The organism is Streptomyces sp. NPDC005374 (assembly GCF_042872225.1).
In the GTDB taxonomy this organism is placed as follows: Bacteria; Actinomycetota; Actinomycetes; order Streptomycetales; family Streptomycetaceae; genus Streptomyces.
In genome coordinates, this window is the sequence record NZ_JBIAKA010000001.1 from 1088096 (window position 1) to 1144461 (window position 56366).

Here is a 56366-nt window from a genome sequence, read left to right on the forward strand (position 1 = left end):
CGCCGGGATTGGCCGCCAGCAGGTCGTTGGTGCGGCTCACGACGTACGCCGGGTTGGGCCGGAGCGTCTCCAGAAGCTGCGTGACGGTCGGACGGACCCGCCGTGACGGCAGGGAACGGGGCTCGGACGCACGCCGCGCCGCTCGCGCCGCCAGCTCGTGCAGGAAGCCGCTCTCCTCCTGGTCGAGGCGGAGCGCGTCGGCCAGCGCCTCGACCACGGAAGGGCTCGGACGGGTCTCCTTGCCGCGTTCCAGCCGTACGTAGTAGTCGATGCTCACACCGGCCAGCGCCGCTACCTCCTCCCGGCGCAGACCCGGCGTACGGCGCGTGCCGGTTCCGGCGGGCAGCCCGACGTCTGCCGGGCGTACGTCGCCACGGCGAGCTCGCAGAAACTTCCCGAACTCGGTCATGCCGTCATTCTGCCAGCGTGTGATCAGGGGGCCGGCCCGGAGCCTGGCCCTGTTGCACCCCCCTGTGGCGTGCCCTGGAAGATCACGGTCTGCCGCACCCTCGCAGGCCTCACGAGTCTGGACGGATGACCACTCTTGAACCAGGCCGCACGACACAAGTCGCCCGGCCACGCACGGCCGCACCGAAGCTGATCCTGGCGACCACGTTCATGGGCATCTTCCTGCTCAACCTCAACACCATGGCGTTGAACGTGGCGCTGCCCGGGATCGGGCGGACCTTCGGTGGCAGCACGGCGGGACTGCAATGGATCGTGGACGCCTACACGCTGATGTTCGCCGCGCTCCTGCTTTCCGCGGGCACGCTCTCCGACCGCATCGGGGCGAGCCGTGCGTTCGGCGCCGGCGTCGCGGTCTTCACGGCCGCCTCGGCGGCCTGCGGACTGGCGCCCGGGCTGGGCGAGTTGATCGCCGCCCGCCTGATCCAGGGGAGCGCGGCGGCGATCATGCTGCCCTCCTCGCTGGCCCTCGTCCGGCAGGCCTTCCCGGACGCGGCCGAACGGGCACGGGCCATCGCGCTGTGGACCGCCGGCGGAGCCGTCGCGGTGGCCGCCGGCCCGGTGGCCGGCGGGGTGCTGTCCAGCACTCTGAGCTGGCGGGCGGTCTTCGTCGTCAACCTGCCCGTCGGCATCGCCGCCCTCGCGGTGTTGACCCGCGTGGAGCGCTCGCCGCGCCGTGCCACGCCGCTCGATCCGTACGGCCAGCTCACGGCGATCGTCGCGCTCGCGGCGCTCACCTTCGCGGTGATCGACGGAGGGGAGGACGGCTTCGGCGAGCCCGTGGTCCTGGGCTGCCTGGGGCTCGCCGCGGTGGCGACGGCCGCGTTCATCATGATCGAGGCGCGTACCGCCGCGCCGTTGGTCCCGCTCGACCTCTTCCGTTCGCGCACGGTGACGGTTTCGGTCGCGATCGGCTTCGTCGTCAATGCCGCGTTCTACGGGCTGGTGTTCGTGCTGAGTCTGTTCTTCCAGGACGTTCTGAACCTGTCCGCCATTGCCGCGGGGCTGATGTTCCTGCCGATGATGGCCGTGATCGCCGGAGCCAACCTGGCCTCCGCCAGGGCTGCGGCCCGCTTTGGACCGCGGATGCCAATCGCCGTGGGACAGGCGATCCTCGCGCTGGCGATGTTCGGCCTGCTCTGGATCGACGGGGGCACCAGCAGACCGGTGATCGCGGCGATGCTCATCCCGGTCGGCCTCGGCCTGGGTTTCCTCGTCCCTTCCCTGACCGCCATCCTGCTGAACGACATCGCCGCGGACCGGGCCGGAATGGCCGCCGGCATCCTGAACTCCTTCCGGCAGACGGGCGGCGCACTCGCCGTGGCCGTCTTCGGAGCCCTGGTCGCGGACCCGGGTGAGTTCACTGTGGGGCTCCGGGTCGCCTTGTGCGTCGCGACTGTGATGCTGCTGGCCACCACGGCCACGGCCCTCACGCTGCCGCGCGGCCGTGGCTGAGGGGACGGTGACGATGAGGGGGCCTCGACCTTCAGATCGGCTGGGCGAGCCGGTCGATGATCAGCAGCGGAGGGCCACAACGGCTCCTCGCCCAGCCGCCGGCGGGCCTGGGTGATCCCACCCGAGTCGGCAACCCATGCTCACCTCAGGGGCGCGTTCGCGTGGGGCCCTCGTCGTCCACTCGACGTCCTCTCGACGTCGGACGACGGCAGGCGCGACACCTGTCGTGGGCGCCTGCCGCGTTGTGGACCTTCAGTCCTTCGGTGCGACGCGGATACGGTTCCCGTCAGGGTCGGCCGCGACGAAGGTCAGCCCGAACCCCGCGTCATGAGGCTCTTGCAGGATCGTGACGCCCTTGGACTGCCACTGCTTGAAGATCGCGTCGATCTCGTCGGACCCGCTGTCGACGGCCAGGCACACCTCACTGGTACGCGGGACATCCGGTGACAGATTCTCGAAGTGGCCGGACCACACAGCGAGGTCAGCGCCTGGTCCGAGGCCGAAGGTGATGTATCCCGGAGTCTCGAACGAAGGGCTCAGGCCGAGGAGATCGCCGTAGAAACGAGCTGCGGCGGGCGCGTCGTTCACATAGACGATGGACACGACGGATGTGGTCATGGTTGTTCCTTCTCACAGGGGTGCAGGTACGCGTCCACCAGCCTGATCGGAATATGCGCCGTATCGTGTCGTAATTCCTGGAAAACTTGGGGTGTGACGCCGGACCGCTTCTTCGCCCTGATGCTGCTCCTCGAATCGAGGGATGCGGTGACCACACAGGAACTTGCCTCGGCGCTCGGGGTGTCCCTTCGCACCATCACCCGGGACCTGAACTGGCTCCGCGACGCCGGTCTGCCGGTGACCGCACACCGGGGCCGCCTCGGAGGCGTGAGCATGCTCCCCGGGTCCGGGCTCGACCTCACGCGACTCACGCCGGACGAGCGTGACCATCTCTCGCTCACCGGGCTGGACGAGAAGCAACGTGCCGAGCTCAACGCGTCGGTCGAAAGCCGGCGCGCGCTCTCCAAGATCGTCGCGGCACAGTCACGTCGAGGTCATGAGCTCCTGCCGCTCAGCGACGTAGTGCACGTGGACAGCCGCCCCTGGCTCCGGCCACTAGCTCCCGGCACGACTCCGGCTTCGCTGATCGGCCCAGTGCGGCGAGGCCGCCGGCTACGGATCGAGTACGACAGCCCACGCGAGCCATGCCCACGCGATCTGGTCGTGGATGCCTACGGGCTGCTCGCCAAGGCCGGCACCTGGTACCTCGTCGCCGACTGTGCCCAGGTGCCACGGATGTACCGACTCGAACGGATCACGACGTGGAGCGAGGTCGACCAGCCACGACGGATCCGCGAGAACCAGACCCTTGCCACCGTTGCCGCAGCGCTCGTTGACCAGTGGGAACACAACCATGCGATAGAGGTCAGCGCCACCATCGACCGGACCCAGATCGAACGAGCGCGACGGATCTTCGGCCAACGACTCGTCCGGGACGACCATGAGGCATCGGCCACCGGCCACAAGGTGACGATCCGCTTCCTGCACCTGGAGGACGTGCGAGCACTACTGCCGTTCGGGAGCGCCATCACTGTGCACGGCCCCACCGAAGCCAGGGCTCACCTCCGCACCCTCGCCACCGACCTTGCCCACCACTATGCGCCGTCACCAACGTCCTGACCCGCAACAGCCAGCTCGCCCATGCGCGTCAGGTCGACGGGAATGCACCCGACGAACGTCGCGGTCGATATCACCTCGAAAGGATCTTGGCCTTTTTCGAGATCTCAGCCGCAAGTGGAGTCCCCAAGATCGATGAGAATCTCGCTCCGACATCATCAAGAACATCACGGAGAAACCCACCCGCCGCTCGCTGAAATTCGGAAAGCGTGCAGATTCCCCGATAGGCGGCCATCGAGCAATAGATCAGCGTGTTGCTGATGTTGGCGCGATACATCACCTTCGGCCTCGGGCCAAGCGCGTTTCTGTCAACTACTGCCGTCATGCGCTCCATAGGCGGTGACCGTCATGTAGGCCGTTGCGTTCGCATAGTCGAGCGTCTCCGACGAGAGGCAGACCGTCTGCCCAGTCGCCTCGGAAATCACTCGCATGAATTCCGCAACGTCGGCAACATCCTTCTCTGTGCGAATACCTCGGGGATCGCCCTGAAAGTCAATGAGTGTCGACGAATAGAACTGAGTAGTCCACGACTGCCGGCCTACCTGGACCGACAGGAGGTAGTCGACGTTATCACCCTCATTGAACATTGCGGGGTTTATATCGACTGGCACATCGGAGTCGAAATGCTTCATCCTGAGGATGAAACCACCCGCAGCGAGCCCCTCAAGTACAGCAACCCACTGCCCATACGAAGCCGAGGTCACGAACACCTCGATCAGACTGTCTTCCTGCATCTCCAGGCGCTGCAAGAGGTTCAAAGACTCTGAACGTGTCACGGTGCGCCCCTTCGACCGTTCGCATGATCCAGGAATCCAATAAATGCATTGGTGTCGGCGTCCCACGCCGCACCCACGTCAGGGAGAAGGTAGCGACCACATTGCATCCCTCAGGGTTCGTGTATCTCTGCACGGCGGACTTAGGGTTCGTAAGCAAGTCGTCCACTAGATGACCCGAAATATCGACCCGCTCTTTTCCGGAGTTAAGCTTGATCAGACTTGTTCCCGGACGGTGCATGCGCTTCTGATAGGCACGAGAAGCTGCACTATCACCAGCTTTTCCATTGAGCGGATCAGTTGCACTCTCGCTTAGATCATCAACGCCACCGCAGTTGTGCACCAGAACTGGCGTGGCCCCCGCCAGCACATAGTACGTGTGCAGGCCAGGCTGCTCCTGCCTGCAAGTTTGCTGGTCAGCGGGCGATTTGACAGTCGCCGGATGTTTGTGCTCGTGCGCTGGAGTCTGTTGGTGTTGCCGTCAGTGGTCTATGTCGCCTGGGGAATTCCAGGAATTCCGAATGCGTGTCAAGCGGCTTTGCCGTGCGGGGTGAGGCTGATGGTCAGGTCGGCGCCGAGAGCCTGAGCCAGGCGGCGCAGGAGGGGAAGCGTGGGCACGGTCCCGCCGCCTTCGAAGCGGGAGATCTGCGGCTGCTTCATCCCGCACCGCTCGGCCAGCTCGGCCTGGGACAGCCCGAGCTCGATGCGCCGGTCGTGGACAAGCTGCCCGAGCTCACAGGCGAGCGCGGAAGGCGGGTCCTGCATGGTTCCTCCCCGCCTCAGGCCGCCGGGGCGACGATGGTGACGGTGGGCTCGTCCCCGCCGGCAAAGTGCACGTCCACCGTGAGGTCCAGTGCGCGGGCCAGACGCATGATGACCGCGATGGGCGGCAGCTCGGTGGCCGTCTCGATGCCTTCGATGTCATCGACGTCGACGTGCATGCGCTCGGCGAGGTCGGCCTCGCTCAGGCCCAGCTGCTTACGCCGGTCGTAGACGGCCTTGCCCAACGTCATGGCGAGGCCGGCCTCTTCGTAGACCCGGTCGTACTCGGGGTCGACGTCCAGGTGTTCGCCCAGCAGCTGGCGGTGGCGACGGGTCCTCCATTCGCTGTGGTTCATCGGTTCTCCTTGAGGTTGCGGCTGTAGAGGTCGTGCTCGGCGGCGGCTTCATGCTCTGCCTCGCACAATCGCTGTGCGGCGTGGGCGCGGTCCACTTCGGCCTGCTCGCGCATCTTGGTCTTGCGGAACACGGTGAGCAGCACGACACGTCGGCCGGGCGCCAGCCAGTAGGTGATCCGCTGATGGGCATCGCCCAGGCGGAAGCGCAGCTCGCGGAGCTTGCCGCCCAGGTGGCGGGAATGCGGTTCGTCGAGCGTGGTGGGCTGCTCGGCGAGCAGGTCGGCGACATGTTCGGCCTGCTTGTAGTGATGGGCAGGAATGTTCTCCAGCCACAGCCGCACCTCCGGCTCGATCTCGATCGAGTACCGCCCGCTGTCCATAGCACCGATGATATATGGCACGGGGTGCGTGAGCGCGACTTCGTAGTTCAGGTCGCGTGCCGTCGCCGCGATCGCAGCCACTCCAGCGTCGCACACCCCCGTACTCCCTCCTTCATCCTGACGCCACGGCGCCGCCCGCGAACCAGCGGCAACCTGCCGAGGCGGCGCAGGGTCAGCTTCTTTCAGCAGGTCGGGTCCGAGCGGGAGAGGCAGCGTACGGCCGGGCTGGTGCGTCACCCGGTCTGGCCACGCGGGGCCGGAGGCAGGGGCATTGCGCGATTGGGACCACTCGCGACGTCCGCACCTTCCTCGACGGACTCCGCACCACCTGCCAGTGCTGCGCCCAGAACCGGGACGCGACACGGCGGTCCTGCTCTGTGCCATCGGCCAGTGCTGCGACAAGCGGCTGTCCCCGCTGACCGTGACGTACGTCCACGCGGTCCTCAAGTCCGCCCTGGAACACGCCGTCCGCGAGGACGAACTGCCACGCAACGTCGCCCGCAACGTCAAGACCACCACACCGCGCCCCCGTCGCTTCCAGCCCCTCACCGCCGCCGAAGCCCGGCAGTTCCTTCAGTCGGCCGCTGATGATCGTCTGCACGCGCTGTACGAACTCGCCTTGCGCACCGGACTCCGCAAGGGCGAACTCCTCGGCCTCCACTGGAAAGACCTCGATCTCGATGGCGGCACCGCCACCATCCACCGCTCGCTCCAGCGCACCCGCAGTCAGGGCCTGACCGTCCTGAACACCAAGACGCTCGCCTCCGAGCGGCGCATCGCCCTCCCCACCGAGTGCATCAACTCCCTCAAGATCCACCGGGAACGGCAGCAGGAGGAGCGTCAGGCGGCCGGAACGGGTTGGACGGACAACGGGTTCGTCTTCACCACCCCGAAGGGCAGGCCGCTCGACCCCACCAACCTCAGCCGCCGCTTCCGCCGCCTCCTCCACAAGGCCGGGCTCCGGACGATCCGCTTCCACGACCTCCGGCACTCGACCGCCACCCTGCTCTTGGAACAGGGCGTGGGCGAATGCGTTCTCAGGCGGTGAGATCGAGCAGGGCGGTGGCGTGCTCAGGTCGTGACCGGTAGTAATCGGTTGCGGCGGCGATGTTGCTCCAGCCGGCCTGGCGCATGAGGCCGATGGCTAGGTTGCGCATCGTGGCCATGGCGCGCGGCGCGGTGCCGGTGCGCACGCGTGAGGAGTCCTCGCCGTAGGTCACGTCCCTTGTGTGATGCAGGGCCTCGACTGACCAATGGTTCTGGATCAGTTGGGCTAGCTGGGCCGGGTTGGCCTGGACCGGGGTCAGGCTGGTGACGGCGTAGAGGGTCTTCGTCTGGACCTTGCCAGTCCTGCGGTTGACCCGTCGGCGTTTGATCTCCATGGCCTGGACGGCATGCGGGAACCGGAGGCCGGGTTCGACGGTGCAGACTTTCAGGCGGCGCACCTCGCGGCGGCCGTGGCCGCTGGAGGTGGTGCGGTCCTGCAGCGGGATCTGTTGCCAGGGAAGCTTCTTGAGCTGCTTGCGGAGCTTCTTCTGGTTGCCCTTGACGACCAGGAGGTAGTGGCCGCCGGCGGCGATGACGTGTTCAGCGTGGGCGCGCTGTGTGTGGAGTGCGTCGGCGGTGACGACCGTGCCGTGCAGGTCGATGCGGTCCAGCAGCGGGGCGAAGGCCGGGATCTCGTTGCTCTTTGCGGGGATCTGGCGTTGGGCGATGACGGTCCCGATGGCGTGTAGGGCGGCGGCGAGCAGGTAGACGGCCCTGTTGTCGCTGGTGCGTGAGCCGCGCACGGCTTTGCCGTCGACGGCCAGGCCGACCAGGGTGTCCCCGGGTTCGTCGGCCGGGTCGCGGGCGTCGTGGGCAAGCCAGGTGCCGATGGCGTCGTCCAGGGCGTCGCCGTCCAGGCGGGCCAGCAGCCGTCCCAGGGTGGTGGTGTCCGGAGTGGCGCGGGTGAGGCCGAGGCGCGTGCGCAGTGCGATGTCGCTGTCGGCGGCGAAGCGGGCGATGGCGGTCACCGATTTGGCGCCGCTGAGGACAGCGAGCAGGCACAGGGCGAGCAGGGAGCCGATCCGGTAGCGGCGGCCCCGGATCCGCCGCGGGTCGGGCACCTGGTCCAGTACCCCGGCCAGGGTGCCCAGGCCGGGCAGTTCGACGGGCGGGCATGGGAAGTCGACGTCCTCGCGGTGGCGCGCGAGGACGTCGATCAGGGAGGATGGCACGCGAACGCGACCCCTGTTCATGATCTTTGGCTTCGAGAACCTTGATCATCGGGGGTTGCGTTCGTCATTTCCAGTCCTGCACAGCACTGCCGGGCGCGCGTTGCGGATCGAAAATGGGGAGCGGCAGTGTCGCTGTCGGCGTCATCGTGAAGCCATGAGTCGCTGGAAGCTGCACGACAACTGGCACGCCGATCTCCCCGGCCTCACCGCCGAACAACTACGCGAGCGTCGGGACTTCGCTTCCCAGCGTGCTGATCACGCCGCAGCGCGGGGCATGGGCCGCAACCCCAAGGCCGCCCGCGGCTGGCGGGAGATGCTGCGAGCCGTTGAGGATGAACTTCTCAAGCGGGGCGTCGGGGACGCGTAGCGCCGAGCATCCGCGGGCAGACATCGCGGCCTTCATACGGCGGCGATGCCGACCCCAATGACGGCACCTCATGAAGTGGCCAGGCGACCGCGGCTGTCCACAACATGAGAACGCATCAGCCCTGACGTGTCAGTACGTCCTCAGGCAAATAAAATCCCGTTAGGGATCAGTTTGCCCATCCCTGAATGTTCGACCTCGACTCGATCGAGAAATAGCTCTCGACGTTCATCCTGGAGGCGGTCTTCCTTTCGTATTGCTCCGACGCGAGGTAGAGCAACCCCTCAGCCTCCTGAGCAAACGGCGCAACGAATCGATCGAATCCCAGACCAGAACTCCGGACTTCGCCGTACGCTCGCTCTCCTGCCAAGATGCACGCGCATCGCGCGTAAAGGAAGTGGTCGCTCGTCTGCGGGAGTTCCAAACCGTTGGCAAGCGTCACTGGCACCTCCGCTAGATCCCTCCTGTCGATCTGATAAAGCGACTCCCGAAGTCGCTCAACAAATCGAGTCAAGGCATCGGGCGTCATCGCGCTGAGCTGCCCAGAGATCCGCTCCAGGGCAGAGTTGATCTCGCTCTCATCCTGGACGGAGCTTGAGCCGATGACCCTCCAGAAATCAGTCACTTCGAGCTGCTCCTACCAGAGTCCGAGTTGTTCGAATTTTTCGGCATCTTGCCTTTTCTCCAAGATTTTCTTGCCCGGCGACGCAATGTCATTCGACAGATCGACTCCCTGACCGCGCAGTTCTTCCATCCGAAGATGTTCGGCAACGAACAGGTGATCATCCGTGCCGCAAACGTGCGTGCAGGTCGCATCTCCACGACTCTTCAGGCGCCCACTGTCGATGTGATCCTGCAAGCGGTTATTGAAGTTCTTCGTCTTGCCGACATACGTCTTTCCGGGGTTCAGCTGATCCTCGAACTCGTAAATCCCTTGGTTCTTGTTGCAGTTATGCACAAGAACCGGAGTCGCCCCCGCGAGCACATAGTACGTGTGCAGGGTGCCGACAGTGAGGTCGTACGTGGTGCTGTACTGATGGAAGTTCCGCACCCCGCGAACGACGACCGTCGTACCGTCCGGCTGACGGAGCTTCGTGCCCGCAGTGAGGTAGCGGGCATCGATCCAGCGGTGGTGGCCGGCGTCCCAGAAAGGGTGGTGCCAAGTGGTGGTGAGGATCTGCTTGGCGGACGTGTGGGACTGCGCGTGCTGCGGCGGCCCCCGGACCGGTGCCGTGTCCAGGGTCAGAGTCGTGAAGTCCTTGTCCGTCTTCGTGACGATGACGTTCTGGACCTTCTCCGGGGCCGTGACGCCCGTCTGCGGGTCCGTCGCAAGGACGGTGTCGCCGGTCTTGACCTTGCTGATCGGTTTGGACGAACCGTCTGCGAGGCGGACTTCTGTGCTGGGTACGAAGCTGTGGGTTGCGCAACTGGCTGCTTCGGCCCCGGCTCCTTCCGCCTCCTCCGCCTCTATGAACATGTGCTCGGCCTTGACGGCGTCATCTGCGATCTTTGCCGCTTCCTCCGCGTCCTTGACCGCGGTGTACGCGCGGTCAAGGGCTCGCCAGACCTTGAACGCCTCGACGCCGACCTTGATGGCTTTGAAGACCTTGCCCCAGGGCACCGCTGTCAGGGCCGTATTGACGCAGCCCATGACGTCGCCCTTGGTGAAGCAGTTGTAGGCGTCGGTGAGACCGATGACGTCCGCGACCAGGCTGAGCAGACGGTGTTTGAAGCCGGATACCTGTCTCTTCGCTGCGGCGGCCGCGGCGTTCGCTGTTGCTTTCTGGCGCTCCAGGGCGCGTTCCTCATCATGGACACGTTGCGAGCTGTTGCTGAGGTCGGCCTTGTACTTCTTGGCGTACGCCTTGGTGTTCGTGGGTGTACTGCCCGAGCCCGGGGAGTCGTGCAACGCCGGCGAGTTGGGGTTCTTGTCGGTGGGTGTGCGGTTGAGGCAGGCGGGGCAGTTGCGGGTCGGGCAGTCGACGTCCGCGCAGTTGCCGCTGGGGTCCGACGTGCTGACCGGGGTGTCGTCCGCGTAGTCGTAGGCGTTCCAGGACTGCGGGGAGCCGGTGTCCATGACAGGGTCGGGGCTGAGGAAACGGCCGATGGACGGGTCGTATTCGCGGGCGCCGAGATTGGTCAGGCCTGTGTTGTCGTCCTGGGTGCCGCCGACATAGCCCTGTTGCCCGATCCAGGTCCCGGTCTGGTCGCGCGCTTCACCGAAGGGCTTGTACTGACGGCGGGTGACCTGCTGTGTCTGGGAGTCGATCTCCAGTGTGCCGGTGCCCTGGCGATCGGGGACCAGGTAGGTGAACTTGCCGTCCGAGGAGTGGGTCGCCACGGTCTCGCCGGCGATGGAGATGTAGCGCACGCCGTCGGCGCTGGTGGCCCCGGCCTTGAGGGTGATCTCCTCATCACCCGTGTAGAGGGTCGTTCCGGCGGGGCTGTGCCGGAGCAGCAGGCTGCCGTCAGCGCCGTAGAGGTACTTGGTGTCCCCGCTTGATCCCGTCGAGGAGAGTTCCGACAGGTTGTCCTCGTCGTCGTAGGTGAGGGTGTCGGTGCCCGCGCGGGTGGTGCGGGTCAGGACGTTGCCATCCTGGTCGTAGGTGTAGGCGTTGGTGGTGTTGGCCGTCGAGTCGCCGGGCACCACCGTGTTCACCTGGGACACCGCGTGGGCCGGGCCCTTGCCTGCCGCGAACGGGGTGTACGAGGCCGTCGCGTCGTGGGTGGTGTCACCCGTCGTGTCGTGGTCCACCTGTGAGGAGCGGGCTCCCGTGGCGTCGTAGGACCAGGACTGCCAGTACGGCGACGGGCCGCCCACCGTTGTCGAGGCACCGGACGCCGGGGTCGCCGCGCAGTCGTCGGTGGCCGTCCACGCGTCCTTCAGTCGCTGCGCCCAGTCGTAGTCGAAGCACTGGGTGTCGGTCGAGCCGGTCTCCAGCTTGTCGGTGATCTTCGTGACGTTGCCGGACGGCTGGTAGGAATAACTCGTCTTGTCGGCTATCGCGGCGCCCGACTTGGTGATCGTGGTCGAGTCGGTCAGCCGGTGGGTCTGGTCGTCGTAGTTCAGGGTCTGCTGGGCGAAGTTGCCCGAGGTGCCGTAGGTGAGCTGGTACGGCTCGTCGAACTCCGTGTAGCTGAGCTTGTCGACGTAGTCCCAGCTGTTCGTGGTACCACCGACAGAAGTGGGGCGGCCGTAGGCGTCGTAGTTGTAGGAGACGGTCTCCTGGGGCAGTTTGACGGCCGTCGGGTCCTGGTCGGTGTAGTTCTTCAGCGTGCCGGTGAGGTTGTACGTGTTCTGGTGGATGTAGTTGCCGGCCAGGGCGCCTTCGGCGGCGGGGACCACGAGTTCGCTGGCCTGTGCCCAGCCGTGGCTGTCGTAGCCCAGGATCTTGTCGGTATAGGCGGAACCGCCAGTGCCGCCCACAGAGCGGGTGGAGGCGGTGGGCTCGCCCTTCTTCAGCGTGTCGTACGTCCAGGCGGCCAGCTCGTTGCTGGTGGACTGCGCGACGCCCCCCGTGGTGTCGAACTCGGCCTTCTTGCGGCCCATTTCGTCGTACATATAACTGATGGCCTTGCCGCGGGTGTCGGTCGTGGTCAGCAGCTGGCCGGCGTTGTCGTACGTGGAGCTGGAGGAACCGGTGTCGGGGTCGGTCTGGGAGGTGCGGCGGCCCAGGAGGTCGTAGCTGCTGGACCAGGTGTGGCCCTGGCCGTCGTCCTCGCCGGTCTGGTGACCGGATGTGTCGTAGGAGTAGGTGACGGTGTCGGCGGAACCGGTGGCCGTGGCACCGTGGTAGCGCAGCAGCTTGACCAGTTGGCCGCGGGCGTCGGTGTACGTGGTGGTGGGTGTGGCGCCGACGGGCGTGGTCCCGGCGGACGGGGTGACGTCGACGCGGTCGGCGCCGGGGTAGGCGGTGGTGGTGCGCCAGGTCTCGGAAGCGAAATGGTAGGCGACCGAGGCTGTGACCCGGCCCGCGCCGTCGTAGAACGTGCCGGTCTGGGACGGGGTCTGGTTGTCCGGTGCGTCGACCGGCGTGCCGGAGGGGGCACCGCTGTTGTAGTACGCGTCGGAGGAGCTGACCGCCCAGCCGTGCGTGTCGTAGACGGTGTCGGTGATGGTACGGCCGCCGTCGACGGTCGCCGTCTGCGTCTCACGGGGACGCAGCATCGCGTCGTAGATCGAGATGGAGGTGCGGTAGGCGTTGTCGTCGGTGAGGGTCTGGGTGGTGACCGTGGACGGCACCGACGGCGAGAGGTTGTAGCTGTACTTGATGTTGGGGTTGTTGTCGGTGGGGAAGCCCGGGCTCCACACCGAGGTCAGGCGGCCCAGCGGGTCGTAGGCGCTGGTGGTGGAGTAGCCGGCCGCGTCCGTGGTCTTCAGGTCCAGGCCACGAGCCGGGTCGAGCGTGGTCGTGGTGGCGAAGCCCGCGGTCTGGCCGGTGACCTTCGGCCGGGTGACCGTGATGGCGGTCGGGGACGCGCCGGTGATCGGGGTGTAGGCGGTGGTCGTGACGCGGCCGTCGGCGTCGGTCTCGGTGAGTTCGCGGCCGTAGGAGTCGTAGGTGTTCTTCAGTGCCGTGATGTAGTGCGGGGTGCCGTCGTCTGCGACCGAGTCGGCCTTCTGGACCATCGTGACGTCGCCCTTGGTGGGCGTGGCGGTGTTGTCCGTGGAGCTGTCGAAGAAAGTGAGGTCGTCGCTGACCAGGTCGTGCGGGTACTTCGGGGTGGCAGTGCAGGAGACCGCGACTTCCTGGACACGGCGCGGGATCGGCAGCAGGTTGCCGGAGGCGTCCGTGGCGTACCAGGTGCGGGTGCACTTGTCGTCGCTGGATGTCGCGGTGTCGCCCTGGTCGTCCACGGTCCTGGGCAGACCGGTGCCGTCGTCGATCGAGTAGTCGACCTCGGTCGTGCGCTTGGTGCCGTCCGCCTTGGTGGTGACGGTGCGGGTACGCTGGATGTTGGTGCGGTGGGCGACCAGCGGGTCCAGGCCCGCCTTCGTACGGGACTGGGTGGCCGTCGCCGACGAGGTCCAGGGGTCGGTCACGCTGTCCGAGAGGAGCGCGCCGCCGTCGCCGTTGTAGGACAGCGCTTCATACGTCTGGCCGGCCAGCCAGTCGGAGTCCTTCTGTGGGTCGTCGTTCGCTGTGTCGTTGAGCGTGGCGCTGTGGGTACCACTTGAAGTCTTGTCGCCGTCCATGCCCCGGAAGAACGTCTCCCGGGACAGCGTGATCTGCGCGGGTGCCGTGCCCGTGCGGGTCTCGACCGTGCCGTAGCCGCGCCACTGGTTCCAGGTGCGGTACTTGGCCTGGGTCAGCGGGTCGTCGTTGTAGTGCCAGGCCGGGTCCCCGACGTACTTGTACGACGTCTGGACGGGGAGCCCGTCGGTGGTGGGGTCCTGTGTCGTCACCGAGTTGACGAGGAACTTGTTGAACCAGTCCAGCTGCGGTGAGGTCTGTCCCGGCGCAGTCCAGTACTGCGGATAGCAGCGGTAGGTGTTGCTGTCCTCGCTGGACGGCAACACCGGGGTGCCCGTGCGGTGGCACTGGGGCGCGGTGTAGTTGACGGTGGTCACTTCGCCGGATTCGGTGGTGACCGTGGTCATCCGGTACCGGGTGATGGGCTGGTAACCGTCCAGGCCGTCCACGCGGTTGGCCAGCGCCTGTCCGGCGAACTTCACCGGCGGCAGATCCAGGCTTCCGCCGTCCTTGCCGGTGTGCACGATCTGGCTCAGCCACAGCGACGGGGTGGTGGTGTCCCCCGTCGGCGGGAAGGTGTGGGTCAGCGTCCAGGCGTCCACGTTCTGGTAGCCGGTGCCGACCAGGGTCTGGGTGCGGATGCCCGTCAGGCGCCTGGTGGTGAAGAAGGCCGGGCCGTGGTTGTTGCAGGTGCCCGTCGAGGCACAGGTCTGGTCGACGGGGACGTCCGGCCAGTGCGAGGCGTTGGCGGTCGTCATCTTCGTCGTGGCGCAGTCGAAGCCGGCGTCGGCCAGGCAGCGCTCGGAGGTGTCGAAGAAGACCTGGGCGGCGGCCGGGGCAGTGGTGTCGTAGACCTTGCCGGCCAGTTGACCGTACTGGATCTCGGAGAGGTAGCCGTCCCGGGAGTACGTGGTCGGAGTGGTGGCGTTGTCCCGGCCGTAATAGCCGGTCTCGGGTGTGTACCAGTAGCTGATGGCGTTGCCGTGCGGGTCGACGGTGTAGTCGAGGTTCCAGCGGTAGCCCTGCTGGCACCAGGAGTCGGCGAAGGTGGCTGCGTGGCACGGCTCGTTGGCGTCGTTGCCGTAGACGGGCGCGGTGAACACCGAGTTGGTGGTCGCGTTGCCCGTGGCCCAGCCGGGCAGCCGGTTCCTGCCGAAGTAGTACTGCGTGCCGTCGGCCGTGGTCACGACGAAGTACTCGTTGTCGTTGTCGCCGTTGACCGTGTCGGTCTTGACCTCGATCTTCTCGCCGTTGTCGCCCTGCGGGTGCCAGGTGTTCGACTTGTCGTCGTGGACCAGCGTGTTGGACGAGCCGTTCAGCGACAGGGTGAGCGAGTCGACATCGTCGGACCAGCACTCGTCCGAGGTCTTGGGGGTGCCGTTCGCCGTGTCGTCGGAGCAGGAGGCGTAGCTGCGCTCGACGAAGCCGGGTGAGTAGTCCCAGCCGTCGCCGATCCAGGAGGACTGGGCGTTCGTCGAGGAGGTGCGCCCATCGACGCTCTGCGAGCTGTAGCCGAGGGACACGTTCGGGGCCAGGCCACCGGGCACGTCGGGTACCGAGATGGGGTACGAGTAGCTGAAGGCACCGGCCGAACCACCGGCCGACCATTGGCCGGACGGGGACAGGGAGGTGGCCGCGTAGCTGCCGCCACCGCCCGTGGCCGCGGCCTCGGCCGCGAGCACCATCGGCTGTGCCGTCGTGGTGGCGGGCAGCGCGACCTCGGCCGAGACCGTCTGCGTCTTGGCGTCGTTGGTCGAGTTCAGCGGGGTCTGCTTGCGGCAGGCGGCGGCTTGCGGGGTGGTCAAGGCGCAGGCCGGCAGTTGGACGAGACGCAGCCGGCCCGCCCAGTCGCCACCGTAGGCGTCCTTGAACGCCGAGTAGCTCAAGCCCACTTGAGCGGTGCCGCCCGAAGTGGTGCTGTCGGGTTGCGCGGTGAGGACGACGCCGTTCAGAGCGAGTTTCTGGGCGGCCGTCTGGCCCGGCAGAGACACGTGGACGCGGGTGCCCGCACCCACCCGGTGTGCGCTCTTCGCCGCGGAAATCGTCACCGGGATGCCGTCAGCCTGCTCGGCGGCGGCACCTCGTGCGGGAACCGCCACATCGGCCGCTCCCTTGGCGGGCCAGGTCTTGTGTGCCTGGGCCGCGCTCCAGCGCCCCATCTGTGGCACCTTCGCGGCCTTGCCCGTGACCGGCGAGACCGGAACCGACAGTTCCTTCTTCTCCTTCACGAGGTAATCCGCGTGTTGTCCGGCCGCGAGCGCGTCCGTCGGCGCTATGAACCCGACGAGCAGTCCTAGCACGCCGATTGCGACGATCCACAAAGCGGGCACCCTGCGTATCCGCATGGTCTTTCTGTAAAGCCGCCAACGTGAATTGCGACGCACTCCGGACCCCCCATTCCAGCACGGCTGTCGAGGGTCTATCGGATCAGACAAAAGAGGCACCTCACAAGGTCTCCACATATCCAAAAGACATAGAGATCGTCACGTATCGGCCTCCATTCGACCAAAATTCGACACCAAATGCATCAACTTCGCCATGAACATGATTGATTGACCAACAAGGGCCTCAACTGCACTACTGCACAGCAAAGTTGCACACTTCATCTACTCTTCCAGCGATTTCAGGACGCCACGGCTTTCTTCTCTGACTGTTGTCGCCCTGCCGTGATTGCGGGTAGCCTCCCTCGCGCCCGTAGGCGTATTTCCACTCGGACTCAAATTGGGGGGCAGATGTCCGACCGTTTCCGCCGTTATCGCTCCGGCGGTCCATTCAGAAAGAGCCCGCGAATACCGGGCAGATTCCTGGCCCTTGCCACCGTCAGCGCGCTCTGCCTGGCACCGCTCGCCGCTCAGCCTGCCGCCGCGGACTCCGGACCGGACTCCGTCGCAGATGTCAACACCGGCCGCCCGGACCTGACGCCCGCGCCGACGGGTGACACGAAGTCACCGGAGCCGACCGGGTCCCTGCGCCCGACCTATGACGACGGCGGGCTGACGACAGCCGAGGAGTCGGCGCTGTCCAGCGCGCAGAAGAAAGCTGCGGCGAGCGGCGAGCCGGTCCGGGTCGACGCCCTGACGACCGAGACGGCCACCACAACCGCGAACCCGTCAGGCACCATCACCTATGACTCCAGCGTGCAGCCCGTGCGGGTCCGTAAGGCTCACCGCTGGGTCCCGGTCGACGCCACCCTGACGCGCAACGCGGACGGCACCTGGAGCCCCACGGCCGCGGCCGAACCGCTCGCCTTCTCCGGCGGCGGCACCAGCCCACTCGCCATCATGACCGAGGGCAAGGCATCCCTCGCCCTGTCCTGGCCCGACACCCTGCCCACCCCGCACGCCTCCGGCGCCGGCCTGAGCTATCCGAACGTGCTGCCCGGCGTGGACCTCCGAGTCACCGCCGACACCCAGGGCGGCTGGTCGCAGGTCCTCGTCGTCAAGAACGCACAGGCCGCAGCCGACCCGGCCCTCGCCCAACTCGCCCTGACCACAAAGGCCAAGGGCGTCACCGTCGCCGATGACGGTCACGGCAACCTCGCAGCGACCACACCGGACGGCAAGGTGCTCTTCAGCGCCCCGCAGCCGGCCATGTGGGACTCCAGCGGCATCGGCTCGGCACACACCACCCCGGAATCAGGCCCCGCCCCCAAGGCCCGAGTGGCCCGCGTCCAGGACCGCCTGCACGGCCGGACCCTGTCCCTCGTGCCCGACGCCGAACTGCTCGCCGGCGCCCACACCAAGTTCCCGGTCTTCATCGACCCGACCTGGAACCCGCACTACGCCACCGGCGCCAAACAGCACTACGTCGAACTGCAACAGGGCTGCCCCACCGCCAAGAACTACGACTCCACCCAGTACGGCGACCCCGGCGTCGGCTACAACAGCTGGTCCGGCTGCATCGGCCTCGAACGCGCCTACTTCCAACTGGCCCTGCCCTCGAGCGTGGACAACGCGCACATCGTCTCGGCCACCGTGAACGTCAAGGAGAACTACTCCGCCAGCTGCAGCCTCTCCTCGGACGTCTACCTCTACTGGTCCGGCGCGATCAGCTCCGGCACCACCTGGAACACCAGACCAGCCCTGAGCGGCAAACTGGCCACCAAGAGCTTCGGCCCTGCCTGCACCAGCGAGCCCTCCGGCGGCTTCTCGGTCACCGACACGATCAAAAAGGGCGCCAAAGTGCCCTGGAAGAGCTGGACGTTCGCCCTCATCAACAGCCAGAGCGGCAGCGGCGACGGCAACTACTTCAAGCGGTTCGACAGCAACCCGTCCATGTCAATCACCTACAACCACGTGCCCAACAAACCCGGCGCGCTGGCCACCAAGGTCGGCTCCACCTCGCTCGGCTGCGGCACCGCCACCCCGTACCCGATCGTCGGCAAGACCCTGGCCACCACCCCGCCCACCCTCAACGCCACCATCAGTGACACCGACAAGGACGCCCTCGCGGCCACCTACTCGTACTGGGTCGGCAGCGGTACCGCCACGGCCACCACCAGCGCCACCGTCGCCAGCGGCGCCAACGCACCCAAGCAGCTGCCCTCGACTTTCATGAGCGGCCTCGCCGACGGCAGCGTGGTCAGCTGGAAGGCCACCTCGTCCGACGGCGAAGACACCTCCGCCACCTCGGCCACCTGCCACTTCACCGTCGACCTGCACAGTCCGGCCCAGCCCACCGTCAAAACCGCGGACAACCTCTACCAGGAGGACGCAGCGGGCACCACCGCCGCCGGCACCGCGGGCAAGTTCACCCTCTCTGTGGACCCCGGCACCAACGGCAACAACGCGGCCAAGTTCCTCTACGGCCTGGACGCCGCGCCGCCCACGTCCAACACCCCTGCCGCCCAGACAGCAACGGCCAGCAACAACACCGCCACGATCACAGAGACCCCCGTGGCACCAGGCACTCACACGCTCTACGTGAACGCCGTCGACTCGGCCGGCAACGTCTCCGCCCAGCAGCAGTACGAATTCACCGCCATCGGCCACGCCACCAAGACCTACTCCAGCCTGCAGGCCGCCTTCAACAACACCGCCACCACCGACGACAGCAACCGCACCACCGCCGACGCCGATGGAGTGGGGTCCAGCCTTTCCCTCCAGACACTCAAAGCAGCCGGCTGGCAACCCGGCGGCAAGATCACCGTCGACGGCGCCACCTTCACGCTGCCCAACTTCGGCTCCACAAGCGGCGACAACGTGCTCGCCGCCAACCAGACCATCCAGATGAACAACGTCGGCGGCCAGGCACTGGTCTTCCTCGGCTACTCCACCTACGGATCCGTCGGCTCCCAACACCAGGACGGCGACACCACCAGCCCCGTCGTCCCCGACAACACCAACACGTCCGCCACCAACTGCAGCCTCGGCAACGGCACCTACGAAGACTGCCTCACTCCTACGGGATCCATTGCCTACGGAGACGGCACCTCACAGCCCTACTTCCTGACCATGCCCGACTGGGTGGACGGCCCCGACACCCTGGCCGCCGTCACCCTTCCGTACCGCAACATCCCCGCCAATCCGGTGACCCACAGCACCAACATCTATGCCTTCGCCGTCCCGTTGAAGGCCGGCGTCACCGTCAGCTCGGTCAACCTGCCCGACGTTGCCGACGCCGCGCGTAGGTACGTGCCGGGAATGCACATCATCGGCATGTCCGTCCGCGACACCACCACTGCGGCGAACGGCGCTACCTGGACCGGAAGTTGGAGCGCGCCTACCGAGGAGCGGTTCCAGTTCTCGTCCATGGGCGCCTTCAGCAACCAGACCTTCCGCGAGGTCAGCCAGATAAGCGCCGGCGGCGACCACGTGCGGCTACGCCTCTCCAACGCCCTGGGTACCAACCCGTTGACCCTCGACCACGTCACCGTCGCCCCGTACAGCAGCGGCGCGGCAACCGCCTCCACACCGGTGGACGTGACCTTCGGCGGAGTCAAATCGGTGGTCATCCCGGAGGGCGGCGAACTCTACAGCGACCCGCTCCCCATGGCGGTCGCCCCAGGCGGAGTGATCACGACCAGCATCCACCTGGTGAACCAGGTGAGCTACCTCGTCATGCACCCCTGGGCAGCTACCGACTCAGTCGGCTACGTCAGCGCCGTCGGCAGCGGCGATCACACCACGGACACGGCCAACACGGCGTTCACCGGTACCGGCACGGTCGCGGGCCGCTCCACCGACATCCTCACCGGAGTAGACGTCACCACCACCGACCACCAGCCCACCGTCTCCGTGCTCGGCGACGGCCTCATCAACACCCGCACCACGGGCAACACGGCGGGCTACAGCACTCCCCGCTTCAACCAGTATCTGGCGAACCGCCTGATAACCAACACGGACGGTGTACCGGTCTACGGCGTCGAGAACGCCGGCATCGAGAACAACTACCTGGGAACCGACCAGGGTCCAGGCGCGGGCGGTCGCGCAGCGCTCACCCGCCTTGACCGGGACGTCCTGTCCGTGCCCGGCATCCGCACAGTCGTGGTCACACAAGGCTTGGAGGACATCGTCGCCGGCCACGACGACGTCGACATCGACAGCGCTCTCGGACTGTTGCGAGACCAGCTCAAGGGCTGGGGCATCAAGGTCATCTTCACCACTCTGACACCGTGCGACGGCAACAGCGCCTGCACAGCGGCAGTCGACCAGAACCGCATGGACACCAACACCTGGATCACCGACCAACTCGACTTCACCACCCCAACTGTGAGCTACGTGGACGCGGAAGCCATCGTGGCGGTCACGAACACAGCGAGTACAGCAGACCCGCAAGCACTGAAACTGGGCAACGACGCCGCCCCGGCTGACTTCGACTCCGGCGACCACGTCAACCTCACAGCGGACGGCTACATCGCCATCAGCAATGCCTACGACCTGACCTCACTCGGGCCGGACGCATAGCCTGGCGACAGCGGCCGGGTGTACCGCAGCAACCTTGTGGCGCACCCGGTCCGGGTGATTTTCCGGGGAGCCGCCGGACCACTACCGGCCGTCGAGGTAGGGCCCAGTCGGCATCCTGAGCCCGGGATCGCACAAGTAGAGGGCGGGGTCTTGGGACCCCGTCTTCGTCATGTGCCGGACGCGGGTCCGGCTGTCAGCAGCCGCCCGACGCGCCCCGCGTACCGCCGATGCCGATCCGGACGGTGGCCGGGGCGGCGCAGCAGCCGCCGTCCTCGCTGTCGTTCTGGGCGGTGTCGGGGGTGTCGAACAGGCCGGCGCCGCCGCAGACTCCGGTTTCCGGGAGGGTCAACTCCACGCGTTCCGCGGCCGCCTGGTCGCCGGCGAGGGCGGCGGCGATGGAGCGGACCTGCTCGTGACCGGTCATCGCGAGGAACGTGGGGGCGCGGCCGTAGGACTTCATGCCGACCAGGTAGACGTCCTTCTCCGGGTGGGAGAGCTCGTTCACGCCGTGCGGGTGGACCGTGCCGCAGGAGTGCGCGTTCGGGTCGATCAGCGGGGCGAGGGCGGTCGCGGCCCGGAGGCGTTCGTCCAGGCCGAGGCGGAGCTCGGCGAGGAAGGACAGGTCGGGGCGGAGGCCGGTCAGGACGATGACCTCGTCGACCGGGTCCAGGCGACGGCCGTCCTCCGCGACGAGCACGAGCCGGTCACCGTCGCGTTCCACAGCCTGTGTACGGAATCCGGTGACCGCGCTCGCCCGGCCCGCCTCGACGGCCGTCCTGGCGCGCAGGCCGAGGGCGCCCCGGGCGGGGAGCTGATCGGCGTCTCCGCCGCCGTACGTCGAACCGGTGATCCCGCGGCGCAGGATCCACTCCGCGTGGGTACCGTCGCCCTCCCCCTCGGCGAGGTCGGCGAGAGACGCGAGGGCGGTGAAGGCGGAGGCGCCGGACCCCACGACCGCGGTGCGCCTGCCCGCGTAACGGGCGCGGACGGACGGGTCCTTGAGATCCGGGACGCGGTAGGCGATGTGGTCTGCGGCGGCCCTCTCACCGAGGGCGGGCAGGCCGTTCGCGCCTGCCGGGCCGGGGGTGGACCAGGTGCCGGAGGCGTCGAGGACGGCGCGGGCGGTGATCCGTTCCTCGTGGCCGTCGGTGGTGTCGATGTGCACGGTGAAGGGCTGCTGGTCACGGCCGGCGCGTGCGACTCCGGTCACCGTGGCACCCTGCTGCCCGCCGCTCACCGAGCGCCCGTTCTCCGCGGAGGAGGCCGAGGCGGCCGCGCGGATGTTCAAGGCGCTGGGTGATCCGGTACGGCTGCGGCTGTTCTCGGCGATCGCCTCGCACGAGGGCGGCGAGGCGTGCGTGTGCGACATCTCCGACGTCGGTGTCTCCCAGCCGACCGTGTCGCACCACCTGAAGAAGCTGAAGGACGCCGGGCTGCTCACCTCGGAGCGGCGCGGACCTGGGTGTACTACCGGGTCGAGCCGTCCGTCCTCGCGGGCATGGGGCAGCTGCTGGCCAAGGCGTCCGCCACCGGGTGAGACGACAAGGCCGCGCAGGTGTCAGTCGCCGGGCTTCCGGACCGGTGGGAAGACGAGACCCACCAGCGCCAACCCGGCCACCGCGCCGACCAGTTGCATGCCCACGAACGCCGCGACCGAGCCGGGCGCGATGCCCGCGAAGGTGTCGGTGAAGGCGCGGCCGACCGTCACGGCCGGGTTGGCGAAGGACGTGGACGACGTGAACCAGTAGGCGGCGCCGATGTACGAGGCGACCGCGACGGGAGCGAAGCGCAGGCGGTCGGTGCGGGCCAGGCCGAAGATCAGCAGGATCAACCCGGCCGTGGCGACGGCCTCGCCGAGGAGCAGGTGCCCGGCGGAACGATCGTGGGTCGACCACTTCACCAGCGGCTCACCGAACATCGCGTCCGCCAGGATCGCGCCGGCGATGGCACCCACGGTCTGCGCGGGGACGTAGACCAGTACCTCGCGTGCGGTGACACCCGCTCCCGCGCGACGGGCGGTCCACCACTCGGCCAGGGTCACGGCCGGGTTGAAGTGCGCGCCGGAGACCGGGCCGAGCAGCAGGATGAGGACGCCGAGGCCGAAGACGGTCGCGGTGGAGTTGGCGAGCAGTTGCAGGCCGACGTCCTCGGTCAGCAGGGTGGCCTGGATGCCGGAGCCGACCACGACGGTCACCAGGCCGGCGGTGCCGATCAGTTCGGCCGCGGCCCTGGCGACCAGCGGGGGCGCCTGGGGCGGGGCGGCACCGGCAGGGGTGGGGTCGGTGGCTTCGTTCGCCTCGGTGGCGGTCAGGAGGACTCCTCGGTGCGGGTCGCCGTAGGGACGGCGATCAGGGGCAGGACCGCTTGACGTTGTTCTCGGCGGTGATGCGCGCGGTCTCCGCGAGGCCGGTGAACCGGCCGGCGAGCGAGGCGATGACGTCGGGCCTGAGCCGGTAGTAGGTGAACCGGCCGCACGGCTCCGTCTCCACGATCCCGGCCTCGCGCAGCACCTTCAGATGGTTGGAGAGATTGGTCTGCCTCGCCCCCGTCTCCTCGATCAGGTGGGTGGTGCAGAGCGTCTCCTCGGCGAGGAGGGTGACGATCCGCAGGCGGAGCGGGTCGGCCAGGACCCGCAACAGATCAGTGTCGACCGACGTCAGCATGGACTGATACTTTCACATCAGCGGCAACTGATACCAGCAGGTGCTGATACATCTGGGAGAGACCTCTGATGCCCGACAAGCCCTCCGTGCTGTTCGTCTGCGTCCACAACGCGGGCCGTTCCCAGATGGCCGCCGCGTGGCTGACCCACCTGGCCGGAGACCGTGTCGAGGTCCGCTCCGCCGGCTCCGCCCCGGGCGACCGGGTCAACCCTGCCGCCGTCCAGGCCATGCGCGAGGTCGGCATCGACATCTCCGCCGAGGTCCCGAAGACGCTCACCGTGGACGCGGTACGGGAGTCCGACGTCTGCGTCACCATGGGCTGCGGCGACACCTGCCCCGTCTTCCCCGGCAAGCGCTACCTGGACTGGCGGCTCGACGACCCGGCGGGCCAGGGAGTCGAGGCCGTCCGGCCGATCCGGGACGAGATCAGGACGCTCGTCGAGGGACTGATCGAAGAGCTCGCCCCGGAGAAGTAGCGGCCCGGTCCGAACGGGACGGTGGAGCGGGCTGCACCCCCGGTCGGGGAGCACACTCCCTCGTGGCGGCGGCTCCGTCCCGGGATCGTGGACCTCATCAGGTCACCATCGGTTTCCGCACCGCACAGGAGTGTCCCGCCATGCCGCACAGCACCGCCCCGGCGACCACCGCGACCCGCTCCGGCCGCCCGGCGTCCGGCACATCACGCCGGACTCCGGCCACGGCCGTCCCCGTCATGCCGCTCTGGCAGGGCCTGGCCCACCTCTTCGCCCCGACGGACGCCGCCGTACGGCCGTGAGCGGTGGGCCGGTACCGGCCACGAGGGAGTGGGCCGTGACCGGTGGGCCGCCGCTCAGCCCACCTGCCCCGGCACCTCCTTCATCTCGTCCACCACCGCCCGCCGCGTGATCGCGATGGTGAAGGTCACCGTGCCCTTCTTGTAGGTCTCGTTCGGTTCGACCTGGACGTTGCGCTCACCGAGGAACGCGTACGTCTTCTTGTCGAAGATCCACTCCGTGCGCTGTCCGTTCTGCTCGTCAAGGCGTGCGATGGCGACCCCGTGGCGTCCGACGGCGTCGACCGCGTCGTCCACCGCGACGACCCCCGGGATCTCGGCCGCGGCCTTGTAGAGCGCGGCGGTGAGGTCCGCGGGCGGGTAGCTCTCGATCAGGAGGTCGCCGATGGCGACGAAGGCGGCCTGGTCGCGGGGGACTTCGGGGTCGCGGACGGCGTCCGACTCCTTGTAGATCTGTCGCAGCAGGGCCTTGGGGTCGGTGGGCAGTCGGACCAGCCGGTCGTAGGCCGAGCTGACCGGGTTCGGTCCGGCCAGGGTCATGCCGCCGTCCTCCGTGTTGCCGGGCTCGATCAGCCAGCCGTCCTTGCCGTCGGGGGACTCCCAGACCTGGCGGGAGTGCAGTTTCTCGCTCACCATCGTGGTCTTGTCGTCGACGGTCCTGGGGTAGGTGCTGGCCACCTTCGAGGCGATGTAGAGGAACTGGTCGTCGCGCACGGTGGGTTCGGAGGTGTCCGCGGCGGCCAGGGAGATGTGGTCGAGCAGCGGGGCGGCGCCCTTCGCGTCGGCGGCACCGACCCGGGTGGTCAGCGCGGGGCCGGTGGCCAGGGACGGCTCGCTGTCGCCGCCGGTGAGCGCGAGGCCGCCCACCACCACGCCGGCCAGGGCGCAGGCCATCGCGGGCAGCAGGATCGCCCGGCGCAGGAACGGGTTGGGTCGACGTGCGGCCACCGGGGCCGGTGCCGGGCCGGAGGCGGTCGTACGCAGGTCTTCGCGGATCTGGACCATCATCTGCTCCTTGTGGAACTGGTGGCGGCCCGCCGGCAGATCCCGCTCCACGGAGGGCAGAAGACCCTGGGTCTCCGTCCACTCGGCCGGGTGCGGCTGGGAGGGGTTGGCGTTCATCGGTTTCCTTCCTGTGCGGACCGGATCACGAACTCGCGATCACCTGTTATCTGCCGGTTCGTGCGGGTGGGTTCCCCTTTTTTTCGGGCGAGTTCGACCTCGGCCAGCTTCCGCAGCCTCCCGCGGGCCCGGGACAGCCGGGAGCGGACGGTCCCGACGGGGATGCCGAGGGCGCGGGCGGCGTCGGCGTACTCCAGGCCCTCCCACAGGCACAGCACGAGCACCTCGCGTTCGGGGCGTCTCAGTGAGGCGAGCGCGGTCAGCGTGGCGGCGATCCGGCGCCGGTCGTCCACCCGCCCGGACACCTCCTCCGCATGGTCGGCGACCTCCACGACACCCGCCTCGGCCGCGGCGTTCGCCGCCGCCCGGTAACGCCGGTTGCCGCGGCCGTGGGAGCGGGAGACGTTGGTGGCGATGCCGAGCAGCCAGGGCCGCAGCGAGCCCCCGTCGGCCTCGATCGAGTCCCGGCGCCGCCAGGCCTCCATGAACGTCGCCGACATGACGTCCTCGGCCACGGACCAGTCGGCGGTCAGCCGGAAGGCGTGGTTGTACACCGAGCGGGCGCACGCGTCGTAGAGCTCCGCGAAGGCGTCCGGATCCCCGGCCCGTATCCGGGTTCGCATATCTGTGGTCACGTTCTCAACTGCCTGACCGGATCACCGAGTTCCAGTGACCCCCGTCACATCCCTGTCAATCCTGTCAATGTTGTGCACTTTCTTGACGGCAGTCACCAGAGAGCCTAATTTCACGGTGTCCTTCCCCCGCTCAAGGGAGAGCGCGATGCCCCCGTCCCCCACCGCATCAGAACGCACCCGGCAACTCCGCCGAGTCGCCCTCTCGGGCCTGCTCGGCACCGCAGTCGAGTTCTACGACTTCCTCGTCTACGGCACCGTCGCCGCGCTCGTCTTCGGCGAACTGTTCTTCCCCGGCGCCGACCCCGCCGTGGGCACGATCGCCGCCTTCGGCACCTTCGCCGCCGGATACGTGGCCCGCCCCATCGGCGGCATCGTGTTCGGGCACTTCGGTGACCGGCTCGGCCGCAAGAACATGCTGCTGCTCACCATGGGCCTGATGGGCGGCGCCAGCTTCCTCATCGGTCTGCTGCCCACGTACGACACCATCGGCGTCTGGGCGCCGGTCCTGCTGATCACCCTGCGCGTGCTGCAGGGCATCGCCATCGGCGGTGAGTGGGGCGGCGCCACGCTCATGGTCGTCGAGCACGCCGGCGAGAAGCGCCGCGGCCTGTGGTCCAGCTTCACGCAGATGGGAGCCCCGCTCGGCTCCCTGATCTCCGCCGCCGTGGTCGCGATGGTCTCCACCCTCCCCAAGGACCAGTTCGCGGCCTGGGGCTGGCGGGTGCCGTTCCTGGTGAGCGTGCTGCTGCTCGGCGTCGGCCTGTTCGTCCGCCTCCAGGTGGTCGAGAGCCCGCTGTTCGCCGAGGTGAAGAAGGACCGCGCCGAGTCGAGGCTCCCCGTCCTCGACGTCCTGCGCCGCCCGAAGCCGGTGGTGCTGGCCTGCTGCGTCGGTATCGGCGCCTTCACCGCGCAGTCCCTGCTGACCAGTTACCTGATCTCGTACGCCACCGGCATCGGCTATCCCCGCCCGCAGGTGCTCACCGCGCTCACCGTCTCCGCCGCGGTCGCCCTGGTCGTCCTGCCCTGCGCCTCCGCGCTCTCCGACCGGATCGGCCGCCGCCCGGTCGTCCTCACCGGAGCGCTCCTGTCCGCCGCCACCGCCTTCCCCGTCCTCGCGCTCATCGACTCCAAGTCGTCGGGGGCCCTGATCCTGGCCGTGGTCATCGGCCACGGCATCTCCCAGTCGCTGATGTACGGCCCGCTCGGCGCCCTGTTCAGCGAGATGTTCGGCACCAAGGTCCGCTACACCGGCGCCTCCCTCGGCTACCAGGGCGCGACCCTGGTCGGCGCCGGGTTCTCCCCGATGATCGCCGGCAGCCTCGTCGCGAGCAGCGGCAACGGCACCCCCGTCGCCCTCCTGCTGTGCGGCGGCTCGCTGATCACCGCGCTGACGGTGTGGTTCGTCCGCGAGACCAGCCGTACCTCGCTCGGCGAGGACACCACCGAACAACCCACCGCCCCCCACACGGAGGAGATCACCGCATGAGGCACAGCACCCGCATCGCCTGCACCGCGGCCTTCCTGCTCACCCTCACCGCCGCACCCGCCGCCACGGCGGCGACCACCGCTGACCCGACCCACGTGGACGGCCAACTCCCCTCCGGCGCCACGTACATGATGGACGTCCCCACCACCTGGAACGGCACCGTCCTCCTGTTCAGCCACGGCTACAACGGCGGCCCGGCGAACCCGGCCCAGGACGCCCCCGACGCCCCCACCAAGGCCCTTCTCCTCCAGCAGGGTTACGCCCTCATCGGCTCCTCGTACGCCAGCACCGGCTGGGCGGTGACGGACGCGGTCCCCGACCAGATGGCCACCCTGAAGACCTTCACCGACCGCTTCGGCCAGGCCTCCCGCACCATCGCCTGGGGACGGTCCTACGGCGGCCTGGTCACCACCGCGATCGCCGAGCGCCACCCCGACGAGATCGACGGCTCGCTCTCCATGTGCGGCCTGGTCCAGGGCGGTGTGGCCAACTGGAACAACACCCTCGACCCGGCGTTCGCCCTCAAGACACTCCTGGGCTCCGACGTCCCCCTGGTGAACCTCCCGACCCAGCAGGCCGCCACCGACGCCGCGAACTCCCTGACCGCCAAGGTCGACTCCGCGCAGACGACGGCCGAGGGCCGGGCCCGTATCGCCCTCGCCGCCGCCCTGCACAACATCCCGGTCTGGAACGCGCCCACCCAGACCCGCCCCGCCGCGACCGACTGGGACGCCCAGCAGGCCAACCAGTACGACGCCGTCAAGGGCCTGCTGAAGATCGCCGCCTTCAACCGGCGCCAGGAGGCCGAGGTCCGGGCGGGCGGCAACATGTCCTGGAACACCGGCGTCGACTACACGCGGCTGTTCGGGGAGTCCTCCGTCCGCAAGGAGGTCACCGCTCTGTACAAGAAGGCCGGCCTCTCCCTGAGCAAGGACCTGGCCACCCTCAACCGGACCCCGCGCATCAAGGCGGACCGGAAGGCCGTGGCGTGGATGAGCAGCACCAGCTCCTTCACCGGTGAGCTCGCCAAGCCCCAGCTCTCCATCCACACCATCGGCGACCCCTTGGTCCCCGTCCAGACGGAGAGCGCCCTGAAGCGGGCGGTCACCGCGGCCGGCTCCGCTCCCCTGCTCCGCCAGGCGTACGTCGACAACGCCGGCCACTGCACCTTCAGCACCGCCGAACAGCTGGGCGCCCTCCACACCCTGGAGGACCGCCTGACCACCGGCAGCTGGCAGGGCACCGACCCGGCGTCCCTCAACGCCCGCGCCACCGCCGCCGACCCCACCACCCCCACCCGCTATGTCTCGTACCGGCCCACCCCCTACCTGCGCCCGTTCGACCTTGCGCACCCCGCCGACCGCCGGTGACCTCGTACGACCGCCCGCCGCACGGCCGGCGGGCGGCCGTACCCTTGCCCCCGTGGACGACGACATCCTGGACACCGTGGACGGGCCGCAGCCGCGCCCGCAGTCGCTCATGCTCGCCTTCTTCGGCAACCACGTGCTGGAGGAGGGGGAGCTGGGCGTCTACTCGGGCAGCATCATCGACGTGTTGGGCCGTGTCGGTGTGGGCGAGCAGGCCGTGCGCTCCACCCTCACCCGGATGGTCAACCGCGGCATGCTGCAGCGTCAGCGCGAGGGCCGCAAGATGTTCTTCGGCCTGACCCCGCAGGCCACCCGCGTCCTGATCGACGGCCGCACCCGCATCTGGGAGCAGGGCGCGGTCAACGACGACTGGGACGGCTCCTGGACCCTGCTCGGCTTCTCCCTGCCCGACTCCTGGAAGCGCCAGCGCCACGACCTGCGTTCCCGGCTGGCCTGGTCGGGATTCGGCGCGCTGTACAGCGGGCTGTGGATCGCCCCGGGTCATGTCGACGTCTCCGCGGTCGTCGCCGAACTGGGCCTCACCGCCCACGTGAAGATCTTCCACGCGCAGGCCGCCGAGGTGACCGACATCGCGCAGATGATCCGCGACACCTGGGACCTGGAGTCCATCGCCGCCCGCTACGTCACCTTCGACAAGCGCTGGAGCGCCCACCTGGGCAACGGCCCCGACACCGACCCGATCGGCACCCGTCTGCGCCTGGTCAGCGAGTGGCTGTGGACCATCCGCACCGACCCGCGCCTCCCCGCCCGCCACCTCTCCCCGGCCTGGCCGGCCCGCACGGCGCAGGAGACCTTCCGCCGGGTCGCGGAACAGACCCACCCGGCCCTGACGGCGGCCCGCACGGCACTGGAGACGACCCCCCTGCACCGGCAGCCCGCCCCGGCCTCCACGTCCGGTTCGCTCCCGTAGGCGATGAACACCCCGGTGCCGCCCCGCCGTCGCCCCGCGTTCACCTCCCCCGCCAACGATGCGCACATGAGACGTCTCACCCCCGCCCTCGCCACCGCAGGGCTCGCCGCCCTCCTCGCGACCGCCGCGTTCCCCGCGCAGGCCGTGTCCGAGCACCGCGGCGACAGCGACAGCTACGGGACGAAGGCTCCCTACGAGCCCCAGCAGAACCCCCGCACCTACCAGAAGGCCCCCGCCGGTTTCGTCCCCGTCTTCACGGAGAACGTCTCCCGGCACGGCTCCCGCGCCGCGACCGACAGCGAGGACGGCGACCTGGTCCTCGCCCTGCTGGACAAGGCCCGGGCGGCGAACGGACTCACCGCGAAGGGCCGGGAGTTCGGCCCGAAGGTGCAGGCGCTCCAGGCCGCCATGAGCGGTGTCGGCTACGGCGACCTCAGCGGCCGTGGCAAGCAGGAGCTGAAGGACACGGCCACCCGCCTCGCGCAGCGACTGCCGGGCCTCTTCGCCACGATCGCGAAGAAGGGCGAGAGGATCGACGTCGTCAGCTCGGGCCAGGGCCGGGCCGTGGACAGCGCGAACATCTACGCCGGGACCCTCGCCGAGAAGGACCCGGAGCTCAAGCCGCTCATCGGCGCCACCCGCACGGACGTCGACCTGCTGTACTTCCACAAGGCCGCCGGCGGCAAGGCGTACCGCGACTACATCGCGAACGACCAGCGCCTCGCGGACACCCTGAAGAGCGTCACCGACCAGCCGAAAACCCACAGCGCGGCCCGCGGCGTACTGCGGAAGCTCCTCCGTACGTCCTTCGTCGACACGCTCTCCGCCGACGACCAGGTGACCGCGGCCCAGGCCGTCTACAACCTGTACGCGATCGCCCCCGCCATGCGCGAGGAGAGCCCCGGCGGCAGGGGCTGGGGCCTGGAGAAGTTCATCGCGAAGCGGGACGCCGACTGGTTCGGATACCTCAGCGACGCCGAGGACTTCTACGAGAAGGGCCCGGGCTTCGCGGACAGCGACATCACCTACAAGATGGCCGGCGTCCTGCTCGACGACCTCTTCAAGCAGGTCGAGGCCAAGCGGGCCGGCACCCGCGACCTGGGCGCCGAACTCCGCTTCACCCACGCCGAGGAGATCATCCCGCTGGCCGCGCTGATGGGTCTGCCGGGCAGCACCCAGGGCGTCACGGCCGCGAAGCCGTACACGTACGCCACCAACGCCTGGCGCGGTGCCGCGGTGGCCCCGCTCGGCGCGAACATCCAGTGGGACCTGTACCGCAAGGGCAACGCCTACCTGGTCCGCATGCTCTACAACGAGAAGGAGACCGCCTTCAAGCAGGCCTGCAGGCCGGTCTCGAAGGGCAGCAAGTTCTACGACCTGAACGAACTGGAGCGCTGCTTCGGCAGGACGGCGAACTGACCGGGCGAACACGGACGCGGGCGGTCACCGACGCGGGGGCTCGACCTCCGGGGCTCAGCCTCCGGGGGCGTCCCCGCCGACCGTGAACCCGATCACCGTGCCGCCCCCGTCCCGGGGGAACGCGAACGGCGCTCCCCCGTGCGACAACGCCACCTCCCGCACGATCGACAGCCCGAGCCCCGACCCCGGCAACGACCGGGCGTCCGCCGCCCGGAAGAAACGGTCGAAGACCCGCACCAGGTCGGCGTCGGTGATCCCCGGCCCCCGGTCCAGCACCTCCACCCGCACCGGCCCGGCCGCCGTGATCCCGGAGACCGAGATCTCGATCGCCGCGGTGCCCTCCCGGTCGAACTTCGCCGCGTTCTCCACGAGGTTCGAGACGGCCCGCTGGAGCATGCCCGGCCGCCCGTCGGTCGTCGTGGCACCGCTCGCGTGCACGAGGACCTCCCGGCCGGTCCGCCGCCGGGCCAGCCCCGCCACCTCCTCCGCGACATCGGCGAGATCCACCCGCTGGGGCGGCTCGTTGTCCGCCTGCCCCGCCGCGAGATCGACCAGCTCGTTGACCAGATCGGTCAACTCCCGGGCCTCCTGCGTCAGATCGGCGACCAGTTCGTCCCGGGTCTCGGGCGGCAGCTCGTCGATCCGGCGCAGCAGCGAGATGTTCGTACGCAACGACGTCAACGGCGTCCGCAGCTCGTGCCCCGCGTCCTGCACGAGCCGCCGCTGGTCCTCCTCGGACTGCGCGAGCCGCCCCAGCATCCGGTCGAACGCCCGACCGAGCCGCCCCACCTCGTCGTAGCCGGTGACCGGCACCTCGATACCGAGCCTCCGGGTGCGCGCGACATCCTCCGCGGCGGACGTGAGGATCACCAGGCGCCGGGTGATGCGCCGGGCCAGCCACCACCCGAACAGCCCGGCCCCCACCACCACCGCGGCCATGAGCAGAAACGTCCGCTGCTGCAGCGCCCTCAGCAGGTCCTCGGTGTCGCTGAACTCCTGGGCGACCTGCACGGCCCCGCGCCCCCCGCCGAGCGAGACGGTGGCGATCCGGTAGACGTCGCTCCCGACCGAGACCTCCTTGTGCAGCGCCATCCGCCCCGCGTTACCGGCGGCCGCGATCCGCCGGTCGGCGGAGACCACCGGCAGCGCGGGACGCCCCGGGTCGGCGACGGCCCCGGAGGCACCCAGCACCTGTACGTCCGTCCGGGCGGGCCGCACGAGGTCGTGCCCCGGAGCCGACGACGAGAAGTCCTCCGGCGTCATCCGGTGCTGGCTCACCTCGTCCCGCAGATCCTGGACGACCTGGTCGAACACGGACTCCTGGTCCACCCGCACCAGCCGGGCGGCGGCGTTGTAGGACAGCACACCCACCAGGACGGTCACCGCGGCCGTGACCACGGCGAAGGACACGGCGAACGTGGTCCGCAGGGACAGCAACCGGGGCCGGGGCCGGGCCCACAACCTGGCCAGCCGCCCCACTCAGTCCTCCCGGAGCACGTAACCCACGCCACGCACCGTGTGGATCAGCTGCGGGGCGCCGGGGTCGTCGAGCTTGCGGCGCAGGTAGCCGACGTACACGGCGAGGTTCTTGGAGCCGGGCCCGAAGTCGTAGCCCCAGATACGGTCGTAGATCGTCGAGTGGTCGAGCACGATCCCCGCGTTGCGCACGAGCAGCTCCAGCAGCTCGAACTCGGTGCGGGTCAGCTCCAGCTCGCGCGTCCCCCGCCAGGCCCGCCGCGCCTGGATGTCCATGCGCAGTCCGGCCGCCTCGATCCGCCCCTGGGGCAGCTCGGGAACGGCCGCCTTCGGCGCGACGCCGGCCGGAGCCATCCCGTCCGGGCTGGTGCGCCGCAGCAGGGCGCGCAGCCGGGCGAAGACCTCCTCGACGTCGAACGGCTTGACCACGTAGTCGTCGGCGCCCGCGTCCAGTCCGGCGATCCGGTCCTGGGTCTCCACGAGGGCCGTCAGCATGAGGATCGGCGTCCGGTCGCCCTCGGCGCGCAGCACCCGGCAGACCTGGAGTCCGTCGATCCCGGGCATCATCACGTCGAGGACGAGCACGTCCGGCGGCGTCCGGTGGGCCTGCGCCAGCGCCTCGACGCCGTCGGCGACCGCCGTGACCTGGTAGCCCTCCAGGGTCAGGGCGCGTTCCAGGGCATGGCGGATGGCACGGTCGTCTTCGGCGAGCAGCACGTTTGGGGGCACGTGCCCAGTCTGCCAAGGCCTTCGGCGGTTGGCCGAGGTGAGCAGTCCCGCAGTGGCCCTTCTTACTGGCCTCTCACCGTGACGGCCCAGCCTCCGGGCGACCCGGATCAGACCCGCAGCGCCGCCAGCCGCTCCTCGAACGGCACCACCGCGCCGAACCCGTCAGCCGCGCCCACCACGGGCCCACGCCCGGCCGGAAGCCCCGCCGACAGCCCGGACATCAACCCCGCCAGCTCCCCCGCGGCCCGCTCGATCCGCCCGTCCAGCCCCTCGGCGCCCCAGTCCTCCGACGCGGCGTACACCCCGGTCGGCACGACGACGGCCTTCAGGTAGGCGAACAGGGGTCGCAGCGCGTGATCCAGCACGAGGGAGTGCCGGGCCGTCCCGCCGGTCGCCGCGATCAGCACCGGCTTCCCGGCCAGCGTCTCCGGCTCCAGCACGTCGAAGAACGACTTGAAGAGCCCGCTGTACGACGCCGAGAACACCGGCGAGACGACGATCAGCCCGTCGGCCCGGGCCACCGCCTCCTGCGCGGCCGACAGCTGCCTGCCGGGGAACCCGTTGGTGAAGTTGTGCGCGATCTCCACGGCGAGCTCCCGCAGCTCGACCACCTGGACCTCGACCGGCGTCCGCCGACCGACCGCCGCGGCCAGCCGGTCCCCCAGCAGCCGCGTGGACGAGGGCACGCTCAGCCCCGCGGACACGACGACGAGCTTCATACGGCGGCCTCCTTGCGGGCGGTGGTGAGCAGCGACGCGTGCGTGGGGGCGTCCGGCACCCCGGCCGGGCGGCCCACCGCGAACTCCTTGCGCAGCACCGGCACGACCTCCTCGCCGAGCATGTCGAGCTGCTCCAGGACGGTCTTCAGGGGCAGCCCGGCGTGGTCCACGAGGAACAGCTGGCGCTGGTAGTCCCCGGCGTACTCGCGGAACTTCAGCGTCTTCTCGATGACCTGCTCCGGGGAGCCCACGGTCAGCGGGGTCTGGTCGGTGAAGTCCTCGAGGGACGGCCCGTGCCCGTACACCGGGGCGACGTCGAAGTAGGGCCGGAACTCCTTCACCGCGTCCTGCGAGTTGCGCCGCATGAACACCTGCCCACCCAGCCCCACGATGGCCTGCTCGGCCGTCCCGTGCCCGTAGTGGGCGTACCGGGACCTGTACAGCTCGACCATCTGCTTGGTGTGGTCGGCCGGCCAGAAGATGTTGTTGTGGAAGAACCCGTCGCCGTAGTAGGCGGCCTGCTCGGCGATCTCGGGCGAACGGATGGACCCGTGCCACACGAACGGCGCGACCCCGTCCAACGGCCGCGGAGTCGACGTGAACCCCTGCAGTGGCGTCCGGAACTTCCCCTCCCAGTCGACGACGTCTTCACGCCACAGCCTTCGCAGCAGCGCGTAGTTCTCGATCGCGAGGTTGATCCCCTGCCGGATGTCCTGCCCGAACCACGGATACACCGGCCCGGTGTTGCCGCGCCCCATCATCAGATCCACCCGCCCGTCGGCCAGGTGCTGGAGCATCGCGAAGTCCTCGGCGATCTTCACCGGGTCGTTCGTGGTGATCAGCGTGGTGGAGGTGGAGAGGATCAGCTTCTCGGTCTGCGCCGCGATGTACCCGAGCATGGTCGTCGGCGACGACGGCACGAACGGCGGGTTGTGGTGCTCACCGGTCGCGAAGACGTCGAGCCCGACCTCCTCGGCCTTCAGCGCGATGGCGACCATGGCCTTGATCCGCTCGCGCTCGGTCGGCGTACGGCCCGTCGTGGGGTCCGGCGTGACATCACCGACGCTGAAGATCCCGAACTGCATGGTCCCTCACCCTCCAGTTTGTTGACGGTTAAACTATAACCGCACGCCCGGAGAACGAAGCCCCGTCCGCCCCTATTCCCACCACCCCAGGGCCGCAGGACCACGCCAACGCGCGCCCCCACAACCCACCCAGAGCCGCGGGCCCGTTCAACCCACGCCCCCACCACCCACCCAGGGGCGCGGGGAACTGCGCGACCAGCCCCCACGCACCCGCAGCCGAACAACGACCGCACGCAGCCGCCACCCCACCCCGGTCCACCCCAGCGTGCACTTCCCGCGCCCCGCCTCAGAAGTAGTACTCATCCCCGCTGTCCAGCACCAGCACCCGCTGCCGGTCGTTCTCCCGGTTCCGATCCACCGTGCCGCCGTTCCACACCGTGTCGATCTCCAGCAGCACCTCCGACGGCGCCCCCAGCAACCGCACCCGCATCTCCACCCGCTCCCCCACCTCGTCCGCCGCCAGCGCCCCCACCCGGCACAGCACCACCCGTTCCTCCGCCCGCGCACACCCGCCCGGCAGCACCTGCCGGTCCACGAGCGGCTCGGACCACCGCAACCGCACCGTCGCGTCCGGTACGGAGGCGGGCCCGTGGTTGCGCGGCGTGAACCGTACGTCCACCCGCCCGCCGGACATGGACGCGGCCCCGTGATACGCCAGATCCGCCTCGGGCCCCCCGCCGGCGACCGCCGTACCCCCACCCCCCAGCACCGCGCCCGCCGCAACAGCCGCACCCCACACCGCAAGCACCCGCATGCCACCCACTCCTCGCTCCAGCCGCCCGAACCGCCGTGGTCGCATGGATGTATCCCACGTACGGCGCACGACAGGCGCCCTCCAACAGGTGACCCGGGCCCCGCCGACCCGGCATGGGAAGCTGACCGGCATGTTCGTAGCCCGCTCCGCCGCCCTCTTCGTCGTAGCCGCGTTCTTCGAGATCGGCGGCGCCTGGCTGGTCTGGCAGGGCGTACGGGAGCACCGCGGCTGGATGTGGACCGCGGGCGGCGTCCTCGCCCTCGGCGCCTACGGCTTCGTCGCCACCTTCCAGCCCGACGCCCACTTCGGCCGCATCCTCGCCGCGTACGGCGGGATCTTCGTGGCCGGCTCGATCCTGTGGGGTATGGCCGCGGACGGCTACCGCCCCGACCGCTGGGACATCGCGGGCGCGCTGATCTGCCTCGCGGGCATGGCCGTGATCATGTACGCCCCACGCGGCGACTGACGAGTCCGCCAGGACCGCCCTGCGGACCGCCTCGGAGCACGGCCACGAACCCGCCTATCCTGGCGGGGAGCCCGTCACCCGCACGTCCGAGGAGCAGCCCATGGCCCCCGCCGCACCGTCCGCCGCCTCCCGCATCGCCGTCGTCACCGGTGCGAGCAGCGGAATCGGCGCGGCGACCGCACGGCAGCTCGCCGCGGCCGGCTACCGCGTCGTCCTGACCGCCCGCCGCAAGGACCGCATCGAGGCACTCGCCGAGGAGATCAACACGGCGGGCCACCAGGCGACGGCCTACCCGCTGGACGTGACGGACCGGGCCGCGGTCGACGAGTTCGCCTCCGCCTTCAAGACGATCGGCGTCCTCGTCAACAACGCCGGCGGAGCCCTCGGCGCCGACCCGGTCGCGACCGGCGACCCGGCCGACTGGCGCACGATGTACGAGACGAACGTCATCGGCACCCTGAACCTCACCCAGGCCCTGCTCCCCAAGCTCGACGCGAGCGGCGACGGCACGATCGTCGTCGTCTCCTCCACGGCCGGCCACGGCACCTACGAGGGCGGCGGCGGCTATGTCGCCGCAAAGCACGGCACCCACGTCCTCGCCGAGACCCTCCGCCTGGAGATCGTCGGCCGACCGGTCCGCGTGATCGAGATCGCGCCCGGCATGGTCAAGACCGACGAGTTCGCCCTGACCCGCTTCGGCGGCGACCAGGAGAAGGCCGAGAAGGTCTACCAGGGTGTCGCCGAACCCCTCACGGCCGACGACGTGGCCGACACGATCACCTGGGCGGTCACCCGCCCCAGCCACGTCAACGTCGACCTCCTGGTCCTGCGCCCCCGCGCCCAGGCCAGCAACACGAAGGTCCACCGAGACCTGTGAGCGGCCCTGAAAGAGACCGGAAGGACCCGCACGACGAACGCCACATGTGGTGGTGGCTCGCCTACTTCCTCTTCGGCATCCACATCGTCGCCTTCGTCATGATCTACGCGGTCATGCACGCCCCCAAGTGAGCGGAAAACGGCGGGCGTTGCGACGTCCCCACTGCTACCTTGCGAGCGAGACCGTGACGTCACCGCGAGGAGGTGAGACCCATGAACGCTGTATCCATGTGGGTGCTCCCCCCTGCTTCACGGTCCGGCGACTGACGTAACGGTCACCGGGAGCGCCTCACCGAAGGCACTCCCGAAAGGCATCACGCCATGAAAGACATCCGCGAACGCGACTTCACCGTCGGCGAGGTCCCCGGCGTCCTCTGGTCCCCGGCCACCGCCGCCGAAGACGCCCCCCTGATCCTGATGGGCCACGGCGGCGGCACCCACAAGAAGGCCCCGGCGATGACGGGCCGCGCCGACCTCCTGGTGACCGCCGGCTTCCACGTCGCCGTCATCGACGCCCCGGGCCACGGCGACCGCCCCCGCAGCGCACACGACGAGGCAGAGATCGCCGAGCTCTACCGGGCCCGCGAGGCGGGCGAACCGGAGGGCCCGATCGTCGTCCGCTACAACGCCTACCTGGCAGAACTCGCCGTACCGGAATGGCAGTCGACCCTGGACGCCCTCCAAAAGTCCCCGGAGATCGGCCCGAACGCCCCGGTCGGCTACTACGGCATCAACATGGGCACGGCCATCGGAGTCCCCTTCGTGGCCGCCGAACCCCGCATCAAGGCAGCGGTCTTCGGCCAGCACTGGCCCGACGCCCTGACCGAACCGGCCCAACAGATCACCATCCCGATCGAGTTCGCCATGCAATGGCACGACGAACACATCCCCCGCGAATCCGCCCTGACCCTGTTCGACGCCTTCGCCTCAAAGGAGAAAACCCTCCACGCCAACGCAGGCACCCACAAGCAACTCCCCCGCTTCGAGGCCACCAGCGCGGTCCACTTCTTCATCCGCCACCTGAACCCGCATCACCCACAGGGATGAACCCCATCGATCACCCGAACGGCACCTGAACTGGCGACCTAGGCTCACGCCACAACATCAACACGACGGCCCTCGGCTGGGCGGCAACCCGGCCGAGGGCCTGACCGACAAGGAAGTAGAGCTTCCCTGTGGCTGAATGCGAGCCTAACCCCCACCAGTTCATGGACCTCACGGTCCCCGAGTACGCGTACATGTTCGGCTTCTTGCAGGCGGACGGGCACCTGCAGCAAGGAGTGGGCCAGAAAGGCAAGTTGACCGCCGAGATCAACGTCCGGGACATCGATCTCCTGCGCAAGTTCCAGAAATTGACGCCATACAACAGCAGCATCACCGAACGCACACGCTCAACCAACTTCGCCGAGACCCACACTTCGGCCACCTGGACGCTGTGCTCCCTCGAAGCCAGAACGCTAGTGAACGACCTCGGCCTGCCCTACGGCCGCAAGTCCAGGGCAATCGCCCCGCCGCGAACCCCGTTCTCAGCGTGCGACTACCTCCGAGGCCTGATCGACGCCGACGGCTCGGTGGGCTACACCGGGCAAGGGTTCCCGTTCATCTCCCTCACCACACAGAGCACGGCCATTGGCGCCTACTTGTGTTCCTACGCCGAGAGCGTCACGGGTGCCGAGCGCACCCTCAAACGGAATGTCCGAGACGGCATCTACAACATCCTCTACGTGAAGGAGAACGCCCAACGGTTGGCGGCGCACCTCTACTACCCGGGCTGCCTGTCACTGAGCAGGAAGCAGACCGCGGCCGATTCACTCGGACCATGGGTCCGCCCTGCGGGCATGGCACGCCGTCCTCCCCGCATCCAATGGACTGCTGAAATGGACCGGGTTCTGCTCGCAGCCCCAACCATCGCCCACGCCGCCGCGGAGCTCGGGTACTCCACGAGCCCTTGCCAACAACGCCGGTGGCAATTGCTGCATGGCGTCGTACCGCTGCCGGACTGAGCGCTCTGTGGGGCGTGGCACTCGATCGCCGCGCCCCACAGCACTTCTAGCCCTTCACGCAGATGAACTGCTTCAGCTTCGCCACGACCTCGACGAGATCGCGCTGCTGCTCCATCACCTGGTCGATGTTCTTGTAGGCACCCGGGATCTCGTCGAGGACTCCCGAGTCCTTACGGCATTCGACGCCCCGCGTCTGCTCCTCCAGATCCCGCACAGAGAAGCGCCTTTTGGCCGCGTTCCGGCTCATGCGCCGACCTGCCCCGTGGGAAGCCGAGTTGAATGCCTTCTCGTTTCCGAGCCCCTTCACGATGTACGAGCTGGTGCCCATGGAACCGGGAATGATCCCGTACTCGCCGGAGCCTGCACGGATCGCTCCCTTACGGGTGACCAGCAGATCCATTCCCTCGTAGCGCTCCTCCGCTACATAGTTATGGTGGCAGGAAGTCTCCGTCTCGAAGGTCGGCTTCGCCTTCTTAAACTCCCTGCGGATGACGTCCTTCAGAAGGCCCATCATGATCGCGCGGTTGTGCTTCGCATACTCCTGAGCCCAGTACAGATCGCTCCGGTACGCCCCCATCTGCGGAGTGTCCGAGACGAACACCGCCAGGTCACGGTCGACCAGCCCTTGGTTGTGCGGGAGGTTCTGGGCCACGCCGATGTGGAACTCGGCCAGTTCCTTGCCGATGTTCCGGGAACCGGAGTGCAGCATGAGCCAGACCGAATCTGACTGATCGAGACAAATTTCGATCATGTGGTTGCCCCCGCCCAGCGTCCCCATCTGCTTGGCCGCCCGCTCCCCACGGAACTTCACCGCTTCGGCCACCCCATCGAACCGCCCCCAGAAGTCGTCCCACCCCGCAGTGGCCAGCCCATGGAACCGCCCCGGCTCCACAGGACTGTCATGCATCCCCCGCCCCACCGGAATCGCCTGCTCGATCTTCGACCTGAGCCGGGACAGGTCCCCCGGCAGGTCGTTCGCCGTGAGGGACGTCTTCACCGCCGACATTCCGCACCCGATGTCCACGCCCACCGCGGCCGGGCACACCGCACCCTGCATCGCGATGACGGACCCGACGGTCGCGCCCTTGCCGTAGTGGACGTCCGGCATGACGGCGAGGCCCTTGATCCACGGCAGGGTCGCGACGTTGCGCAGCTGCTGCAGGGCACCGTCCTCGACGGTGGCCGGGTCGGCCCACATCCTGATCGGGACCTTGGCGCCCGGCATCTCCACGTACGACATTTCGTCCTCAATCCCCCGGAAACAAACAGAAGTCTCATTTCGCAAAACCGGCGCCAAGATCGACGTATGGGACGACGGACCGGCGTTCACAGCAGTGCGTGCGATACACATTGTCCTCAGGGGACGCCCCCGTGCGGCAAGTGATTAACCTGCGGGGACACTCTGATCCCCACGAGTCGGAGACATTCCGAGAGGAGCCCCACCGTGCAGCGGAAGGCCTACGTACCCGGCGTCGCCGCCCTCCTCGCGGCGCTGTTGGCCGGCTGCACCGGCAGCTCGGGCAACGACGGCACGACGGACGACGCGAACCCCGGCGACCAGGGCACCGCCTCCGTGGTCGCCCAGCCCGGCAAGTACCGCACGCTCCCCGAGGCCTGTGGCGTGGTGAGTCAGAGCACTCTCGACGCGCTGCTGCCCGGCATCGCGCAGATCACCGACGAGGACCAGCGCGCCAAGGCCTACGAGGGCGAGGCCACGCTGACCTACGACACGGACCGCAAGGTCGGCTGCCGTTGGAAGGTCGAGGCCACGGACGCCACCGAGTACCTGTCGATCGACTTCGAGCGGGTGGTGTCGTACGACAACGCGGTCAGCGACGACAGCCAGGCGCAGCAGCTCTTCGCGCAGGTCGAGGACAAGGCGGACCTGCCGGTGGCGGCGACGTCGAGTGCCGTGTCGGACGTGGAGGAGAGCGGCACGAGCGGTGCCACAGAGAGCCCGGCGGCGGGGTCCTCGACCGCCCCCAGCGGCACCGCGTCCGCCTCGGCCTCTCCGAGTGGCTCCGCCACTCCGTCCGATCTCGAGCCCCGTCTGCTGGACGATCTCGGTGACGAGGCGTTCCTGGACGACGCGTTGAGCGGTGCCGGTTCGACGGCGCAACAGCGCAAGGTGACTGTGGCGTTCCGCACGTCCAACGTGATCGTGACGATCGAGTACGAGGAGCAGCCGACGTCGGTCGGCGTCACTCCGGACAGCAAGGAAATGCAGGACAACGCCCGGAAACTGGCCTCGCAGCTGGCCGGGTCGCTGTCCGGCTGAGAGTTCTGCACACACCCCTCACCCATGCGCACCAAGCGTTCGAAGCTGGACCGCACAGGTTCCTCACCGCGTACGGTGACTCCTCGGACCCGATCCGACGGCAGGAACCACAAGCGTCATGAGTGAAGGAACCATGCAGCGACGAGCAGAGCGTGACCGAGGTGCCCGGCGAGCGAAGCGTCTTCACCGCGTCCTTGTTGGCGCGGCCGCAGTCCCCGTGATGCTGATCGCCGCGGGCTGCTCCTCCGACTCCGGCAGTAACAGCGGTAGCTCCGCCGCAGGCAAGGGCGCGGACGGCGGGGCCTCTGCGTCGGCCTCCGTGAGCGCGGCGCCCACGGTGCAGGCGGCGGCGTACAAGTCGCTTCCCGAGTCGTGCGGGGTGCTGTCGGCGAAGACTCTGAAGTCGCTGGTCCCGGAGGCCTCGAAGTCGGGCAAGAAGGGCACGTCGGAGGCGGGCACACGCGGGAGTTGCTCCTGGAGCAGCCTCGACAACAACGGTGTCAAGGGCTCGCAGTTCCGCTGGCTGAACGTCTCGTTGCTGCGCTTCGAGTCGGACACCTCGCGCGGTACGGGTGAGGCGCAGGCGCAGAAGTACTACCAGCAGCAGATCCAGGACGCCCAGTCGGTGGCCGGTGCGAAGGGCACCAAGTCGCAGGCGGTCGCGGGCACGGGTGATGTGGCGACGCTGGTGCGTTACGACCTGAAGAAGAAGGAAGGCGCCTTCAGGCAGCAGACGGTCGTCACGCGCGTGGAGAACGTCGTGGTCACCGTCGACTACAACGGCGCGGGTCTGGCGGGTGACAAGGCTCCTGGCGCGGACGCTCTCGCGAAGCTCGCGGAGAAGGCCGCGAAGGAGGTCGTGACGTCGGTGTCGGCGGCGAACGGCGAGGGCGGGTCGGGTGCGGCGCCGTCCACTGCGCCTTCCAAATCGGCGTCCCCCTCCGCGTCCACGTCGAAGGCGCCGTCGAAGTCGCCGTCAAAGGCGCCCTCCAAGTCGGCATCTCCGTCCAAGTCGACCGCGAAGACCAGCTGAAGTAGCGCCGAAGTAACGCTGACGGCCAGTACCGGCCACCCGTCCACAGCACACATGTGCCAGTCTGTTGCCCGCAACAACACGTACAGGGAGGGGAGTACGGGTGTCCGCGCCCATCCAGCTGACTCGAACACATCGCGTGCTCATCGGCGTGGTGGTGTTCGGTGCCGTGATCATCGCCGGCATCGGCTTCGCGGGGTCCTATGCGGCCGTCCGCGAGCTCGCCCTCAAAAAGGGTTTCGGGAACTTCAGTTACGTCTTCCCGATCGGTATCGACGCGGGTATCTGTGTCCTGCTGGCCCTGGACCTTCTCCTGACGTGGATCCGGATACCGTTCCCGCTGCTGCGTCAGACGGCCTGGCTGCTGACGGCGGCGACGATCGCCTTCAACGGTGCGGCGGCCTGGCCGGACCCGCTGGGCACGGGCATGCACGCGGTGATCCCGGTGCTGTTCGTGGTGGCGGTGGAGGCGGCCCGGCACGCGATCGGCCGCATGGCGGACATCACGGCGGACAAGCACATGGAGGGCGTCCGGCTCACCCGCTGGCTGCTGTCTCCCGTCCCCACGTTCCTGCTGTGGCGCCGGATGAAGCTGTGGGAGCTGCGCTCCTACGAGCAGGTCATCAAGCTGGAGCAGGAGCGTCTGGTGTACCGGGCCCGTCTGCACTCCCGCTTCGGCCGTGCCTGGCGCCGCAAGGCTCCGGTGGAGAGCCTGATGCCGTTGCGGCTCGCGCGGTACGGCGTCCCGCTGGCCGAAACGGCCCCTGCGGGCCTGGCGGCCGCGGGCATCGAGCCGGTGCTGCTGCCTCCGGTGTCCCAGGTCGCCGTAGACGCGCCCGCGGCCCCGGGCAGCCGTGCCGTCGAGGCCGCGCCCGTCCCGCCGAGGGCGGCGCCTCCCGGCGAGCAGCGCCCGGAACTGGGCAACGGGCCCGACGCGTACGAGGTGCCCGACCCGTTCGACGCGGAGCAGAGCCCCTGGTTCGAGGCGCCCAGGCAGGTCGAGTACCAGGGTGGCTACAACCCCAACTACACCCCGCAGGAGCAGTACGAGAGCTGGTACGAGGAGCAGCTGGAGGCCGAGCAGTACGAGCTCCAGCAGATCCAGTACGCGGAGCCTCCCCGGGAGCCGGAGCTGAACCCCTCCATGGAGGAGACGGGCAGTTTCCCCATCCCGGTGGCCGGTGGTCGTACCCGTGAACTGGGTGAGGGCGGCGGTCCCCCGGAGCCGACCGAGGAGGACTTCTACCAGGTGTTCAAGAAGTCGATAGACGGCAGCTATCCCTCCCCCGGGCAGCTCAGGGGCGATGTGGAGGCGACGTTCGGCACGACGCTCCCGCAGCGCGACGCCGAGCGCATGGTCAAGCGGTTCACCAACCGCCACACGGCGGAACTCCAGGAAGACCACATCGCGTAGGACGTGTGTCCAGGAGCTCGGTTGGGGGCTTTCCCCCGTGCCACCGCCTGCGGACTGCCGGAGACGGTGGCAAAGGGGAGCGGGTGCTGCCGCTCACCAGGTGAGGTGTCAGGCCACCCAGCCGATGAGCAGCCCGCTCAACAAGGCGGCGGTCCCGGCGAACCATATGGGCCGGTCGTGCTCGGAGTTCCAGCGATCTATCGCCATGGTGGCGAACACGGCGATGCACAGCCTGAAGAAGATGTCGGCCAGTCCGTCGTCCCGCCCTGTGAGGATCTGGCTCGCGGTGAAGCCCACGGCGGTCCACACCGCCAGGGGCTTCACGGCGGATCTGTCGTCGGCGACGAGGAGAGCCACGACGAACACCGCCTGAACTATCTCAACAGCCGGCATGGGTACCTCTCGTACTGGGTGTCCCCACCGTCGGAGACCGCGATGTCCGCTGTCGCAACGGCCGGCGTGAGGTCGGCACCCGTGTCGGACAGCGACGTGTCGATGTTCTTCCAGGCACCGTCCTGCTTCACCCGCACCGGGCCCGCGTACGCCTCCGTCTGCAGCTCCCCGCCGGGCAGGGCGTACGTGGTCGAGTCCGCGGACCTGGACGTGTCCGAGGCCGCTAAAACCAGCCGGGTCGTTCTGCGCGGCGGCCCCACTCGCCACAGGTCGCGTCTCTTCAACGCCCCTCCCCCTCCACTGACCGTCAGGGATGCACGTGCACCCCGAGTGAGGAGTGAGCAAAGGGGAGTTACCTGTCGCGGAGGTTAACGAAACCGCTCCGACCTGGACGAACACACCCTCAAACCCGACACCATCTCCCCATAAGTCCCACTTCGGAAGCTCACGAACACCTCAGAGATCCTTTACGGAACCGTGATGGTCATCTCCTGATCGCCCGGCACCCGTGAAGCAGACATGCGAAAGGGGCCCTCGTCCGAGAACGGGGCCCCCTTTCACCTGCCGCCCGTCACTCCCCGAGCAGCGCCCGGACCCGCTCCTGTCCTACGGCGAGCAGCAGCGTGGGCAGCCGGGGCCCGGTGTCCCGCGAGACGAGCAGCTGGTACAGCAGGGCGAAGAACGTCCGCTGGGCGGTCTTGATCTCGGCGGGCAGTTCCTTGGGGGTCGCGTCCGCGGAGAACCCGGCCTGCACCTTGGGCACGCCGTAGACGAGGTGGGTGAGCCCGTCGAGCGACCAGTTCGCGGCGAGCCCGTCAAGCAGCAGCCGCAGCGACTGCTGGGAGGCCTCGTCCAGGGACTTCAGCAGTTCGGCGTCGGCCTCGTCGCGCACGATGGTCCGCTGGTCGGCGGGTACCTGCGTGTTGATCCACGCCTCGGCCTTGTCGTACCGCGGCCTGACCTCGTCCAGTGCCCCCAGCGGGTGGGAGGGGTCCAGTTCGCTGAGGATCCGCAGCGCCTGGTCGCCGTGCCCGGCGGTGATGTCGGCGACGGACGCGAGCGTCCGGTACGGCAGGGGGCGGGGCGTGGTGGGGAGCTCGCCGCCGCCCGTCCGTACCGCGCGGGAGTGCGCGGCCACGTCGGCGGGCAGCGCGGAGCCGTCGGCGACCTTGGCGTCGAGCTTGTCCCACTCGTCGTAGAGGCGCTGGATCTCCTGGTCGAAGGCGATCTTGAAGGACTGGTTGGGCCGGCGGCGGGCGTAGAGCCAGCGCAGCAGCTGCGGTTCCATGATCTTCAGGGCGTCGCCGGGGGTCGGGACCCCGCCCTTGGACGACGACATCTTGGCCATCCCGGAGATGCCGACGAACGCGTACATCGGCCCGATGGGCTGCTTGCCGCCGAAGATCCCGACGATCTGCCCGCCGACCTGGAAGGACGACCCGGGAGAGGAGTGGTCGACGCCGGAGGGCTCGAAGACGACACCCTCGTACGCCCAGCGCATGGGCCAGTCGACCTTCCAGACCAGCTTGCCGCGGTTGAACTCGTTGAGCCGGACGGTCTCGGCGAACCCGCAGGCGTTGCAGGTGTACGACAGCTCGGTCGTGCCGTCGTCGTAGGAGGTGACGGTGGTGAGGTCCTTCTCGCAGTTGCCGCAGTAGGGCTTGTACGGGAAGTACCCGGCGGAACCGGAGGACCCGTCGTCCTCAGCGGCCGCGCCGGACCCTTCGGCGGCCTCGACCTCGGCCTCGTCGACCGGCTTCTGCTGCTTCTTCGCCGCAGCGGCGGCCGGGGCCTTCTTGGTCCGGTACTGGTCGAGGATCGCGTCGATGTCCCCGCGGTGCGCCATGGCATGCAGGATCTGCTCGCGGTAGACGCCCGAGGTGTACTGCGCGGTCTGGCTGATCCCGTCGAACTCGACGCCGAGTTCGGCGAGCGCGTCGACCATGGCGGCCTTGAAGTGCTCGGCCCAGTTCGGGTACGACGACCCCTCGGGCGCGGGCACGGAGGTCAGCGGCTTGCCGATGTGCTCCGCCCACGAGCCGTCGATCCCGGCGATCCCGGCGGGCACCTTGCGGTACCGGTCGTAGTCGTCCCAGGAGATGAGGTGCCGCACCTGTAGTCCCCGGCGGCGGATCTCGTCGGCGACGAGGTGCGGGGTCATGACCTCGCGGAGGTTGCCCAGGTGGATCGGGCCGGACGGGGACAACCCGGAGGCGACGACCACTGGTTTGCCGGGGGCCCGACGCTCCGACTCCTCGATGACCTCATCCGCGAAACGGGAGACCCAGTCGGTGGTCTCGGTGCTCTGACCCACGATCGGCACGTCCTTCTTTCTATGGGACAACCAGCTGCACCCTCAGTTTAGGCGGCGCAGCCGCCTCCCAGGGGCGCGGGGAACTGCGCGACCGGCCCCCCACCGTCCCGCGGCCAAAAAAACCGCTACACCCCCCATGGGATACTGACCGTGCCCATCAGATCCCCCGAGGAGAACGGCACCCCTTCCCATGGCCCCGGTCACGCCCCTCAGCGACAACGTCAACCAGCAGCTCGCCTCCGCCATCTCCGCCACCCTGCCGGAGGCACCCGCGGACCCCCTGCTGCGACGTAGCGACCGGGCCGACTTCCAGGCGAACGGCATCCTGGCGCTCGCCAAGAAGGCCAAGGCGAACCCGAGGGACCTGGCGGCGCAGGTCGTCTCCCGGATCACCACCGGCGACCTGATCAAGGACATCGAGGTCTCCGGCCCCGGCTTCCTGAACGTGACGCTGACCGACAGGGCGATCACGGAGAACCTCGCGGCCCGGCACGCCGACGCGGACCGGTTGGGCGTCCCCCTCGCGGAGCACCCCGGCACCACGGTCGTCGACTACGCCCAGCCGAACGTGGCGAAGGAGATGCACGTCGGCCACCTGCGTTCCGCGGTGATCGGCGACGCGCTGCGCGCGATGCTCGACTTCACCGGCGAGAAGACGATCGGCCGGCACCACATCGGCGACTGGGGCACCCAGTTCGGCATGCTGATCCAGTACCTGTTCGAGAACCCCGGCGAGCTGGCCCCGGCGGCCGAGGTCGACGGCGAGCAGGCCATGAGCAACCTGAACCGGGTGTACAAGGCGTCCCGCGTGGTCTTCGACTCCGACGAGGAGTTCAAGGAGCGGGCGCGGAAGAGGGTCGTCGCCCTGCAGTCCGGCGACAAGGAGACCCTCGAGCTCTGGCAGCAGTTCGTGGACGAGTCGAAGGTCTACTTCTACTCGGTCTTCGAGAAGCTGGACATGGAGATCCGCGACGAGGAGATCGTCGGCGAGTCCGCGTACAACGAGGGCATGCCCGAGACCGCCCGCCTCCTGGAGGAGATGGGCGTCGCGGTCCGCTCCGAGGGCGCCCTTGTCGTCTTCTTCGACGAGATCCGCGGCAAGGACGACCAGCCGGTCCCGCTGATCGTGCAGAAGGCCGACGGCGGCTTCGGCTACGCGGCGAGCGACCTGACAGCGATCAGGAACCGCGTTGTCGACCTCCAGGCGACGACGCTCCTCTACGTCGTGGACGTACGCCAGTCCCTCCACTTCAAGATGGTCTTCGAGACGGCCCGCCGGGCGGGCTGGCTGACCGACGGTGTCACCGCGCACAACATGGGCTACGGCACGGTGCTCGGCGCGGACGGCAAGCCGTTCAAGACGCGTGAGGGCGAGACGGTACGGCTCGAGGACCTGCTGGACGAGGCCGTCGAGCGGGCCACCGCCGTCGTCCGCGAGAAGGCCGAGAAGGTGGGCCTCACCGAGGAGGAGATCGTCGAGAACGGCCGTTACGTCGGCATCGGCGCCGTGAAGTACGCGGACCTGTCGACCTCCCCGAGCCGCGACTACAAGTTCGACCTGGACCAGATGGTCTCCCTCAACGGTGACACGAGCGTCTACCTCCAGTACGCGTACGCGCGCATCAGGTCCATCCTGCGCAAGGCGGAGGACGCCTCCCCGGCACCGCACCCGGAGCTCGAACTGGCCCCGGCGGAACGGGCGTTGGCCCTCCACCTGGACGCCTTCGGCGCCACGGTGTTCGAGGCGACGGCGGAGTACGCCCCCCACAAGGTCGCCGCGTACGTGTACCAACTGGCGTCCCTGTTCACGACGTTCTACGACCAGTGCCCGGTGATCCGGCCCCGCCCGGCCCAGGACATCGTGGAGAACCGCCTGTTCCTGTGCGACCTCACGGCCCGGACCCTGCACCGGGGAATGGCCCTGCTGGGAATCAGGACGCCCGAGAAGCTCTGACCCGGGCGGTACGTACGGCAGTTCAGGGTCCGTTCGAGCCGCCCGAACTGCCGTACAGCCCGCCCGCCGAGCGCCGCAACCGCCGTTCCTCCTCCTCCACCCGGCCGGCCACCTCTCCGATGCCCGTGCTCTCCTCCAGGCCGCTGGCGCGGAGTTGGGCCGCGAGGCCGGTGAGGTAGTGGGCGGTGGTGAGCAGGTAGTCGTCCACGTCGACGCCGACGGATGACGCGGCGCCCGGCGGGATGCCGTTGACCTCGCCCAGGAGACGGTTGATCTGGACGGTGATCTCGTCGCGGACGTCACGCGTCAGCCCGACCGCCCGACCCACCTGGGCGAGGATCGAGTGGCAGGAGCGGGCGAGCTGCATCAGCAGCCGGTCGTCGCGGTTGAGGGAGGACGAACCCGACGCCCCCAGGCCGAAGGTGCCCGCCGAGACGCGGGTGTCCGCGAACTGGGGCTCATAGCGTCGCAGGTCGACAGCGGTCGTCGCGCCCAGCGCCGCCCGGAAGCACGGATGGACCTGGAACTCCGTCTCGTGCGGCTGGACGGGCAGTCCGTCATCCCCCGCGTAGACCACGTCGTTGCCGCGCCGCACCCCGAGGAAACCGGTCCCGTACAGCACGTCGACGACCCCGAGGAGCGTCAACGCGTTCGCATACGCGGGGAAGTCGTGGTGGAGCGTCTCGGCGGCCGCCTCGAAGCGGCGGGTGAGGGCGGCGCGCGTGACGACGTATCCGGTGTTCTGGAAGAGCGGGAAGAGGTTCCTGAGGAAGGGGTGCGCGACCAGGTACTCCGACGTCAGGTCCTTGAGTTTCCACTCCGAGAACTGCCGGCCCGCCTGCGCCACGTCCGCCTCGGTGATCCGGTCCCGCTCATGGTCCAGCCAGGCCTTCTCCTGGCACAGGTTGAGGAACTGGATGGCGTCACGGGGTCTCGGCAGACAGCGGCCGAAGAGATGGCCGGTGATCTCCTCCCCGTCCACCGTCTGCGGGAACAGCTCCTTCCACAGCCGATCCTCGGTCAGCTCCTCGCCCACGGAGGCCCGCGCCCTGGCCAACGCGAGGTCCTTCAGGGCCTGTTCGGTCCAGGAGATCCTGAGCTCGTCGCCGTGGAACTTGTCGCCCTCCCCGAAGGACAGCGAGTCGTAGATGTCGGCGCGCAGGAACAACAGGAACCGCAGCGAACGGCCGTACAGGCTCGCCGCGTGCTTGGCCGCCAGCAGCAGCCCGATCACCATGGAGTTGCTGTCGGGCTCGGCGGACCACACCTGTTCCAGCTGGTCGACCATCAGCAGCAGCGGCGGGTGTACGACGCCGTCGCAGCCCAGATCGCCGAAGGCCTTCGCCACGCTCTGCTCGACGATCTCCAACTGCCGTGCCGCGCGCGCCCCTTCGGACGGCGACTGGGCGAGGTCCACACCGGCCTTGACTCCGAACGCCTCCAGCGACAGCGAGGTCTGCAACCCGCGTGCCCCCTGCGCCAGCCGCTCCACCAGCCGGCCACCACCACCGGGCGCCTCGCCGTTCTGCTTGAGGAACCGCCCGAGCGCCTTCACCGAGTCGGCCTTGTGACCGCCCTCGTGCGCACCCCTGGCATGGTCGACGAGATGCCTGGCCGCGTGTACGGCGAACACGTACCGCCAGATCAGCGCCTTCGCCGAGTCTCCCGGCAGCCCCTGCAACTCGAAGCGCCGGATCTCCTCCCCGGCGGCCTCGTCGGGTGTGACGAGCACCTTCCCGCCCGCGTGCCCCGCATCCGACATCAACCGCATGCAGATGGCGCTCTTCCCGGACCCCTTGCGCCCGATGATCAGCATTTTGCGCCCGCTGAGCGCGCCCCGGTAAGCGGCGTTGGGCAGAAACCCCCCGCGCAGCAACAGCCCCTCGGTCACGTCCCGTTCGGCGTCCTCACGCCCGAAGTGCAAGCGTGCGAGCAGCGGCTCGTCGGCCATGCCGTCCCCCTATGTCGAGCAAACACCCACGGTAGCGGGAGCCACCGACACGGGGGCCGGGAACGTCACCGGCCGTCACACCTCCTGCGCCAAGCGCTCGAACTCGCACCACACGGCCTTCCCGAGCGCCCGCTCCCGCACTCCCCACGTGTCGCTCAGCGCGGCGACCAGCAGCAGCCCCCGCCCGCCCTCGTCCCCGTCGTGGACGACGTGCGGCACACCGGACCCGCTGTCGTGCACCTCCACGACCACCGTCCGCCCGTCGAATCGCAGCAACAGCCTCAACTGGCGTCCCGGCGGCACCCCGTGCACCACCGCGTTGGTCACCAGCTCGCTCACGCACAGCAGCACGTCGTCGGCACGTTCGGTCCCGGCGAGACCCCAGTCGGCGAGCGTCCCGGCCGCGAACACCCTCGCGGCCGGGACGGATCGACGCTCGCGGCGGAAGAACCTCTCGCGCAGGAGGGGGAGTTGGATCGTCTCGTTCACGGGACGATCGTCGCGCAGAGTGACTATCGTTGATCACTCCGTGAACCCGTACAGATTTTTTGTACGGGCTCGTACCCGGTGACGTACGTACCCCGAGGGGGATGGAGAGCTTCATGAGCGCCAGGAAGCCGCCGCGGCCGAAAAACCTCACGTCCATGAAGATGCTGGGCAAACAACTCGGCACCGCCCGCCGCACCGCGGGCCACACCCAGACCGCCCTCGCCGACCTCGTCCGCGTCGACGAGGAGACCATCGCGTCGATCGAACAGGGCCGCCGGACCCTGAAGCCGGACCTGGCCGCGCTGCTGGACGAAGTCCTGGACACGAAGGGGATGCTGGCGGCGGGCGTGGCCAACCTGCCGGACATCGACCAGTTCCCGATGTGGGCCGAGTTGTACATGGAGCATGAGCGACAGGCGATCACGCTGTCCTTCTACGCCAACCAGGTGCTGCCGGGCCTCCTTCAGACGCGAGCGTACGCGGAAGCTGTACTCCGGGAGCGGGTCCCGGCCTACGAAGAGGAGGAGATCGAGCCGAGGACAGTAGCCCGCATCGAGCGTCAGGACATCCTGCACCGCAAGAGCCCGCCTACGGTCAGCTTCGTCATCTGGGAACCGGTGCTACACCTGGCAATCGGAGGTCCGGAGGCCCGGATGGAACAACTCCGGCACCTGCGATTGTGCAGCGAACTCCCTTGTGTATCACTCCAGTTCCTGCCGATGGCCAGTCCTTCACATGCGGGCTTGAACGGCCCCTTCGTCCTATTGGAGACCCCTGACCACCAGCACCTCGCCTACATCGAGGGCCAGCGCGGCAGCCAGTGGGTTTCTGACGCAGATGAGGTGTCCATCCTCGCGCGCAAATATGCGATGCTGCGAGCACAGGCCCTGTCCCCATTGGAGTCGAAAGGCCTGCTGGACCGTCTGCTAGGAGAGCAATGAGCACCGAGGCACTTCAGTGGTTCAAGTCGACGTACAGCGGCGACGAGGGCGGCGAATGCCTCGAAGTCGCCGTCGCCTGGCGCAAGTCCAGCTACAGCGGAGACGAAGGCGGCCAGTGCGTCGAAATCGCCGCCTGCCCCCACACCATCCACATCCGCGACTCCAAGACCCCCGAAGCCACCGCCCCCACCCTCGCGGTCGCCCCCGCCACCTGGACCGCCTTCACCACCGGTCTCAAGTAGTGCCGTCGGCCATTGTCAGTGGCGGCCCCTACAGTCACTGACATGGCGACTCTTCCCAACCCGCTGCCCACCCTGGCGGCAGACCCGAGCGGGCGTTCCCTCGGGCTCGGGCTCCCGCTCGGGAGACTGATCGACGCGACCGACGACGGCCCGTGGCACGAACCGCTGCTGTGGCACGCCGAGTACGCCGCGTCCTCCGGCGCATGGACCGCGCTGGGCACACCGGCGGCCCGGGCCGGGCTGCTGCCGGTGCTGATAGAGGTCGGCGGGGCTGAGGGCGGCCCCGGGGAGTGGGACCTGAGGCCGGGCGAGATGTCGTACCCGGGGGACCATGACCCGGAGGAGATCCTGGCCGAGTACTGGGAGTACGCGATCGAGGAGCCCGACGACCTCGACGAGACGATCGCCCCCTACGACGAGGCGTGGCCCGGCCCCGTCCCGGCCCCCGCCTCCCTGAGCGTCGACCCTGACACCCGGGCCGCCGAGACCGTCGACGCGCTTCTGGACGAGGGCTCCTGGTTCAAGGAGCCGCGCCTCGCGCTGGTCCCGGCCCGCCGCAGTGCGGACATCCCGGCGGTCATCGGCTGGACGGGACCCGTGAACTACGAGGGCGACACGGCCCGCCTCTGCGCGGTCCTGCGCTCCTGGGAGGACCGCTTCGGCATACGGGTGCTCGCCCTCACCTTCGACCAGCTGGTCGTGTCCGTCGCCGCCCCGCCCACGACGCAGGAGGACGCGGAGGCCATCGCCGTGGAGCACTTCGCGTTCTGCCCCGACAACATCACCCAGGGCCACCACGAGACCTTGCGCGCATACGCCGAACACGCGGTGTTGGGCCAACGCGTCTGGTCCTTCTGGTGGGACTGATCCTGGGAGATGCAATGAGCAGCGTCAAACCGTCGTGGTCCGAGCGTGAGCTGCCGGCCTTCTTCAAGAAGTGGCGGACCGCCTGGAAGGACGAGAACCTCGCCCCGGACAACTACCTCGACTTCGAGGGCGGCCTGCGCTTCGTCCTGGCCGCGGCCTGGCTGTTCTGCCCCGAGACGGTCGAGTACCGGGGTTGCGTGTTCCTGAAGGAGCGCTTCCGCCAGCGCACTGTCGACGACTGGTTCACGAAGCTGGGTGACGACCGGAACCGCATCGAAGTCGTCGTCAATCACGTCGAGTTGTGGGACACCTTCAACAACACAGCCCTGACGGATGACGACCAACTCGGGGAGGAACTGCCTCAACTCGCCCTGGCGCTCGGGGAGTGCTGGCAGGGGGTCCTCTCCTCGCGCTACCCGGATCGCGAGATCATCGTCGAGGTGAGCGACGAGGAGGACGGCTCCTACGGTCCGACCGTGACCTTCTGGACCTCGACAGGCATCTCGACAGGCAAGGACAGGTAAGTCACCACCGTGGAAATGCTGCACCTGCGCTACTTCGTGGCCGTCGCCGAGGAACTGAACTTCACCGCGGCAGCGCGCAGACTGCACATGTCGACGCCGCCGCTGAGCCAGCGGATCAAGGATCTCGAGCACGAGACAGGGCACCGGCTCTTCGACCGCAGTACGCACCACGTCCGGCTCACCCCGGCCGGTGCGGCCCTGCTGCCGATCGCCAGGGACGTGCTGGAGCAGGTCAACTCCATCCCGTGGCGGCTGAGCGAGGCGACCCGGCCGCGGCGCAGCACCGCCTTCATCGGTATGCCCGAGGGCGTCCACCCCGACCTGCGGGACCGGGTAAACGCCCTCACCGAGCGCGTCCGGGAGCGGTTCGAGATCAAGCGCTGGCCCGGCGCCACCGCCGACCTGGTCACCGCGGTGCGCGACGGCCGCCTCGCGCTGACGCTGGCCCGGCTCCCGGTCGCCGGTCCCGCGCTGGAGCAGCTGACGGTGATGTCGGAGCGGCTCGGCGCGGTCGTACCGGCGGACCGCTTCGCCGGGCGGGAGGCGATCGCGGTGGCCGAACTGACCGATCTCCCCTACGCGGCCTCGCCCGCGGAGATCACCCCCGCGTACTTCGACCAGCTCGACCACCAGCTGGCGGAACTCGGGGTGAAGAAACGCATCAAACTCACCAACACGGGATTCGGGGCGACTGCGGAGGTGATTTCCTCCGGCCTCGCATTCTCCATTTCCATGCTGGACGAGAAAAGCCCCATGCGTGGTTACCGAATGGACAATGTGACCGTTCTCCCCTTCACGGATTTCCACCCACGCCTGGAGACCGCCCTGTTCTGGAGCCGTGAGCGCGCCGACGCAGACACCGGTGACCTGGCAGAACTCGTCGAGGCCGCCCGCGAGATCTTCAGCGAACCCCTGCGCAATTAGCGGACCACAACGGTATGACCACTGTGGTCATACCGTCGTTCGCATCATGATCATTCCGTTTCTCTCCCTTCGCGACTAGCTTCGATTTCAGGCAACGAAGCACGTGCGAAAGGACGAACGATGACGGACACCAACACCCCCACCGGCCCCCTGGACGGTGTGCGCGTAATCGACCTCTCGACCGTGGTGATGGGCCCGTACGCCGCCCAGATCCTCGGGGACCTCGGCGCCGACGTGATCAAGATCGAGTCGCCGGCGGACACCGTGCGCGTCGGCCAGTACCGGACCACGCCCGGCATGACCCCGCTCAACCTCAACGTCAACCGCAACAAGCGCAGCGTCGTGCTCAACCTCAAGGACGACGCCGAGCGCGACCGGGCGCTCGAACTGATCGACACCGCGGACGTGCTCATCACCAACATGCGCCCGAACGCGCTGGGCCGCCTGGGCCTGACCTACGACGACGTCGCCCGGCGCAACCCGGGCCTGGTCTACGCACACGCCCAGGGTTTCCGCAGCGACTCCGACCGGGCCGGTGACGCCGCCTACGACGAGACCGTGCAGGCCTCCTCCGGCCTCGTCGACGTCGCCGACCGGGCCCTGGGCCGGCCCGTCTACCTGCCGACCATCCTCGCCGACAAGGTCTCCTCGCTGACCATCGCGTACAGCGTGCTCGCCGCGCTGCTGCACCGGAACAGCACCGGGCAGGGCCAGCGCGTCGAGATTCCGATGACGGACACGATGATCGCCTTCAACCTGGTCGAGCACCTCTCCGGGCACGTCTACGAGCCGGCGCAGGGCCCCACGGGCTTCCCGCTGTCGATGACGAAGGGCCACCAGGCCGTCCGTACCAAGGACGGGCTCGCCTGCGTGATCCCCTACAACCCGCAGAACTTCCGCGACTTCTTCGCCGCCGCGGGCCGTGCCGACCTGGCCGCCGACCCGCGCGTCAACGGCGAGGCCATCGCCACCGAGGACCACGAGGCCCTGTCCGCGCTCGTCGACGAGTGCGCCTCCGCGCTGACCACCGCCGAGTGGAACGAGGTGTGCTCCAAGCACAGCATCCCGATGGCACCGGTGCTGGAGCTCGACCACGCGCACGAGGACGAGTACGTCCGCGACGGCCACCTGCTCGACACCGTCGAGCACCCGACCGAGGGCGCGATCCGCACCGTGGGCATCCCGGTGCACTTCTCCGCCACCCCCGGCTCGATCCGCCGCCTGGCACCCGTCGCGGGCCAGGACACCGCGGATGTCCTCGCCGAACTGGCCACCCGATAACGGAAGGCGGAAGCGCTCCATGAGCACCACCCAAGTACGCAGGGACGTAAGGACCGAACGCCTCGGCCCGACCCTCCTGATCACCATCGACCGCCCCCAGACACGCAATGCCGTGAACGCCGCCGTCGCCGCGGGCCTCGCCGCCGCACTGGACGAACTCGAAGCCGACCCCGAACTCCGCGTGGGCGTCCTGACCGGCGCGGAGGGCACCTTCAGCGCCGGCATGGACCTCAAGGCCGCCCTGCGCGGCGAGTCCCCCGAGATCGAGGGCCGGGGCTTCGGCGGCCTCACCGAGACCGCGCTGACGAAGCCGCTGATCGCAGCCGTGGAGGGCTGGGCGATGGGCGGCGGGTTCGAACTCGCCCTGGGCTGCGACCTGATCGTCGCCGCCGAGGACGCGAGGTTCGGCCTCCCCGAGGTCAGGCGCGGCCTGATCGCCGCGGGCGGAGGAGTGATCCGGCTGCCGAAGCGCATCCCGTACCACCTGGCGATGGAGTTCCTGCTGACCGGCGAACCGGTCGACGGCCGCCGGGCAGCCGAACTGGGCCTGGCCAACCGGGTCACCGCCAGGGGCGAGGCCACCGCCGTGGCCCTCCGACTCGCCGAACAGCTCGCGCAGAACGCCCCCCTCGCGCTGGCCGCGGTCAAGCAGATCGTGCGCGCCGCCGACGGAGTCCCCGAGGCCGACGCCTTCGCCGTACAGCGCGAGG

Annotated in this window: 49 protein-coding genes and 3 pseudogenes (2 of these 52 running past the window's edge); 28 read left to right on the top strand and 24 right to left on the bottom strand. The window is 68.7% G+C overall.

Annotated elements, in window-relative coordinates:
* Window positions 1-409, bottom strand: partial view of a helix-turn-helix transcriptional regulator gene (locus ACFYRX_RS05065; protein ID WP_389096707.1) — the 5' end (the start) only. It extends 479 nt beyond the left edge of the window; only the first 409 of its 888 coding nucleotides appear in the window; its start codon is at window positions 407-409; its stop codon lies off the left edge, out of view.
* Window positions 410-534: 125 nt separating this feature from the next.
* On the opposite strand from ACFYRX_RS05065, the gene ACFYRX_RS05070 reads away from it, so the two are divergent.
* Window positions 535-1920 carry an MFS transporter gene (locus tag ACFYRX_RS05070; protein WP_389096709.1) on the top strand — a complete coding sequence of 462 codons (1386 nt, stop codon included), beginning with the start codon at window positions 535-537 and terminating at the stop codon, window positions 1918-1920.
* Between the two features lie 252 nt (window positions 1921-2172).
* On the opposite strand, the gene ACFYRX_RS05075 is transcribed toward ACFYRX_RS05070, so the two are convergent.
* A complete protein-coding gene (locus tag ACFYRX_RS05075; RefSeq protein ID WP_389096711.1) occupies window positions 2173-2538 on the bottom strand; it encodes a VOC family protein in 366 nt (121 codons plus the stop codon).
* A 93-nt stretch (window positions 2539-2631) separates the two neighbouring features.
* Between ACFYRX_RS05075 and ACFYRX_RS05080 the strand changes: the two genes are divergently transcribed.
* On the top strand, window positions 2632-3597 hold the full coding sequence (locus ACFYRX_RS05080) for a helix-turn-helix transcriptional regulator (protein ID WP_389096713.1): 966 nt from the start codon (window positions 2632-2634) through the stop codon (window positions 3595-3597).
* Window positions 3598-3902: 305 nt separating this feature from the next.
* Here the strand turns inward: ACFYRX_RS05080 and ACFYRX_RS05085 are convergent, their stop codons facing one another.
* The 4 genes and pseudogenes from ACFYRX_RS05085 to ACFYRX_RS05100 all read right to left on the bottom strand — a co-directional run bounded on the left by ACFYRX_RS05085 (window position 3903) and on the right by ACFYRX_RS05100 (window position 5865).
* On the bottom strand, window positions 3903-4370 hold the full coding sequence (locus ACFYRX_RS05085) for a hypothetical protein (protein WP_389096715.1): 468 nt from the start codon (window positions 4368-4370) through the stop codon (window positions 3903-3905).
* Between the two features lie 525 nt (window positions 4371-4895).
* Window positions 4896-5111 (bottom strand): annotated as a pseudogene (locus ACFYRX_RS05090) (helix-turn-helix domain-containing protein); the annotation flags it as partial.
* A 35-nt stretch (window positions 5112-5146) separates the two neighbouring features.
* Window positions 5147-5485 carry a helix-turn-helix domain-containing protein gene (locus ACFYRX_RS05095; RefSeq protein ID WP_389096717.1) on the bottom strand — a complete coding sequence of 113 codons (339 nt, stop codon included), beginning with the start codon at window positions 5483-5485 and terminating at the stop codon, window positions 5147-5149.
* On the bottom strand, window positions 5482-5865 hold the full coding sequence (locus tag ACFYRX_RS05100) for a type II toxin-antitoxin system RelE/ParE family toxin (protein ID WP_389096719.1): 384 nt from the start codon (window positions 5863-5865) through the stop codon (window positions 5482-5484). The genes ACFYRX_RS05095 and ACFYRX_RS05100 overlap by 4 nt, the downstream gene beginning before the upstream one ends.
* Before the next feature lie 198 nt (window positions 5866-6063).
* Between ACFYRX_RS05100 and ACFYRX_RS05105 the strand changes: the two are divergent.
* Window positions 6064-6907 (top strand): annotated as a pseudogene (locus tag ACFYRX_RS05105) (tyrosine-type recombinase/integrase); the annotation flags it as partial.
* Here ACFYRX_RS05105 and ACFYRX_RS05110 read toward each other — a convergent pair.
* Window positions 6903-8084: an ISAs1 family transposase gene (locus tag ACFYRX_RS05110; protein ID WP_389096721.1), complete on the bottom strand. Its 1182-nt coding sequence runs from the start codon at window positions 8082-8084 to the stop codon at window positions 6903-6905. The pseudogene ACFYRX_RS05105 and the gene ACFYRX_RS05110 sit on opposite strands and share 5 nt — an antisense overlap.
* A gap of 154 nt (window positions 8085-8238) precedes the next feature.
* On the opposite strand from ACFYRX_RS05110, the gene ACFYRX_RS05115 reads away from it, so the two are divergent.
* Window positions 8239-8451 carry a hypothetical protein gene (locus ACFYRX_RS05115; protein ID WP_389096723.1) on the top strand — a complete coding sequence of 71 codons (213 nt, stop codon included), beginning with the start codon at window positions 8239-8241 and terminating at the stop codon, window positions 8449-8451.
* A 166-nt stretch (window positions 8452-8617) separates the two neighbouring features.
* On the opposite strand, the gene ACFYRX_RS05120 is transcribed toward ACFYRX_RS05115, so the two are convergent.
* Both ACFYRX_RS05120 and ACFYRX_RS05125 read right to left on the bottom strand, forming a co-directional pair.
* Entirely contained in the window at window positions 8618-9073 is a 456-nt protein-coding gene (locus ACFYRX_RS05120) for a DUF4240 domain-containing protein (protein ID WP_389096725.1), read from the bottom strand.
* Between the two features lie 12 nt (window positions 9074-9085).
* On the bottom strand, window positions 9086-15988 hold the full coding sequence (locus ACFYRX_RS05125; RefSeq protein WP_389096727.1) for an RHS repeat-associated core domain-containing protein: 6903 nt from the start codon (window positions 15986-15988) through the stop codon (window positions 9086-9088).
* Window positions 15989-16375: 387 nt separating this feature from the next.
* Here ACFYRX_RS05125 and ACFYRX_RS05130 point away from each other — a divergent pair, with 387 nt between their 5' ends.
* Window positions 16376-20548 (top strand): hypothetical protein, encoded by a 4173-nt coding sequence (locus tag ACFYRX_RS05130; protein ID WP_389096729.1) that lies wholly within the window; start codon window positions 16376-16378, stop codon window positions 20546-20548.
* A gap of 193 nt (window positions 20549-20741) precedes the next feature.
* Here ACFYRX_RS05130 and ACFYRX_RS05135 read toward each other — a convergent pair whose 3' ends face one another.
* A complete protein-coding gene (locus tag ACFYRX_RS05135; protein ID WP_389096942.1) occupies window positions 20742-21878 on the bottom strand; it encodes a flavoprotein in 1137 nt (378 codons plus the stop codon).
* On the opposite strand from ACFYRX_RS05135, the pseudogene ACFYRX_RS05140 reads away from it, so the two are divergent.
* Window positions 21760-22085, top strand: a pseudogene (locus ACFYRX_RS05140) (ArsR/SmtB family transcription factor). The gene ACFYRX_RS05135 and the pseudogene ACFYRX_RS05140 sit on opposite strands and share 119 nt — an antisense overlap.
* A gap of 21 nt (window positions 22086-22106) precedes the next feature.
* On the opposite strand, the gene ACFYRX_RS05145 reads toward ACFYRX_RS05140, so the two are convergent.
* Both ACFYRX_RS05145 and ACFYRX_RS05150 read right to left on the bottom strand, forming a co-directional pair.
* The gene (locus ACFYRX_RS05145) at window positions 22107-22859 is read right to left on the bottom strand and encodes an aquaporin (RefSeq protein ID WP_389096944.1); all 753 of its coding nucleotides are present in this window, start codon (window positions 22857-22859) and stop codon (window positions 22107-22109) included.
* A gap of 37 nt (window positions 22860-22896) precedes the next feature.
* Window positions 22897-23211, bottom strand: a complete 315-nt coding sequence (locus tag ACFYRX_RS05150; RefSeq protein ID WP_389096731.1) for an ArsR/SmtB family transcription factor — start codon at window positions 23209-23211, stop codon at window positions 22897-22899.
* 68 nt (window positions 23212-23279) lie between these two features.
* On the opposite strand from ACFYRX_RS05150, the gene ACFYRX_RS05155 reads away from it, so the two are divergent.
* Window positions 23280-23687, top strand: a complete 408-nt coding sequence (locus ACFYRX_RS05155; RefSeq protein ID WP_389096733.1) for an arsenate reductase ArsC — start codon at window positions 23280-23282, stop codon at window positions 23685-23687.
* Between the two features lie 140 nt (window positions 23688-23827).
* Window positions 23828-23986 (top strand): hypothetical protein, encoded by a 159-nt coding sequence (locus tag ACFYRX_RS05160; protein ID WP_389096735.1) that lies wholly within the window; start codon window positions 23828-23830, stop codon window positions 23984-23986.
* A 54-nt stretch (window positions 23987-24040) separates the two neighbouring features.
* On the opposite strand, the gene ACFYRX_RS05165 is transcribed toward ACFYRX_RS05160, so the two are convergent.
* Entirely contained in the window at window positions 24041-25105 is a 1065-nt protein-coding gene (locus tag ACFYRX_RS05165; protein ID WP_389096737.1) for a CU044_5270 family protein, read from the bottom strand.
* On the bottom strand, window positions 25102-25728 hold the full coding sequence (locus tag ACFYRX_RS05170) for an RNA polymerase sigma factor (protein ID WP_389096739.1): 627 nt from the start codon (window positions 25726-25728) through the stop codon (window positions 25102-25104). The genes ACFYRX_RS05165 and ACFYRX_RS05170 overlap by 4 nt, the downstream gene beginning before the upstream one ends.
* Before the next feature lie 157 nt (window positions 25729-25885).
* Here ACFYRX_RS05170 and ACFYRX_RS05175 point away from each other — a divergent pair, with 157 nt between their 5' ends.
* The 4 genes from ACFYRX_RS05175 to ACFYRX_RS05190 all read left to right on the top strand — a co-directional run bounded on the left by ACFYRX_RS05175 (window position 25886) and on the right by ACFYRX_RS05190 (window position 30943).
* Window positions 25886-27226: an MFS transporter gene (locus ACFYRX_RS05175; RefSeq protein WP_389096741.1), complete on the top strand. Its 1341-nt coding sequence runs from the start codon at window positions 25886-25888 to the stop codon at window positions 27224-27226.
* Window positions 27223-28596: an alpha/beta hydrolase family protein gene (locus tag ACFYRX_RS05180; protein WP_389096743.1), complete on the top strand. Its 1374-nt coding sequence runs from the start codon at window positions 27223-27225 to the stop codon at window positions 28594-28596. The genes ACFYRX_RS05175 and ACFYRX_RS05180 overlap by 4 nt, the downstream gene beginning before the upstream one ends.
* Window positions 28597-28705: 109 nt before the next feature.
* Entirely contained in the window at window positions 28706-29524 is an 819-nt protein-coding gene (locus tag ACFYRX_RS05185; protein ID WP_389096946.1) for a PaaX family transcriptional regulator C-terminal domain-containing protein, read from the top strand.
* Between the two features lie 66 nt (window positions 29525-29590).
* Window positions 29591-30943 (top strand): histidine-type phosphatase, encoded by a 1353-nt coding sequence (locus ACFYRX_RS05190; protein ID WP_389096745.1) that lies wholly within the window; start codon window positions 29591-29593, stop codon window positions 30941-30943.
* 54 nt (window positions 30944-30997) lie between these two features.
* Here the strand turns inward: ACFYRX_RS05190 and ACFYRX_RS05195 are convergent, their stop codons facing one another.
* The 5 genes from ACFYRX_RS05195 to ACFYRX_RS05215 form a co-directional block, all read right to left on the bottom strand.
* Entirely contained in the window at window positions 30998-32422 is a 1425-nt protein-coding gene (locus ACFYRX_RS05195) for an ATP-binding protein (protein WP_389096747.1), read from the bottom strand.
* Window positions 32423-33148, bottom strand: coding sequence for a response regulator transcription factor (locus ACFYRX_RS05200; protein WP_389096749.1), 726 nt, complete (start codon window positions 33146-33148; stop codon window positions 32423-32425).
* Between the two features lie 107 nt (window positions 33149-33255).
* On the bottom strand, window positions 33256-33867 hold the full coding sequence (locus tag ACFYRX_RS05205) for an FMN reductase (RefSeq protein WP_389096751.1): 612 nt from the start codon (window positions 33865-33867) through the stop codon (window positions 33256-33258).
* Window positions 33864-34952: an LLM class flavin-dependent oxidoreductase gene (locus ACFYRX_RS05210; protein ID WP_389096753.1), complete on the bottom strand. Its 1089-nt coding sequence runs from the start codon at window positions 34950-34952 to the stop codon at window positions 33864-33866. Before ACFYRX_RS05210 ends, ACFYRX_RS05205 begins: the two co-directional genes overlap by 4 nt.
* A gap of 286 nt (window positions 34953-35238) precedes the next feature.
* Window positions 35239-35706: a hypothetical protein gene (locus tag ACFYRX_RS05215; RefSeq protein ID WP_389096755.1), complete on the bottom strand. Its 468-nt coding sequence runs from the start codon at window positions 35704-35706 to the stop codon at window positions 35239-35241.
* 130 nt (window positions 35707-35836) lie between these two features.
* On the opposite strand from ACFYRX_RS05215, the gene ACFYRX_RS05220 reads away from it, so the two are divergent.
* The 5 genes from ACFYRX_RS05220 to ACFYRX_RS05240 all read left to right on the top strand — a co-directional run bounded on the left by ACFYRX_RS05220 (window position 35837) and on the right by ACFYRX_RS05240 (window position 39051).
* Window positions 35837-36172, top strand: a complete 336-nt coding sequence (locus tag ACFYRX_RS05220; protein ID WP_389096948.1) for a YnfA family protein — start codon at window positions 35837-35839, stop codon at window positions 36170-36172.
* A 100-nt stretch (window positions 36173-36272) separates the two neighbouring features.
* Window positions 36273-37049: an SDR family NAD(P)-dependent oxidoreductase gene (locus ACFYRX_RS05225; protein WP_389096757.1), complete on the top strand. Its 777-nt coding sequence runs from the start codon at window positions 36273-36275 to the stop codon at window positions 37047-37049.
* A complete protein-coding gene (locus ACFYRX_RS05230) occupies window positions 37046-37180 on the top strand; it encodes a hypothetical protein (RefSeq protein WP_389096759.1) in 135 nt (44 codons plus the stop codon). Before ACFYRX_RS05225 ends, ACFYRX_RS05230 begins: the two co-directional genes overlap by 4 nt.
* Before the next feature lie 189 nt (window positions 37181-37369).
* Window positions 37370-38095 carry an alpha/beta hydrolase gene (locus tag ACFYRX_RS05235; protein ID WP_389096761.1) on the top strand — a complete coding sequence of 242 codons (726 nt, stop codon included), beginning with the start codon at window positions 37370-37372 and terminating at the stop codon, window positions 38093-38095.
* Between the two features lie 161 nt (window positions 38096-38256).
* A complete protein-coding gene (locus tag ACFYRX_RS05240) occupies window positions 38257-39051 on the top strand; it encodes an LAGLIDADG family homing endonuclease (protein ID WP_389096763.1) in 795 nt (264 codons plus the stop codon).
* A 46-nt stretch (window positions 39052-39097) separates the two neighbouring features.
* Here the strand turns inward: ACFYRX_RS05240 and ACFYRX_RS05245 are convergent, their stop codons facing one another.
* Window positions 39098-40291 carry an RtcB family protein gene (locus ACFYRX_RS05245; protein WP_389096950.1) on the bottom strand — a complete coding sequence of 398 codons (1194 nt, stop codon included), beginning with the start codon at window positions 40289-40291 and terminating at the stop codon, window positions 39098-39100.
* Window positions 40292-40495: 204 nt separating this feature from the next.
* On the opposite strand from ACFYRX_RS05245, the gene ACFYRX_RS05250 reads away from it, so the two are divergent.
* The 3 genes from ACFYRX_RS05250 to ACFYRX_RS05260 all read left to right on the top strand — a co-directional run bounded on the left by ACFYRX_RS05250 (window position 40496) and on the right by ACFYRX_RS05260 (window position 43776).
* Window positions 40496-41329 carry a DUF3558 domain-containing protein gene (locus ACFYRX_RS05250; protein WP_389096765.1) on the top strand — a complete coding sequence of 278 codons (834 nt, stop codon included), beginning with the start codon at window positions 40496-40498 and terminating at the stop codon, window positions 41327-41329.
* A gap of 118 nt (window positions 41330-41447) precedes the next feature.
* Window positions 41448-42362 carry a DUF3558 family protein gene (locus tag ACFYRX_RS05255; protein ID WP_389096767.1) on the top strand — a complete coding sequence of 305 codons (915 nt, stop codon included), beginning with the start codon at window positions 41448-41450 and terminating at the stop codon, window positions 42360-42362.
* Window positions 42363-42465: 103 nt separating this feature from the next.
* Window positions 42466-43776: a DUF2637 domain-containing protein gene (locus ACFYRX_RS05260; protein ID WP_389096769.1), complete on the top strand. Its 1311-nt coding sequence runs from the start codon at window positions 42466-42468 to the stop codon at window positions 43774-43776.
* 108 nt (window positions 43777-43884) lie between these two features.
* Here ACFYRX_RS05260 and ACFYRX_RS05265 read toward each other — a convergent pair whose 3' ends face one another.
* On the bottom strand, window positions 43885-44142 hold the full coding sequence (locus ACFYRX_RS05265; RefSeq protein ID WP_389096771.1) for a hypothetical protein: 258 nt from the start codon (window positions 44140-44142) through the stop codon (window positions 43885-43887).
* A gap of 598 nt (window positions 44143-44740) precedes the next feature.
* Window positions 44741-46492 (bottom strand): lysine--tRNA ligase, encoded by a 1752-nt coding sequence (gene lysS / locus ACFYRX_RS05270; RefSeq protein ID WP_389096773.1) that lies wholly within the window; start codon window positions 46490-46492, stop codon window positions 44741-44743.
* A 181-nt stretch (window positions 46493-46673) separates the two neighbouring features.
* Here lysS and argS point away from each other — a divergent pair, with 181 nt between their 5' ends.
* Entirely contained in the window at window positions 46674-48437 is a 1764-nt protein-coding gene (argS, locus tag ACFYRX_RS05275; RefSeq protein WP_389096775.1) for an arginine--tRNA ligase, read from the top strand.
* 22 nt (window positions 48438-48459) lie between these two features.
* Here the strand turns inward: argS and ACFYRX_RS05280 are convergent, their stop codons facing one another.
* Both ACFYRX_RS05280 and ACFYRX_RS05285 read right to left on the bottom strand, forming a co-directional pair.
* Complete coding sequence (locus ACFYRX_RS05280; RefSeq protein ID WP_389096777.1) at window positions 48460-50388, bottom strand: P-loop ATPase, Sll1717 family; 1929 nt, start codon at window positions 50386-50388, stop codon at window positions 48460-48462.
* 75 nt (window positions 50389-50463) lie between these two features.
* Entirely contained in the window at window positions 50464-50877 is a 414-nt protein-coding gene (locus ACFYRX_RS05285; protein ID WP_389096779.1) for an ATP-binding protein, read from the bottom strand.
* Window positions 50878-50990: 113 nt separating this feature from the next.
* On the opposite strand from ACFYRX_RS05285, the gene ACFYRX_RS05290 reads away from it, so the two are divergent.
* The 7 genes from ACFYRX_RS05290 to ACFYRX_RS05320 form a co-directional block, all read left to right on the top strand.
* Window positions 50991-51818 carry a Scr1 family TA system antitoxin-like transcriptional regulator gene (locus tag ACFYRX_RS05290; RefSeq protein WP_389096781.1) on the top strand — a complete coding sequence of 276 codons (828 nt, stop codon included), beginning with the start codon at window positions 50991-50993 and terminating at the stop codon, window positions 51816-51818.
* Entirely contained in the window at window positions 51815-52060 is a 246-nt protein-coding gene (locus ACFYRX_RS05295; RefSeq protein WP_389096783.1) for a DUF397 domain-containing protein, read from the top strand. The genes ACFYRX_RS05290 and ACFYRX_RS05295 overlap by 4 nt, the downstream gene beginning before the upstream one ends.
* Window positions 52061-52102: 42 nt before the next feature.
* On the top strand, window positions 52103-52927 hold the full coding sequence (locus ACFYRX_RS05300; RefSeq protein ID WP_389096785.1) for a DUF4253 domain-containing protein: 825 nt from the start codon (window positions 52103-52105) through the stop codon (window positions 52925-52927).
* 14 nt (window positions 52928-52941) lie between these two features.
* Window positions 52942-53451 (top strand): hypothetical protein, encoded by a 510-nt coding sequence (locus ACFYRX_RS05305; RefSeq protein ID WP_389096787.1) that lies wholly within the window; start codon window positions 52942-52944, stop codon window positions 53449-53451.
* 15 nt (window positions 53452-53466) lie between these two features.
* On the top strand, window positions 53467-54375 hold the full coding sequence (locus tag ACFYRX_RS05310) for a LysR family transcriptional regulator (RefSeq protein WP_389096952.1): 909 nt from the start codon (window positions 53467-53469) through the stop codon (window positions 54373-54375).
* Between the two features lie 120 nt (window positions 54376-54495).
* Window positions 54496-55656, top strand: coding sequence for a CaiB/BaiF CoA transferase family protein (locus ACFYRX_RS05315; protein ID WP_389096789.1), 1161 nt, complete (start codon window positions 54496-54498; stop codon window positions 55654-55656).
* A 19-nt stretch (window positions 55657-55675) separates the two neighbouring features.
* A protein-coding gene (locus ACFYRX_RS05320; protein WP_389096791.1) for a crotonase/enoyl-CoA hydratase family protein crosses the window boundary here: on the top strand, window positions 55676-56366 show its 5' portion. The gene runs 89 nt beyond the window's last position; the window shows 691 of its 780 coding nt (coding positions 1-691); it begins with the start codon at window positions 55676-55678; its stop codon lies beyond the right edge, outside the window.

Excerpts from the sequence above, each read along its gene's own strand:
- ACFYRX_RS05070 (WP_389096709.1), top strand. The coding sequence starts at position 535 with ATGACCACTCTTGAACCAGGCCGCACGACACAAGTCGCCCGGCCACGC.
- ACFYRX_RS05075 (WP_389096711.1), bottom strand. The coding sequence starts at position 2,538 with ATGACCACATCCGTCGTGTCCATCGTCTATGTGAACGACGCGCCCGCC.
- ACFYRX_RS05095 (WP_389096717.1), bottom strand. The coding sequence starts at position 5,485 with ATGAACCACAGCGAATGGAGGACCCGTCGCCACCGCCAGCTGCTGGGC.
- ACFYRX_RS05100 (WP_389096719.1), bottom strand. The coding sequence starts at position 5,865 with ATGGACAGCGGGCGGTACTCGATCGAGATCGAGCCGGAGGTGCGGCTG.
- ACFYRX_RS05115 (WP_389096723.1), top strand. The coding sequence starts at position 8,239 with ATGAGTCGCTGGAAGCTGCACGACAACTGGCACGCCGATCTCCCCGGC.
- ACFYRX_RS05125 (WP_389096727.1), bottom strand. The coding sequence starts at position 15,988 with ATGCGGATACGCAGGGTGCCCGCTTTGTGGATCGTCGCAATCGGCGTG.
- ACFYRX_RS05130 (WP_389096729.1), top strand. The coding sequence starts at position 16,376 with ATGTCCGACCGTTTCCGCCGTTATCGCTCCGGCGGTCCATTCAGAAAG.
- ACFYRX_RS05150 (WP_389096731.1), bottom strand. The coding sequence starts at position 23,211 with ATGCTGACGTCGGTCGACACTGATCTGTTGCGGGTCCTGGCCGACCCG.
- ACFYRX_RS05155 (WP_389096733.1), top strand. The coding sequence starts at position 23,280 with ATGCCCGACAAGCCCTCCGTGCTGTTCGTCTGCGTCCACAACGCGGGC.
- ACFYRX_RS05160 (WP_389096735.1), top strand. The coding sequence starts at position 23,828 with ATGCCGCACAGCACCGCCCCGGCGACCACCGCGACCCGCTCCGGCCGC.
- ACFYRX_RS05165 (WP_389096737.1), bottom strand. The coding sequence starts at position 25,105 with ATGAACGCCAACCCCTCCCAGCCGCACCCGGCCGAGTGGACGGAGACC.
- ACFYRX_RS05170 (WP_389096739.1), bottom strand. The coding sequence starts at position 25,728 with ATGCGAACCCGGATACGGGCCGGGGATCCGGACGCCTTCGCGGAGCTC.
- ACFYRX_RS05175 (WP_389096741.1), top strand. The coding sequence starts at position 25,886 with ATGCCCCCGTCCCCCACCGCATCAGAACGCACCCGGCAACTCCGCCGA.
- ACFYRX_RS05180 (WP_389096743.1), top strand. The coding sequence starts at position 27,223 with ATGAGGCACAGCACCCGCATCGCCTGCACCGCGGCCTTCCTGCTCACC.
- ACFYRX_RS05185 (WP_389096946.1), top strand. The coding sequence starts at position 28,706 with ATGCTCGCCTTCTTCGGCAACCACGTGCTGGAGGAGGGGGAGCTGGGC.
- ACFYRX_RS05190 (WP_389096745.1), top strand. The coding sequence starts at position 29,591 with ATGAGACGTCTCACCCCCGCCCTCGCCACCGCAGGGCTCGCCGCCCTC.
- ACFYRX_RS05205 (WP_389096751.1), bottom strand. The coding sequence starts at position 33,867 with ATGAAGCTCGTCGTCGTGTCCGCGGGGCTGAGCGTGCCCTCGTCCACG.
- ACFYRX_RS05210 (WP_389096753.1), bottom strand. The coding sequence starts at position 34,952 with ATGCAGTTCGGGATCTTCAGCGTCGGTGATGTCACGCCGGACCCCACG.
- ACFYRX_RS05215 (WP_389096755.1), bottom strand. The coding sequence starts at position 35,706 with ATGCGGGTGCTTGCGGTGTGGGGTGCGGCTGTTGCGGCGGGCGCGGTG.
- ACFYRX_RS05220 (WP_389096948.1), top strand. The coding sequence starts at position 35,837 with ATGTTCGTAGCCCGCTCCGCCGCCCTCTTCGTCGTAGCCGCGTTCTTC.
- ACFYRX_RS05225 (WP_389096757.1), top strand. The coding sequence starts at position 36,273 with ATGGCCCCCGCCGCACCGTCCGCCGCCTCCCGCATCGCCGTCGTCACC.
- ACFYRX_RS05235 (WP_389096761.1), top strand. The coding sequence starts at position 37,370 with ATGAAAGACATCCGCGAACGCGACTTCACCGTCGGCGAGGTCCCCGGC.
- ACFYRX_RS05240 (WP_389096763.1), top strand. The coding sequence starts at position 38,257 with ATGGACCTCACGGTCCCCGAGTACGCGTACATGTTCGGCTTCTTGCAG.
- ACFYRX_RS05245 (WP_389096950.1), bottom strand. The coding sequence starts at position 40,291 with ATGTCGTACGTGGAGATGCCGGGCGCCAAGGTCCCGATCAGGATGTGG.
- ACFYRX_RS05255 (WP_389096767.1), top strand. The coding sequence starts at position 41,448 with ATGAGTGAAGGAACCATGCAGCGACGAGCAGAGCGTGACCGAGGTGCC.
- argS (WP_389096775.1), top strand. The coding sequence starts at position 46,674 with ATGGCCCCGGTCACGCCCCTCAGCGACAACGTCAACCAGCAGCTCGCC.
- ACFYRX_RS05280 (WP_389096777.1), bottom strand. The coding sequence starts at position 50,388 with ATGGCCGACGAGCCGCTGCTCGCACGCTTGCACTTCGGGCGTGAGGAC.
- ACFYRX_RS05290 (WP_389096781.1), top strand. The coding sequence starts at position 50,991 with ATGAGCGCCAGGAAGCCGCCGCGGCCGAAAAACCTCACGTCCATGAAG.
- ACFYRX_RS05295 (WP_389096783.1), top strand. The coding sequence starts at position 51,815 with ATGAGCACCGAGGCACTTCAGTGGTTCAAGTCGACGTACAGCGGCGAC.
- ACFYRX_RS05300 (WP_389096785.1), top strand. The coding sequence starts at position 52,103 with ATGGCGACTCTTCCCAACCCGCTGCCCACCCTGGCGGCAGACCCGAGC.
- ACFYRX_RS05305 (WP_389096787.1), top strand. The coding sequence starts at position 52,942 with ATGAGCAGCGTCAAACCGTCGTGGTCCGAGCGTGAGCTGCCGGCCTTC.
- ACFYRX_RS05310 (WP_389096952.1), top strand. The coding sequence starts at position 53,467 with ATGCTGCACCTGCGCTACTTCGTGGCCGTCGCCGAGGAACTGAACTTC.
- ACFYRX_RS05315 (WP_389096789.1), top strand. The coding sequence starts at position 54,496 with ATGACGGACACCAACACCCCCACCGGCCCCCTGGACGGTGTGCGCGTA.